This is a genomic window from Mycolicibacillus koreensis, assembly GCF_002104795.1.
Classification (GTDB): Bacteria; Actinomycetota; Actinomycetes; order Mycobacteriales; family Mycobacteriaceae; genus Mycobacterium; species Mycobacterium koreense.
In genome coordinates, this window is sequence record NZ_NCXO01000004.1 from 1 (window position 1) to 55,984 (window position 55,984).

Annotated in this window: 58 protein-coding genes and 1 pseudogene (1 of these 59 cut by a window edge); 25 read left to right on the forward strand and 34 right to left on the reverse strand. The window is 68.2% G+C overall.

What is annotated here, in order from left to right; genetic code table 11:
- Positions 1 to 234 precede the first annotated feature (234 nt).
- The 4 genes from B8W67_RS02600 to B8W67_RS02620 all read right to left on the reverse strand — a co-directional run bounded on the left by B8W67_RS02600 (position 235) and on the right by B8W67_RS02620 (position 5,757).
- The gene (locus tag B8W67_RS02600) at positions 235 to 654 is read right to left on the reverse strand and encodes a DNA-binding protein (RefSeq protein ID WP_133056032.1); all 420 of its coding nucleotides are present in this window, start codon (positions 652 to 654) and stop codon (positions 235 to 237) included.
- Positions 651 to 1,031: a hypothetical protein gene (locus tag B8W67_RS02605; RefSeq protein ID WP_085302179.1), complete on the reverse strand. Its 381-nt coding sequence runs from the start codon at positions 1,029 to 1,031 to the stop codon at positions 651 to 653. Before B8W67_RS02605 ends, B8W67_RS02600 begins: the two co-directional genes overlap by 4 nt.
- 1,093 nt (positions 1,032 to 2,124) lie before the next feature.
- Positions 2,125 to 5,211: an MMPL/RND family transporter gene (locus B8W67_RS02615; RefSeq protein WP_197747586.1), complete on the reverse strand. Its 3,087-nt coding sequence runs from the start codon at positions 5,209 to 5,211 to the stop codon at positions 2,125 to 2,127.
- Between the two features lie 111 nt (positions 5,212 to 5,322).
- Positions 5,323 to 5,757, reverse strand: coding sequence for a DUF6188 family protein (locus B8W67_RS02620; protein WP_085302183.1), 435 nt, complete (start codon positions 5,755 to 5,757; stop codon positions 5,323 to 5,325).
- A gap of 215 nt (positions 5,758 to 5,972) precedes the next feature.
- On the opposite strand from B8W67_RS02620, the gene B8W67_RS02625 reads away from it, so the two are divergent.
- On the forward strand, positions 5,973 to 6,716 hold the full coding sequence (locus B8W67_RS02625) for a TetR/AcrR family transcriptional regulator (protein ID WP_085266671.1): 744 nt from the start codon (positions 5,973 to 5,975) through the stop codon (positions 6,714 to 6,716).
- Positions 6,717 to 6,792: 76 nt separating this feature from the next.
- Positions 6,793 to 6,971, forward strand: a pseudogene (locus tag B8W67_RS21215) (IS256 family transposase); the annotation flags it as partial.
- Here the strand turns inward: B8W67_RS21215 and B8W67_RS02635 are convergent.
- From B8W67_RS02635 to B8W67_RS02685, 11 genes are all read right to left on the reverse strand, one after another.
- Complete coding sequence (locus B8W67_RS02635; protein WP_372507419.1) at positions 6,960 to 7,607, reverse strand: hypothetical protein; 648 nt, start codon at positions 7,605 to 7,607, stop codon at positions 6,960 to 6,962. The pseudogene B8W67_RS21215 and the gene B8W67_RS02635 sit on opposite strands and share 12 nt — an antisense overlap.
- A gap of 211 nt (positions 7,608 to 7,818) precedes the next feature.
- Positions 7,819 to 8,844 (reverse strand): TniB family NTP-binding protein, encoded by a 1,026-nt coding sequence (locus B8W67_RS02640; RefSeq protein ID WP_085266670.1) that lies wholly within the window; start codon positions 8,842 to 8,844, stop codon positions 7,819 to 7,821.
- Positions 8,832 to 10,790 (reverse strand): Mu transposase C-terminal domain-containing protein, encoded by a 1,959-nt coding sequence (locus B8W67_RS02645; RefSeq protein WP_085266683.1) that lies wholly within the window; start codon positions 10,788 to 10,790, stop codon positions 8,832 to 8,834. The genes B8W67_RS02640 and B8W67_RS02645 overlap by 13 nt, the downstream gene beginning before the upstream one ends.
- Positions 10,791 to 10,912: 122 nt before the next feature.
- Complete coding sequence (locus B8W67_RS02650) at positions 10,913 to 11,653, reverse strand: TnsA-like heteromeric transposase endonuclease subunit (protein ID WP_065289836.1); 741 nt, start codon at positions 11,651 to 11,653, stop codon at positions 10,913 to 10,915.
- Positions 11,654 to 11,739: 86 nt separating this feature from the next.
- Positions 11,740 to 12,189, reverse strand: coding sequence for a class I SAM-dependent methyltransferase (locus tag B8W67_RS02655; RefSeq protein WP_163797133.1), 450 nt, complete (start codon positions 12,187 to 12,189; stop codon positions 11,740 to 11,742).
- A gap of 11 nt (positions 12,190 to 12,200) precedes the next feature.
- Positions 12,201 to 13,634, reverse strand: a complete 1,434-nt coding sequence (locus tag B8W67_RS02660; protein ID WP_234806641.1) for an ArsR family transcriptional regulator — start codon at positions 13,632 to 13,634, stop codon at positions 12,201 to 12,203.
- Positions 13,634 to 13,957 carry a DUF2742 domain-containing protein gene (locus tag B8W67_RS02665; protein ID WP_085302187.1) on the reverse strand — a complete coding sequence of 108 codons (324 nt, stop codon included), beginning with the start codon at positions 13,955 to 13,957 and terminating at the stop codon, positions 13,634 to 13,636. The genes B8W67_RS02660 and B8W67_RS02665 overlap by 1 nt, the downstream gene beginning before the upstream one ends.
- Positions 13,957 to 14,757 (reverse strand): hypothetical protein, encoded by an 801-nt coding sequence (locus B8W67_RS02670; protein ID WP_133056033.1) that lies wholly within the window; start codon positions 14,755 to 14,757, stop codon positions 13,957 to 13,959. Before B8W67_RS02670 ends, B8W67_RS02665 begins: the two co-directional genes overlap by 1 nt.
- Complete coding sequence (locus B8W67_RS02675; protein ID WP_085302191.1) at positions 14,754 to 14,957, reverse strand: excisionase family DNA-binding protein; 204 nt, start codon at positions 14,955 to 14,957, stop codon at positions 14,754 to 14,756. The genes B8W67_RS02670 and B8W67_RS02675 overlap by 4 nt, the downstream gene beginning before the upstream one ends.
- Before the next feature lie 209 nt (positions 14,958 to 15,166).
- Positions 15,167 to 16,294, reverse strand: coding sequence for a tyrosine-type recombinase/integrase (locus B8W67_RS02680; RefSeq protein WP_085302193.1), 1,128 nt, complete (start codon positions 16,292 to 16,294; stop codon positions 15,167 to 15,169).
- 332 nt (positions 16,295 to 16,626) lie between these two features.
- Positions 16,627 to 17,394 carry an HNH endonuclease family protein gene (locus B8W67_RS02685; RefSeq protein WP_234806642.1) on the reverse strand — a complete coding sequence of 256 codons (768 nt, stop codon included), beginning with the start codon at positions 17,392 to 17,394 and terminating at the stop codon, positions 16,627 to 16,629.
- Positions 17,395 to 17,690: 296 nt separating this feature from the next.
- Here B8W67_RS02685 and B8W67_RS02690 point away from each other — a divergent pair, with 296 nt between their 5' ends.
- Complete coding sequence (locus B8W67_RS02690; protein ID WP_069392895.1) at positions 17,691 to 18,995, forward strand: PE-PPE domain-containing protein; 1,305 nt, start codon at positions 17,691 to 17,693, stop codon at positions 18,993 to 18,995.
- An 89-nt stretch (positions 18,996 to 19,084) separates the two neighbouring features.
- Positions 19,085 to 19,591, forward strand: a complete 507-nt coding sequence (locus B8W67_RS02695; RefSeq protein WP_069392896.1) for a hypothetical protein — start codon at positions 19,085 to 19,087, stop codon at positions 19,589 to 19,591.
- A 37-nt stretch (positions 19,592 to 19,628) separates the two neighbouring features.
- Here B8W67_RS02695 and zapE read toward each other — a convergent pair whose 3' ends face one another.
- Positions 19,629 to 20,714 (reverse strand): cell division protein ZapE, encoded by a 1,086-nt coding sequence (zapE, locus tag B8W67_RS02700; RefSeq protein WP_069392897.1) that lies wholly within the window; start codon positions 20,712 to 20,714, stop codon positions 19,629 to 19,631.
- On the opposite strand from zapE, the gene B8W67_RS02705 reads away from it, so the two are divergent.
- From B8W67_RS02705 to msrB, 4 genes are read left to right on the forward strand one after another with little or no spacing between them, the layout of a single operon-like run.
- Complete coding sequence (locus tag B8W67_RS02705) at positions 20,713 to 21,513, forward strand: pyrimidine reductase family protein (protein WP_069392898.1); 801 nt, start codon at positions 20,713 to 20,715, stop codon at positions 21,511 to 21,513. The two genes, zapE and B8W67_RS02705, sit on opposite strands and share 2 nt — an antisense overlap.
- A gap of 51 nt (positions 21,514 to 21,564) precedes the next feature.
- The gene (locus B8W67_RS02710; RefSeq protein WP_069392924.1) at positions 21,565 to 23,154 is read left to right on the forward strand and encodes an alpha/beta hydrolase; all 1,590 of its coding nucleotides are present in this window, start codon (positions 21,565 to 21,567) and stop codon (positions 23,152 to 23,154) included.
- A gap of 35 nt (positions 23,155 to 23,189) precedes the next feature.
- Positions 23,190 to 24,485, forward strand: a complete 1,296-nt coding sequence (gene aftC, locus B8W67_RS02715) for an arabinofuranan 3-O-arabinosyltransferase (RefSeq protein ID WP_109561696.1) — start codon at positions 23,190 to 23,192, stop codon at positions 24,483 to 24,485.
- Entirely contained in the window at positions 24,482 to 24,907 is a 426-nt protein-coding gene (msrB, locus tag B8W67_RS02720; protein ID WP_085302199.1) for a peptide-methionine (R)-S-oxide reductase MsrB, read from the forward strand. The genes aftC and msrB overlap by 4 nt, the downstream gene beginning before the upstream one ends.
- A gap of 112 nt (positions 24,908 to 25,019) precedes the next feature.
- On the opposite strand, the gene B8W67_RS02725 is transcribed toward msrB, so the two are convergent.
- From B8W67_RS02725 to hemE, 4 genes are read right to left on the reverse strand one after another with little or no spacing between them, the layout of a single operon-like run.
- A complete protein-coding gene (locus tag B8W67_RS02725) occupies positions 25,020 to 25,763 on the reverse strand; it encodes a class I SAM-dependent methyltransferase (protein ID WP_069392900.1) in 744 nt (247 codons plus the stop codon).
- Positions 25,760 to 26,455, reverse strand: a complete 696-nt coding sequence (hemQ, locus tag B8W67_RS02730) for a hydrogen peroxide-dependent heme synthase (protein ID WP_085302201.1) — start codon at positions 26,453 to 26,455, stop codon at positions 25,760 to 25,762. Before hemQ ends, B8W67_RS02725 begins: the two co-directional genes overlap by 4 nt.
- Before the next feature lie 54 nt (positions 26,456 to 26,509).
- Entirely contained in the window at positions 26,510 to 27,886 is a 1,377-nt protein-coding gene (locus tag B8W67_RS02735) for a protoporphyrinogen oxidase (protein WP_069392902.1), read from the reverse strand.
- Positions 27,883 to 28,944 (reverse strand): uroporphyrinogen decarboxylase, encoded by a 1,062-nt coding sequence (hemE, locus tag B8W67_RS02740; RefSeq protein WP_069392903.1) that lies wholly within the window; start codon positions 28,942 to 28,944, stop codon positions 27,883 to 27,885. The genes B8W67_RS02735 and hemE overlap by 4 nt, the downstream gene beginning before the upstream one ends.
- A gap of 113 nt (positions 28,945 to 29,057) precedes the next feature.
- Here hemE and B8W67_RS02745 point away from each other — a divergent pair, with 113 nt between their 5' ends.
- Both B8W67_RS02745 and B8W67_RS02750 read left to right on the forward strand, forming a co-directional pair.
- On the forward strand, positions 29,058 to 29,729 hold the full coding sequence (locus B8W67_RS02745) for a DUF3000 domain-containing protein (RefSeq protein ID WP_234793949.1): 672 nt from the start codon (positions 29,058 to 29,060) through the stop codon (positions 29,727 to 29,729).
- An 11-nt stretch (positions 29,730 to 29,740) separates the two neighbouring features.
- The gene (locus B8W67_RS02750; RefSeq protein ID WP_084228937.1) at positions 29,741 to 31,042 is read left to right on the forward strand and encodes a ribonuclease D; all 1,302 of its coding nucleotides are present in this window, start codon (positions 29,741 to 29,743) and stop codon (positions 31,040 to 31,042) included.
- 54 nt (positions 31,043 to 31,096) lie between these two features.
- On the opposite strand, the gene dxs is transcribed toward B8W67_RS02750, so the two are convergent.
- Complete coding sequence (dxs, locus tag B8W67_RS02755) at positions 31,097 to 33,016, reverse strand: 1-deoxy-D-xylulose-5-phosphate synthase (protein WP_069392905.1); 1,920 nt, start codon at positions 33,014 to 33,016, stop codon at positions 31,097 to 31,099.
- A gap of 35 nt (positions 33,017 to 33,051) precedes the next feature.
- On the opposite strand from dxs, the gene B8W67_RS02760 reads away from it, so the two are divergent.
- Both B8W67_RS02760 and B8W67_RS02765 read left to right on the forward strand, forming a co-directional pair.
- Positions 33,052 to 33,504, forward strand: a complete 453-nt coding sequence (locus B8W67_RS02760; protein WP_069392906.1) for a CBS domain-containing protein — start codon at positions 33,052 to 33,054, stop codon at positions 33,502 to 33,504.
- A gap of 7 nt (positions 33,505 to 33,511) precedes the next feature.
- The gene (locus B8W67_RS02765; RefSeq protein WP_069392907.1) at positions 33,512 to 34,798 is read left to right on the forward strand and encodes an ArsB/NhaD family transporter; all 1,287 of its coding nucleotides are present in this window, start codon (positions 33,512 to 33,514) and stop codon (positions 34,796 to 34,798) included.
- Between the two features lie 10 nt (positions 34,799 to 34,808).
- Here the strand turns inward: B8W67_RS02765 and B8W67_RS02770 are convergent, their stop codons facing one another.
- Both B8W67_RS02770 and B8W67_RS02775 read right to left on the reverse strand, forming a co-directional pair.
- On the reverse strand, positions 34,809 to 35,993 hold the full coding sequence (locus tag B8W67_RS02770) for a class I SAM-dependent RNA methyltransferase (RefSeq protein ID WP_069392908.1): 1,185 nt from the start codon (positions 35,991 to 35,993) through the stop codon (positions 34,809 to 34,811).
- Positions 35,990 to 37,993 (reverse strand): APC family permease, encoded by a 2,004-nt coding sequence (locus B8W67_RS02775; RefSeq protein WP_069392909.1) that lies wholly within the window; start codon positions 37,991 to 37,993, stop codon positions 35,990 to 35,992. Before B8W67_RS02775 ends, B8W67_RS02770 begins: the two co-directional genes overlap by 4 nt.
- A gap of 115 nt (positions 37,994 to 38,108) precedes the next feature.
- On the opposite strand from B8W67_RS02775, the gene B8W67_RS02780 reads away from it, so the two are divergent.
- Together B8W67_RS02780 and B8W67_RS02785 are read left to right on the forward strand one after the other, a co-directional pair.
- Positions 38,109 to 38,786 (forward strand): potassium channel family protein, encoded by a 678-nt coding sequence (locus B8W67_RS02780; RefSeq protein WP_084228938.1) that lies wholly within the window; start codon positions 38,109 to 38,111, stop codon positions 38,784 to 38,786.
- Entirely contained in the window at positions 38,783 to 39,445 is a 663-nt protein-coding gene (locus B8W67_RS02785; RefSeq protein WP_069392911.1) for a potassium channel family protein, read from the forward strand. Before B8W67_RS02780 ends, B8W67_RS02785 begins: the two co-directional genes overlap by 4 nt.
- Here the strand turns inward: B8W67_RS02785 and B8W67_RS02790 are convergent.
- Both B8W67_RS02790 and B8W67_RS02795 read right to left on the reverse strand, forming a co-directional pair.
- Entirely contained in the window at positions 39,431 to 40,123 is a 693-nt protein-coding gene (locus B8W67_RS02790) for a DUF3159 domain-containing protein (RefSeq protein ID WP_069392912.1), read from the reverse strand. The two genes, B8W67_RS02785 and B8W67_RS02790, sit on opposite strands and share 15 nt — an antisense overlap.
- Positions 40,124 to 40,154: 31 nt before the next feature.
- A complete protein-coding gene (locus B8W67_RS02795; RefSeq protein ID WP_069392913.1) occupies positions 40,155 to 40,526 on the reverse strand; it encodes an OB-fold nucleic acid binding domain-containing protein in 372 nt (123 codons plus the stop codon).
- 129 nt (positions 40,527 to 40,655) lie between these two features.
- On the opposite strand from B8W67_RS02795, the gene B8W67_RS02800 reads away from it, so the two are divergent.
- Positions 40,656 to 41,357 carry a hypothetical protein gene (locus B8W67_RS02800; protein WP_069392914.1) on the forward strand — a complete coding sequence of 234 codons (702 nt, stop codon included), beginning with the start codon at positions 40,656 to 40,658 and terminating at the stop codon, positions 41,355 to 41,357.
- Positions 41,358 to 41,368: 11 nt separating this feature from the next.
- On the opposite strand, the gene B8W67_RS02805 is transcribed toward B8W67_RS02800, so the two are convergent.
- Positions 41,369 to 42,043 (reverse strand): DUF3710 domain-containing protein, encoded by a 675-nt coding sequence (locus tag B8W67_RS02805; RefSeq protein ID WP_084228939.1) that lies wholly within the window; start codon positions 42,041 to 42,043, stop codon positions 41,369 to 41,371.
- 13 nt (positions 42,044 to 42,056) lie between these two features.
- Positions 42,057 to 42,521, reverse strand: a complete 465-nt coding sequence (gene dut, locus B8W67_RS02810) for a dUTP diphosphatase (protein WP_069392915.1) — start codon at positions 42,519 to 42,521, stop codon at positions 42,057 to 42,059.
- Positions 42,522 to 42,546: 25 nt separating this feature from the next.
- On the opposite strand from dut, the gene B8W67_RS02815 reads away from it, so the two are divergent.
- Positions 42,547 to 43,044, forward strand: coding sequence for a DUF3093 domain-containing protein (locus B8W67_RS02815; RefSeq protein ID WP_069392916.1), 498 nt, complete (start codon positions 42,547 to 42,549; stop codon positions 43,042 to 43,044).
- A 36-nt stretch (positions 43,045 to 43,080) separates the two neighbouring features.
- Here the strand turns inward: B8W67_RS02815 and B8W67_RS02820 are convergent, their stop codons facing one another.
- Positions 43,081 to 43,383, reverse strand: a complete 303-nt coding sequence (locus tag B8W67_RS02820; protein ID WP_069392927.1) for a DUF4193 domain-containing protein — start codon at positions 43,381 to 43,383, stop codon at positions 43,081 to 43,083.
- A gap of 168 nt (positions 43,384 to 43,551) precedes the next feature.
- Here B8W67_RS02820 and cei point away from each other — a divergent pair, with 168 nt between their 5' ends.
- Positions 43,552 to 44,199: an envelope integrity protein Cei gene (cei, locus tag B8W67_RS02825; protein ID WP_069392917.1), complete on the forward strand. Its 648-nt coding sequence runs from the start codon at positions 43,552 to 43,554 to the stop codon at positions 44,197 to 44,199.
- A gap of 12 nt (positions 44,200 to 44,211) precedes the next feature.
- On the opposite strand, the gene B8W67_RS02830 is transcribed toward cei, so the two are convergent.
- Entirely contained in the window at positions 44,212 to 45,087 is an 876-nt protein-coding gene (locus B8W67_RS02830) for an inositol monophosphatase family protein (protein WP_069392918.1), read from the reverse strand.
- Between the two features lie 83 nt (positions 45,088 to 45,170).
- Between B8W67_RS02830 and ppgK the strand changes: the two genes are divergently transcribed.
- Entirely contained in the window at positions 45,171 to 45,956 is a 786-nt protein-coding gene (ppgK, locus tag B8W67_RS02835; RefSeq protein WP_069392919.1) for a polyphosphate--glucose phosphotransferase, read from the forward strand.
- A 178-nt stretch (positions 45,957 to 46,134) separates the two neighbouring features.
- Positions 46,135 to 47,565, forward strand: a complete 1,431-nt coding sequence (locus tag B8W67_RS02840) for an RNA polymerase sigma factor (RefSeq protein WP_197747587.1) — start codon at positions 46,135 to 46,137, stop codon at positions 47,563 to 47,565.
- Positions 47,566 to 47,611: 46 nt separating this feature from the next.
- On the opposite strand, the gene B8W67_RS02845 is transcribed toward B8W67_RS02840, so the two are convergent.
- Complete coding sequence (locus tag B8W67_RS02845) at positions 47,612 to 47,974, reverse strand: DUF952 domain-containing protein (RefSeq protein WP_069392558.1); 363 nt, start codon at positions 47,972 to 47,974, stop codon at positions 47,612 to 47,614.
- 150 nt (positions 47,975 to 48,124) lie between these two features.
- Between B8W67_RS02845 and B8W67_RS02850 the strand changes: the two genes are divergently transcribed.
- Positions 48,125 to 48,316, forward strand: coding sequence for a DUF7455 domain-containing protein (locus B8W67_RS02850; RefSeq protein WP_069392559.1), 192 nt, complete (start codon positions 48,125 to 48,127; stop codon positions 48,314 to 48,316).
- Between the two features lie 94 nt (positions 48,317 to 48,410).
- Positions 48,411 to 49,433, forward strand: a complete 1,023-nt coding sequence (locus tag B8W67_RS02855; RefSeq protein ID WP_069392560.1) for a YihY/virulence factor BrkB family protein — start codon at positions 48,411 to 48,413, stop codon at positions 49,431 to 49,433.
- On the opposite strand, the gene B8W67_RS02860 is transcribed toward B8W67_RS02855, so the two are convergent.
- Complete coding sequence (locus B8W67_RS02860; protein ID WP_069392561.1) at positions 49,420 to 49,659, reverse strand: DUF3039 domain-containing protein; 240 nt, start codon at positions 49,657 to 49,659, stop codon at positions 49,420 to 49,422. The two genes, B8W67_RS02855 and B8W67_RS02860, sit on opposite strands and share 14 nt — an antisense overlap.
- A gap of 79 nt (positions 49,660 to 49,738) precedes the next feature.
- Between B8W67_RS02860 and B8W67_RS02865 the strand changes: the two genes are divergently transcribed.
- From B8W67_RS02865 to B8W67_RS02875, 3 genes are all read left to right on the forward strand, one after another.
- Positions 49,739 to 50,134, forward strand: a complete 396-nt coding sequence (locus B8W67_RS02865) for a DUF3099 domain-containing protein (RefSeq protein ID WP_069392562.1) — start codon at positions 49,739 to 49,741, stop codon at positions 50,132 to 50,134.
- Positions 50,135 to 50,274: 140 nt separating this feature from the next.
- On the forward strand, positions 50,275 to 51,246 hold the full coding sequence (locus tag B8W67_RS02870) for a sigma-70 family RNA polymerase sigma factor (protein ID WP_069392563.1): 972 nt from the start codon (positions 50,275 to 50,277) through the stop codon (positions 51,244 to 51,246).
- A gap of 206 nt (positions 51,247 to 51,452) precedes the next feature.
- Positions 51,453 to 52,145 carry an iron-dependent transcriptional repressor DtxR gene (locus B8W67_RS02875; RefSeq protein WP_069392564.1) on the forward strand — a complete coding sequence of 231 codons (693 nt, stop codon included), beginning with the start codon at positions 51,453 to 51,455 and terminating at the stop codon, positions 52,143 to 52,145.
- A 21-nt stretch (positions 52,146 to 52,166) separates the two neighbouring features.
- Here B8W67_RS02875 and B8W67_RS02880 read toward each other — a convergent pair whose 3' ends face one another.
- The 3 genes from B8W67_RS02880 to B8W67_RS02890 form a co-directional block, all read right to left on the reverse strand.
- A complete protein-coding gene (locus B8W67_RS02880; RefSeq protein ID WP_069392565.1) occupies positions 52,167 to 53,216 on the reverse strand; it encodes a DUF4192 domain-containing protein in 1,050 nt (349 codons plus the stop codon).
- A 103-nt stretch (positions 53,217 to 53,319) separates the two neighbouring features.
- Positions 53,320 to 54,054 carry a hypothetical protein gene (locus tag B8W67_RS02885; protein WP_131814683.1) on the reverse strand — a complete coding sequence of 245 codons (735 nt, stop codon included), beginning with the start codon at positions 54,052 to 54,054 and terminating at the stop codon, positions 53,320 to 53,322.
- A gap of 85 nt (positions 54,055 to 54,139) precedes the next feature.
- A complete protein-coding gene (locus B8W67_RS02890; protein WP_069392567.1) occupies positions 54,140 to 54,487 on the reverse strand; it encodes a transglycosylase family protein in 348 nt (115 codons plus the stop codon).
- A gap of 592 nt (positions 54,488 to 55,079) precedes the next feature.
- Here B8W67_RS02890 and B8W67_RS02895 point away from each other — a divergent pair.
- Positions 55,080 to 55,984: the 5' portion of a proteasome assembly chaperone family protein gene (locus B8W67_RS02895; protein ID WP_069392568.1), read on the forward strand. It continues 70 nt past the right edge of the window; only the first 905 of its 975 coding nucleotides appear in the window; it begins with the start codon at positions 55,080 to 55,082; its stop codon lies off the right edge, out of view.

Here is a 55,984-nt window from a genome sequence, read left to right on the forward strand (position 1 = left end):
ACCGGTCTCGGCCGGTTGACCCCCATCGAATTCGAAGCAATCATGACCCCACCGGCCAGTCAGGCCGCGTGACCAAACTGTCACCTATTCGTGCAGCAGACCCAATCGAGCGGATACGAACTGTCGTTCTGATCAGGCCAGGAGCCGCCGAATACCGACACGGCACCCGCGAGCGGGTCGACCTCCTCGGTCACTCTGTCGACCCTGGGCTTCCAGGAGTCGGGGTAATCGTCACTACTCGGCACTGCGCTCCTCCGTTCGTCGCGCCGCCAGTTCGGCGGTCAACAGGTCGCTGTCGATAAGCCACCGCGTGCCAACCTTTTTGCCCAGGCCACGCTGCGCCCATCGCTGCATCTGCCGTACGGTCAAACCGGCGATCGAAGCCGCCTCGGTTGTCGAGATCAGCTCGCACTGTGATTGTGACGAATCCACCTCAGCGGCGACGTCGCCGTGTCGCGTTGCGGACATCGCGGCTTCGGATTGAAACTCATACGCGGCCACCATTGCCCGTCTGAGGCCCTCGAATCGGGCTGTGGGGTAACCATCCCGCTGTGCGGCGCGGATGCCTTGGGCGAGCAAATAGACCGCATCCACGACGCTCTGACCCTGGAGCAGCACCGCGCCGCCGAGGCGCTGCACAGGCGGCGGGTTCACAGGTCAAAGTCCAGGTCAATACTCGTGACCACGCCGCCGCCCAAGATCGTCGCCAGCCGGCGCTGTCCGTCGTGGGTGGTGAACTCGCCAAGCTCGGCGGGCTTGTTCCACTGATTCTCGGGGTCCGGGTGCCAGACCATCCACCATCCAGCATCTTCGATGTAGCTCCAGATCCGGCTGCCGTCGTCGTACGTTTCGTCGGTGCCGGCGTTCTCGACCACGGTGAATGCGATGGAGTTGAGTCGCTCCCGCAGGTCCGCGATGGCCCGCTCGTCACCGTCGAGGCTGTCGACGATGGCGATGGCGTTCCCGAGGGCAACGCGGGTGAAAGCGCTGATGAAGCGCAAGAGGTCGCGATCGCTCGGTTTTGCGTTCATGCGACATGCATCCATCGACGGCGGCGCACGACCTCTCCGATGGTGAAATGACTGACCTCGTACTCAGCGCCGAGGCTCCTGTGGGTGCCATCTCCGGCGGCGTATCGAGCGCGGATCTCCCGGACGAGCTGGTCGTTGAGTCGGGCGCACGCGTGCGCCTCACCCCGATGCACGGGCGGCTTCCGATACCTGGGGTGCGTCACGACCGCTCACCTCCCTTCGCCGGTCGGGTCGCCCAGGCGTTGCGCTCCCACCACGGGCGCTGATCGGGTTCGGTCCAGAACGTGCGAAGCCAGGTGCGGCGGTGAACCTTTACGCGGTGGGTCGGCCAAACCGGTCCCCGTGCGGCGCGCCCGCTCATCGGCGACCGCCTCGTTCAATCCGGCGCTCAATGCACGTTGTGCAGCGCCACGAGTGGGTGCGGTCCAACGGACGCCGGCAATCGCGGCACAGGCGCCCCAACACATCGGTCGGCAATAACATCGGTTTCACTGATCAACCTCCTTGGTCGCGATCACTTGGGTGACAGGTGCGTGAAACAACTCCGGTAGCCGCCGCGGACACCGGGGACAAACCGGTCGCCACCCGTGATTCCGCAGCAGGTAAGTCGTCGGCGTGGTGCTGGTGATCGTGAACCCGGCCTCGGGCAGCAAGGTCCGCCAGTCATCGAAGTCGGCGACGGTGACGCCGTGCGTGTGATAGCCATCTGTCCGTTGTCATTTGATCTGAGGCACCCATGGCCGCTTGACCTGCGGCGCCTCAGATCAAGTGACAACCGGCAACGGATGGTTTGCCATTTAATCTGGGGTAAGTCGACTTTCGTGGCAGCAAGGGAGCTTGGTGGGGTCTCAGTTGTCTCTGGAGAGGGGTCGCCTGTGGGGCAGGCGCGGGAGGATTCGGAACGCGCCTGGTCCAGCGCGCGGCCGGGGTTTGTCAGCCATCAGCGGACACTGCTTGGTTCCGGCTGGGGCCCGAAGCGGCCGCCAGAAACCCCGGCCCGCGCTCGCGCCGTCGACACAGTCCACGTCAGCCTCGCTCACCGGTTCCCGAAACGCTTTGACCATGCCTGGTCAATCCACCAGTGGATCTACGATCAGCAACTCAGTGCGGCCCGCCGGCCGCGATGGCGGTGCCGCACGTTGGGCCACCAGCTGGCTTCGCGCAGCAGTGTGGCGATGGCGGGGACGGTGAGGGTGCGCACCAGGAAGGTGTCGAGGAGTAGTCCGCAGCCGATGATGAGCCCGGCCTGGATCATGATGGCTATCGAGCCGGTGGTGAGGCCGAACATGCTGGCGGCGAAGATCAGGCCGGCTGAGGTGATGACGGAGCCGGTGTTGGCGACGGTGCGTAGTACGCCGACGCGGATATTGCGTCCGGATTCTTCGCGCAGCCGTGAGACGAGCAGCATGTTGTAGTCGGCGCCGACTGCTACCAGGATGATGAACGCCAACAGCGGTACCGGCCAGGCGATTTCGTATCCGAGGCCCCATTGGAATATCAGAACGCCGATGCCTAGTGAGGCCAAGTAGTTCAACACGACGGTGCCCAGCAGGTACAACGGGGCCACTATGGCGCGCAGCAACATCACCAGGATGAGCCCGACAATGAGCAGGGTGGCGATGGCCAGTTGGGCGAAGTCAGCCCGCAGCAATCGCTGGATGTCGGAGTTGACGGCGGGGAACCCGGCAACCGAGACGGTGGCGTCGGCCAGTGAGGTGTTGGGGCGCGCCGCGTTGGCAACGTCGACGATCTCGTGTGCCAGGCGGATTGCTGCGCCACTGTAGGGGTCGGGGGTCGATTCGATGGCAAAGCGTGCGGTTTTGCCGTCGGCTGACAGGAATTGTTTCGCTACATCGGCGAATCGGCGGTTCTCAAAGACATTGGCGGGCAGGTAGAAGCCGCTGGCGGAGTCCGAGGAGGCGCTGGCGCGAGCAGAGTTCTGCAGTTGGGTGGCGATCTGGTTCATCCCGGACAGCAGTTCGATGTTGCTGTCGACCAGCGTGTGCACGCCGGTCGCCAGTGCTTGGGCGCCCGCGGCGAGTTGGCTGATGCCGTCTTGGAGTCGACTGATGTTGCCGGCCAGGTCGGCGGGATCACCGAGGGCTCCGAAGGCCTTGTCCAAGGCGGTGACCGCGGTTTGGACATTGGCGAGGGTGCCGGCCACGGTGGCATTGGTGTCGGGGTTGTAGTGGTCGCCGAGGTCGGCGACCTCGGTGAAGAATCCGCTGTCGCGCAAGCTCACCAGAATCTGAACTTGATCGCGGATTTGGGCGCACTGCGGTGTGGTGGCGCACCACGGGGAGGTGTTGAGGGCGCCGACGAGGGGGTCGAGGATGGCGATGGCGTTTTGGGCTTGTTCGGCCAGGGGCCGCAGCCCGGGGCCGGATTGGATGGCTTGGTCGACGGCCGGGGCGGTGGCTGAAAGCTGTTGCAGCAAAGGCTGGAACCGCTGAAACTGAGTGCCGGCGGACTGAGCTTGAGCCAGTATCCCGGTCAGTGGTGTCAAACCGCTGCGCAGGGTGGTGTCAAGCTGAGCGAGCCCGCCGGCGAGTTGGTCGGCGCCGTCGGTGAGCCTGGCGAGATCGTCCTTGCGTTCGTTGCCGTCGGCGACGGCGCCAGCCAACTTGTCGCCGATCTGGCCGTTCTGCCACGAGAGTTGGGCCTGCTCGAGGCGCTCTCCGGTGGGCCGGGTGACCCCGGAAACTTTTTTGACGCCGGGAGTCTGGGAGATGCGGGAGGCCATTTCGTCGAGGTCGGCCAGCCCCTTACCGGTGCGCATGTCGGTGGGGCTTTCCACGACCAGGAATTCGGGGATGACGATATCTTTGCCGAAGTGGCGGTCCAGCAGCTGGTAGCCCTGGTTGCTGGCAGTGCTGGTGGGCTGGCCTTTGCGGTCGTCGTAGCTGATTTTCATCGTCGCCGCGACTCCTGCCAGGGCCAGCAGGATGACCAGGCTGGTGATCAGCAACCGGCCGGGGCGCCGGACCACCGCGACGGCGACGCTGTTCCAGTACCGGCGGGTGCGATCGGATTTGGGTTCGCCGATACCGCGTTTGGCGGCCAGCGCCAGCACCGGCGGCAGCAGCGTGACCGTGGCTGCGAATCCGACGAGCACCGCGACCGCGCACGCCGGGCCGAGCGCGGCGAACACACTCAGGCGGGCGAAGACCATCGCCAAAAACGCGAACGCGACGGTGGCCGCCGAGGCCAGGATCACCCGGCCGATGCTGGCTGTAGCGTGGATAACGGCCTGATCGGCGGGCACTTGCGCGCGGCGCTGCTCGTGATAGCGGCTGATCAAAAACACCGTGTAATCGGTGCCCGCGCCCAGCAGGATCGCGGTCATAAACGCCACGGTGAACTGCGAGACAGGCATGCCCATCTCGCCCAGTGCGGACAGCACACCGCGCCCGACGGCCAGGCTCACCCCGATCACCAGCAGCGGCAGCAGCGCGGTGAACACCGACCGGTACACGATCAGCAGGATCAGCGCGATCAGACCTGCAGTCGCGATCGAAATCAGCAGCAGGTCGTGCTCGGCAGAAGCGATCATGTCACTGAACGTCGCCGGTGGCCCGGTCACATACGCCGTGGTCGACGTGCCGGCGAACACCCCAGCGGCGATGCCACGCACCGCCTGCACGGAGGCGGCCGCGGTGGGATCACCCAGCGTGCCGGCCACACCGACCGGCAGATACCAAGCCTGGTGGTCGTGGCTGACCGCGTGGGCCGCGGTGACCGGGTCGGCCAGCAGGTCTTCAACCAGCAAGACGTGATCGGTGTCGGCGCGCAGCCGCGCCACCAGCTGGTCGTAGTGCTGCCGCGCCGCGGGGGTCAGCCCGGCGGGGTCTTCCATCGCGACGAACACCATCGTTTTGGAACCCTGTTCGCCGAACGCCGCGCTCATGCGGTCCACCGTTTGAAACGACGGCACATCGCGCGGGAGCAGGTTCACCGACTGCTGCCGCACCACCGTCTCCAGCTGGGGAAACAACAGCGCCAGCACCACCGCAACGCCGACCCATGCCCCCATCACCAGCGCCTTGTGCCGCACCGTGAACCCAGCCAGCGCCGCCAACCGCGCGCTGTACTCGCTGGAATCGGCCGTAGGGGTCGAACGGCCATTGCGTTTGAGCAATGTCGCCGTGGTACCCGAGAAGTCCCGATCGCCGTCGGCCACCACACCTCCATCAAACGATACTATCGATATCGCTACGCTACTCGCAGTACCACATCGGTCGATACATGCGCTATTCAGCGGCGCACGCGCGACGCAGCGCGGAATAGACCATTAACGACGTGCAGCGAGATCTACCTCGGTGTCGTCGGCCTCGGGGATGTCATAGGGGACCACCCGGACCCGCCCATGCGGCAGGCACGCCATGTAGCCGTGGTGCCTGCCGTACAACTCCCAGGCGGTGACCTGCGGGTGGGCGTCAACATCGATGCGGTGTCCGCTGGAAAAGCCAAGGTGCAGCCCACCACCATCGCCACACCATGCCTGCGTGCACACCGCGCCGGCCAGATCCAGCAGTGGGCGCTCATGAGTCGCGACCCGGCCGGGATCGATGAACACTGCCTCGACCGGAAAGTCACCGACGGCGGGCAGCGTAAGCCGCAGCGGGCGGTAAATGACCACCTCATTGCGGTCATCGAAGTCCAACACCAGCCCATCACGCAGCGACACGCGTTGCACAACGCACGCTTGGATCCATTGGGGGTACATGGCGCCTCCGTCGACACATCCTCGGGTGATGCACAAATAGTACTACTAGTAGCGCTCCGCTACTAGTGGTAGCGCTAACTGCGAGCCACCGAGGCCGAACGGACACTACGGCGCTCCCACTACGAACCGTTTCGCTGCGCTACCGTTAGTGCCATAACCGTCGGCCTAAGCGCGCAACGCCGGCCGAAAACGCGGAAGCAGCGAGGTGAGCGAGGGTGAGCAGCCGGCTGGAGTTCGGCCACGACGACGGCAATGACGATGACGACATCGACCCCCGCCGGATCCGATCCCGCAATCGCCTACTGGACGCAGCGGCCGCACTGCTCACCAGCGGCGGCATTGAGGCCGTCACCATCGATGCGGTCACCAAAGCCTCCAAGGTGGCTCGCACCACCCTCTACCGCCATTTCAACAACTCGTCGCAGTTGCTCGCAGCGACCTTCGAGCGGCTGCTACCTCAAGTCACCCCGCCCGCACCGGCCAGTGGAACGCTGCGCGAACGGCTCATCGAACTGCTCACCCGCCAGGCCGCCTTATTCGCCGACGCTCCGCTGCACGTCACCGCGCTGGCCTGGCTCGCCCTGGGCCCCACCGCAACCACCGATCACGCCAGCGGTGAGCACGCCCCCAGGGCGCTACGCGCACGAGTCATTGACCAATACCGACAACCCTTCGACGCCATCCTGCAAAGCGCCGAAGCCCGCGCCGAACTCGGCGACGTCGACGTCGAACTCGTACTGTGCCAACTCATCGGGCCATTCGCCTTCGCGCGAATGACCGGCCTGCGCACCATGGCTGCCCACGACTGCACACGCATCGTCGACGACTTCCTCGCCGCCCACCGTCACAACGACAGCGAACCCGCAACCACACCGGCCGGCGATATTTTCACCGCAGGTCAGGCAGCAAATAGTGCCTCAGGTCAAACGAGAACGGACACCCGCGCTGGCCGTGGCTGACGTGCGGGGACTGTCGCGGTAACGGTGTAAGTGGCCTGACGGACCCCGGTGTGTCGGGGGCGGAAAGGTCGCCAGAATGACCGAGGCTGTCGTGGCTGTGGAGCCATCGCAGAACAGTGAAGAACAGGCCGCTACCGCCGCGATCGAAGCCCCCAAAATCGTGAGGTCGACGAGCTGGAAGTCGCCCGCGAACTGGTGCGCCAGGCCCGAGATGCCGGGGTGGCACTCACCGGCCCGGACGGGTTACTCAACGCTGCGGGCTTGTTCCCTGCCTTGGGAACCGGGCCTGCTAATGCGTGGGGCACTGAGTTGCTGATCGTCGATCCAGTGTTCGATGGGCTGGTTCTGGTCACGGTGTTGGGGAAATTGGCGGCCAACGCTGGCGTAGACCGCATCGACGGCGTGGGCTCGGGCCGGTGTTGCTACCGCGGTGTTCCAAATCTGGCGACGAGCATCCGCCAAGATTCCGGCCAACGCGATCAAATCGGGGTACGTAGCGATGTAGGCGTCGATGTCGGCGTTCGCGGGCGACAGTGTGAACCGGCTTGTCCAGCCCGACCACCGGCGGTGGATCCGAGTGGCGTCCCTAACCGCGAAGTCCAGCATGTCGTTGTGACGGTGATACAGGCGCGCATGGCGCTGAGCGGCGGCGATCACGGCAGGCGCGCAGCGCAAATCGCGTTGATCGTCGAGGGTGTGGGTGCCCGGACCGATCCAGCGACGGTGCCGGTGGCAGACGGTGGCGTGGTCGGGGAACCAGCAGTAGACGGGCTCGTAGACACCGCGGCGTGTCATGCACAGCCGGCACGCGGGTCGGGCGTGGCGGCGTTGTCGGGTGGTGTCGCGGTCGCGGCCGACCAACCCTATTAGCCGGGTCTGCAGAGTGACCAATGGGTGGTTGCTGACGTTTGCCAGCCAGTCCGGCCGGGGACAACAAATCGCTGGACCGTCGGCCAGGTAGCGGCGCAGCTGTCTGGGGTCTAGGTGGTTGGCGTGCGCGAGGCGATCAAGGTAGGACTGGACCGTCTCGGCGTGAAACGGTGTGACAGTTCGGGGCAATCGCATGGCAGGGCCCCGAGGCCATGTCGGTCGGGTAGCTATCTCAGCTGGCATGACGCTGTGCCGATGTTTGGGCCGCGTAGTCGATTAGCACCGTGTCCATCAGATCTTTGGTAACACTCTCGGTTTCATCGAGCATGCTACGGATAGCCGCCGAACGGATCAGGTGCGCCAGGCTTCCGATCATGCCGCCGGTGCGTTGGTGCAGGTACTTGGCCTCGGCGACAAGCGTTCCCGCGGTGTGACCGTGCAGGCGTAGGGTGCCTTCCATCGCGGCCACCAGCGACTTCCATTCACCGGCGAAAGGAAACGGGCCGGTGTTGATCACACCGCATCGGCCGGCGAGCTGTCGTCCGCGGGTGCCGGTGAAGACACCGGAGCGTTCGACGTCGATGCCGGCGTAGATGAAGGTGGCGGGCAGGTGTTCGGTGAAGTACTTCAGGTGATCGGAAAGTTCCTCGCCGGCGCGGGTATCGAGGTTGAGGTTGTGGATCTCGTCGACGATCACGATGTCGGTGCGGGTGTCGATGAGGACCTGACAGACGGCGTCGGCGATGTCAGTGACATTCACCCGCGGTTGCATCGGCGGAAGGCCCAGAAATCGTGCGAACTCCATCGCGAGTTTGCGTGGCGAGCCTTTCGGCGGTGCGGTCACATACACCACCGGGATCCGGGACTTGTCGGCGAATCGTGTCCGGATACGCAGTTCGTGAAACCGGCCGAGTTGTTTGACCGCGGTAGTCTTCCCGGTTGCGGCTGCCCCGGAAATGATCAGCCCGCGCCGGGCGCCGATCTCGCGTTGGTTGAGCAGGGTCAGCAGCCGACCCTCGTTGGTGATGCGCTGGATCGCCGATGTGGTGACCACGACCAGTTCACTGTGATGCGCTACCCGGGCTTCGTTGTAATTGGTCCGCTCGGTCTCCGACAGGGCGCTCCACTGCGCATCGGGCAACAGGGTGCACTCGGGCGGATCCGCATCAACGAAACGGCGCCAACCCTCCAGCGTGGTAGTGGGTTGGCGCCGGTCCTCGAGTTGACTCACCGGGGCAAACGTGTTCACAACCGCCACGACTCAGCCTCCTTGCGTGCATCGAACACCGGAAGTGGAATGACCTGCGCTATCTCGGTGTCCTCGGCGTCCTCATCACCGCCTGGCGGCGGGTCCGCCTCGGCGAAGGGTTCGGCGGCGTCCGGGCGGGGCCACGCCGGCGCCGCGGTCGCTCGCGTTCGACCCGCCACCCGGCGATCCTTCGATTCCTGTGCGGAGGATGCGGGGCCTTGCGCGGCCCGGTCAAGCAGTTCATCGGCCGCGCGGGCGATCTCGGATTCGGTCGCCTGATCGCACCCGCGTTGGGCCAGCACGGTGCGTGCGTGCTGCCATACCGATTCGCCGAACGGCGCCGGGCGGGTGCGCAAATGCGTCCAGGTCACGGCCAGCCAGCCCTCGTCGTGATGGTTGCGCACCCAGATCCGCGACACGTCGTAGGGGTCGTAGTGCACTTCCCACCGGCCCTTCTTGGATTCCACCCCCGAGTGCTGGCGGCGGTAGGGGTTGAGCGCCTTGGCGTCGTAGGTGCGGTTGTTGACCCGAATCCCGTAGGAATTGATGCGCCGCCAGCACGGCGGCAGCAACTCGATGTAATCGTCGGCCGACAGCGGGACCGGAACATAGCCGGTGACTTCAACCAATGCGGCGTACTTCTCGTTCGGCGTCAGCGCCTTGCCCGGCGTGACGGGGTCACGCAGCCCGTCGTGGGGCCGGTTCTGCCACACCGCGACGATCCACTCGTCCAGCAGTGCCTGCAGCTCCACGATCGACCACACCGCATCCTGTTCGGCGTTCTTGCCGCGCCGCTCGACGCTGGAGCCGACATATCCGGCGACATGCTGGGCGAACAAGGTGGCCACCGACTGCAGCGTCCGCTCGATCTTGGGTTTGTCGGTCGGCGTATCCGGATGGGCGGGCTGCAGGTTGATCCCCAGCGTGCAACACGCTTGCCGAAACGTTTGCGACAGATATGCCTTCCCGTGGTCGCACACGACGGTCTCCGGGGCGATCACCGGCCGGGCGGCCGCATCAGCCAACCGCTGATCCACGCCGGTCAAACAGCGATGCGGCAGCACCGATCGCGACATTCGCAGCGCATCCGACCACCCCGGCCGCATCGACTCCGGCGTCAACGCCCGGGCCAGCAGCAGCGCCGCGTCGACCCCTTTGGTCGTGGGCCGCAACACCGCGGCCGGAATCGAGCGGGTCGCGTCGTCAACCATGCCGGTCAGCTCGACCCGGTCCACCGTGCCGTCATCGAGGACCACCCGCACATCCAGTGGAGTCGAATCAATCTCGACCATCTCACCGGGCCGTGCCACCGTCAGCACACCGAACGGGCCATCTGGCTGTTTGGCCAGCGAACGGCGGGTGCGTGCCGAGCCGAACGTGTGCCGGCCCGCCGACAACCTCTTCACCAGGCGATAGAAAGTGCGCTGCGAGGGCAGCGCCGGAGCGTCCTGCGCGCCGTATTGAGCCACCAACGATTTTGTCACTCGCCGCTGCAAGCGACTCACCGTCCCGGTCGACAGGTCGGTCTCCTCATCGATGGCTTGCCGCAGCGCGTCCACCAGCCGCTCGTCAACCCGGCCAAACACTGGCCGGCGGGGAATGTGACGACGATCGACAACGCCCAACAGGCCGTCTCGTTCGTAGGCATAGCGTTGCCGCTGCAACGTGTTCAAGCTGATCTCGTGGCCGGCCGACTGCAGCTCGGCGAGCTTCGCCAGCTCGCGCTGCCGCAGCGAACACGACGCCGGATCGAACTCGGGTCGCGGCCGCCTCCCTGCCTCGGCGTCAACCCGCCGACCCGTCAACACCTCGATCAAGTGCCGCTCCCACCAGCGGGCACGCTCAGCTGCAGCCTCCGGCACACCGGCCAAGGCTTCCTCAGAGCACAGCGCGGGCCGCGACCCCGACACCAACTCCAACGTCGGGTCACCCAGCAGCCGAGACAGGGGTACCACCGACTGCCCGCCGACCGCATCAGTCAGCCTGGCCGCGCCACCGGAAAGTGTGGCAATCGTGAACACTCCATCGGATAAACGGATTTCATCGCCTTCACGGATGACGCCTGAACGCATACCCGTCATCGCGACAAAGCAGGGCCGACGATCGAATCCTCGGCCAAGACGGCCCCGCAAAGGTCCACGCCCAGCTGTCCATGCCACAACAGGTGGAACAGCACCGGCAGCACCATGATCGCTTCGCCGACCGATCTCACACCGGCCATCAGTGGTCGCGCCGCGTCGAAGGCCGCTTGCAACGCCGCGGCGACCGCCGGGCGGTAAACCCGTGGATGTCGATACCCGGACAGCCACCGCAGGTTCGCCGTCACCACCGGATCTGCCTCGCCGACACGCCGATAGGTCCATCCGAGCGAACGGCACGCCTGATCCGATCGATCGAATAACTCAGCATCAGCTTCCGATATTCGGTTATCGCTGCGCACGTCGAGAACCCTCGCGGATCCGTCGGACAAACGTACGAAGTAGTCTGGCACGTGGTGCCTGCCATCACCCCAATGCAGTCGGAACGGCTGCGAAGCAACGCCAATGACCGCGGGATCGGCATCCAACGCCATCAAATGGTCGCGCTCCACCCATGACTCATAGCCGATGTGCTCACGAGTCTTCGAAAACCACCACAGCCCTGGATAATTGCTCTGTCCACGAAACGACGGGAATCCGCGGATAGGTGAGCAGTCCAAATCAAAGGCCACCGCGGCGCACTCGGCTAGCGGCAAGCGCGTGTAACCTCCGGTGGAGTTGAGTTCAAGCTCAACTCCACCGCTGACCCGGGGCCACAGCGCTGCCGGCGACGTGCGCACCAAACAACGGTACCGGCCGTGCCTCAAATAGATTGACAAAGACACGCCGATACCCCAGATGCGGCGGCAATACCCAACGTCGGATGTCAACGGACACCATCGACCGAATCGCCGCGGGCGAAGTTCAGCATGTAGAGCAGACCGCCCGGTTTCATCACGTGATGCAACGCAGCGGCATACCGGCGACGGTCTGCTGTGGACGGCAAGTTGTCGAAGCACTTGCTGTCGAGGACCGCATCGAAACTGTGCAACGCGTTGCACAATTCCTCGACAACATCGCCACACCGGAACTCCACCTCGACCCCGGCGGCTCGGGCATTGAGGCGCGCACGACGAACCGCGGTTGGTGACCCGTCGATGCCGACGACATCGCAGCCGGCGCGGGCGAGTGCGACGGCGTGGTGACCCGTCCCGCAGCCCGCATCGAGAACCCGGCCCTGGACGGCGCCGTGGGCGATCAGGGCGGCAACTGCGGGCTGGGGGGCGCCGAGATCCCAAGGCGCCTTACCGCTGCGGTAGAGGATGTCGGCGAACATCGCGGGGGCGGTCATTGAACCGCCTCCAGCATCACCTCGTTGATCTCGTCGCAACCCCGGCACCGTGAGCCGACAACAGCGGGGTTGATGCCGCAGTCTGAGCAATCCTCGGGCGGGTCGGATTGCTCATCGGAATCGGTGCCAGAAATCGCGGTAGGTATGCCTAGGGGTGTTGCCTCATCTCCCCCTCTTCTATGGGGGCTAGGGGTGGGTACCGCTATTTCTGGAACTGATTTAGGGTCGAGCGCGGTCGGTTCGATTTCATCGGCCAGGCGGTAATACCACCGGGTTGCCTCCCGTCCGCCCCAGGTGATTTCCTCCTCATTGCAGTTGACGACTCCCAGCATGTGGAGCGCCTGGAGCTGTCTATCGACGGTGTTGCGGGGCTTGTCGAGTGCCTTGCGCACGTCTGCGGTGGAGCTGTGCGGTTGCGTAGCCAGGTAGTCGATGATGGCGAGCCGCAACGGTGGCATGGAGTCGCGCGCGCAGCGGATAGCGAGGCGGAGCGCATCGTGGCGGTCCATGCCGATGGAGACGCCGCCGCGAACGATCTGCGCGAGCTGCTTGGCGAACCGGGTCGGCATTTCCGGCGCGTGAGCGTCGATCACGTCACCGCGGTAGTCATACTCGACTCCGGTGCGCGACAGGGTGACCAGATCGGCAGCGGCGAGTAGGACATCGGTCTCGGCATCGGTGACGACTATCGGCGCCGGGTCCAGGCCGTCAATGACGGCGGCAGCGGCTTCCGAAAGGTCTCGACGCATCGCAACCTCCGAGCCGGTGTTGCCGATCGCCTTCCGGCCCGCTGCCTGCCGGCCAGCCGTGGAGTCCATGCGGACCAGAACGAACCGGTCACCCATCGAGGCGATCGCAGCGTGCGCTTTGTCCCAGGCGGTGGTGACAGCGCCGATAACTGCGATGCGTCCCGACCAGTCGAGCGTTAGGCCGCCGTCCGTGCCGACGTTGCGCGACCACCGACCGTCGTAAACCTCACGCAGTGCGCCGAGCACCTGTGTGCGCGCTTCGCCGGACATCGACAGGATGGAGGTCACGTCCTTGATGACCATCACCCCGCGCGGCTCCAGCTTGCGCAACAATCCACCAGTGGCGTTCTTGGCGCGCTCCCGCTTCGGCGATGCCGACAACAGCGCGCCCTCGGATGCGATCGTGGAGGTGATAAGCGCGCCGATGCCGTCGAGGGCTTGCACGGTCTCGGTTTTCGCGTTGCCACTGCCGCTGATGAGCAGCAGCCACAACGGGTCACCATCGAGACGTTCCACCGCTGCGGTCGCCAGCACGGCGTTCAATGCGTCGGTGTCGTAATCGTCACCGAGCCAGCGCCGAAACGTGTTGTGCGCGTCCGTCAGGGTCTTTTCCCGGTCCTCGGCGGCATGTGGGTCAAACCACGGTTCGTCGGGATAGTCAGTGCCGTAGGGGATGCTCATCAGACCACCTCCCGGCGTTCTATGCGGGCGCCACTTCTTCGGGCGTCGGTGCGCTGCCGGATCTCGCTGGAGACTTGTCGCCAGTCAGCCGATGCGCTGATCGCGTGACTCGCCTCGGCGCGTGCAGCCTGTGCTGAGTCCTGTCTCAAGGCGTGATGGACGCCGGCTGCCAGGACCGCACCGAGCTTGTCGGGATCGTTGTCATCGAGGTCAGCCCACCGCTGCGTGCCGGCGGTCAGCACACTGGTGGGGTCGACACCTCGGCGCTGGACGAACTCAAGGACGGCTGTCCAGCACACCTGTTTCGATTCGAGGGCGTTCATCAGCGATCACCCCCGAGCGCGTCGATCACCCGGTTGAGTTCGTCGCGGTACCGGGTCAGGTCCGCGATGTTGACCGAGGCGATGGTCTCGCGGTTGCCGCTGAACCGGTCGTCGTCGACGAGGCGCCCGAGCCGGTACACCACCTTCTGGAGATCGAACTTGCCGCACCAGAACGCCTTGGTGATCGGTCGGCGGTGCGGCTTAACAGGTGCCGGTGGTGTCGCGGGATAGTGCTTACCGTCGCGACCGGTGACCACCGGTTCCACGGGCTTCGGCGCGAACCGTTCAGCGTCGTCCGGGTGGAGTAGGCCATCCGCGGCTAGTCCCTCGAGCCCGGCGCAGATGTCCTGGGGATCAACATCGTCTTCATCGTCAGGTGGTCCAATTTCCCCCACCTGGGCCAGATCGGACCGGACAGTCTTACGGTCGGCGCCGACAACATCGGCGATTACCCGCTGAGACATCCCCTCGCCGGACAGATACCCGACCAGCTCCCGGCGCTGGGGCCGGTCCAGTCGGGTGGTCACCGTGAGCGCGTCGGCGACGTAGTCAGTCCAGGACCGGTAGCCGAGGACGAGGTGAATCTGCCCCGCCTTGGCCTGCTCCACCAAGTTGTACAACTTCTCCACGTTGTCGGCGATGGTGTTGGTCAACAGCCGGATACGGTTGTCGAGGCGTTGTGCATCACCGTGACTCAGCGGCTGCGACGCAAGCACGCTGCTGGTAGAATCAAGAGCACGGTGATGTGCGGCGGCTCTGCTGGTGACGGCGGGGCCGTCCACATTTTTCGGGGGGCTCATTTCGCACCACCGCCGAACGGCTGCATCGCGGCGTCGATATCGTTCAGGTCGATCCGAACGAGGCGCGGCCCATTCCGATATGCGGTCAACCGGCCATCGGCGACCATCTGCCGGATGCACCGGGTTGTGACGCCGAGATATTTGGCGGCCTGTGTGATCGTCACATAGTGGCGTGCATGAAATGTCGTAGTAGTCGACATAGAAATCCTCGGAGGACAAAAGCGCGGAGAGCACAGGGCGTTCGCATTCCTCCGCGCTGCGAGAAAATCGCGAATCGCCGCTCGACGCTCAGCCATCCGGGGCCGCGCGCGGGAGCTATCCCGCCCCTTTCAGCGACCTTCGGGGCCAGCCTATTCGGGTAAGCGTGGTAACTATACCGCAATCCGCCGACGGATGCCGCATAGTTCAGCTACGGCGCATCCCCACCGTTCGCGGCGATCTTTGACAGCAACGCCGCAATCTCACGGTCCCTCCCCTGCGCCGCGTGCTGATATCGCATGGCAGCCTGAGGGGTCGAATGGCCAAGGCGCGCCATTAATTCGGCGAGACTCGCCCCGGTGGCAGCGGCTAGTACCGCTCCTGAGTGGCGCAGGTCATGCCAGCGCAAATCGTCACGTGACGCTGCTGATCGTGCCTTGTACCAATGGCGATAAAGGGTCGATGGCTGCATATGTCCACCATTCGCGGCGGGAAAGATCAGCGAGTCCCTGCGCGTCCCGACGAACCGCCGAAGGTGATCTTCGATCTGCGGAACAATGTGCGGTGGTATCGCGACATCGCGAACGCCGGCATCAGACTTCGGGGTGCTGACCTCGTAGGTGCCGCCGTTGGTTCGCACCGCAGCCCGTCGGATGCGGATTACCTCATCGGATAAGTCGATGTCGGCGCGGCGCAGCTCGACGGTCTCGCCGAACCGCAGCGCGGTCCATGACGCCAGCGTGACCATGAGGCGTAGTCGCTCGGGCATGGCTTCAGTGACCACCGCCAGTTCCTCGACGCTGGCGGGCCGGATCTTGTGGACCCGCTTGGCGCGGCCCGCGCCGGTAATCCTGCATGGGTTGTTGTCGATCAGCTCATCGGTGACCGCACTGCCCATGATGGTGCGGAGTAACGAATAGGCGTGGCTACGTAACGTAGGCCGGTCGGCCAGGGTGTCGGCATACCAGGCGCGCACGTCCTTGGGGCGGATAGATGCGATCTGACGGTCGCCGAACGCAGGCACCAGATGGTCGTCGAGTAGTTGACGGTAGTGCTCCCGCGTTCGGGTCTTGATCGGCCTGCCCGCCACCTGTCGGCCATCGAGCCATCTGGTCGAGTAGTCGGCGAAGGTGATCTGCTCGCGGTCGTCGTCCTCGGTCCAGGTCTCCCTGTAGATCGCCTTCCGCATCGCGGCCACGAACGCATCGGCGTCGGTCTTGTACTGGAATGTCTTGGGCGCCCGGTGCCTGACGCCATCCGGCCCGGTATAGCGCACCTGCCATCTTTTCGACGGCAACTGCCGGATGCTGGCGAACTCACGCTTGGCTCGGCGCGCCACGATACTGACTCCTGCCGGTCATTTCGTGCCCAATGTTGTGCCCAATAGCTTACATCTAGTTCCGCTTGACTCCGCATCAATCCCGCGATACTGTTCACTATGTCGCCAGCTCAGAGGCTTTCCGCGCTGGTCAGACACCAGACCGACAACCGTCGAGAATGGCAAATTCAATCCCAGTATCGCGCACCACGTTTGACCTAGTTCGCCCGCAAACGCGCCGCGACAACTGCCGGCAGACCCACTCGTCAGGTCGGCGGGCAGCCGAGCCGGGCCGCCGACCTCACCATCGCTGGCCTAGTCGGCAACTGTCGCGGCCACGGGCCGCGTAGGGGTCAGTTCCCAGACACAGCGCAATCGTTGAGGATGTCGGTTGCTTTGTCATGCTCAGCCTGGGTCATCCATACCCCGTACCGGGCCTTGATCTCAACGACCCGGGAAACATATTCACACCAGAAGCCGCGATTCGGCGGAAGCCACGTCGCTATATCGGCATCGCGTTTCGCCTTATTAACCTGATGGCCGACAGCCAGAAGGTTCAGCGGATCATTGGCAAATTGAGTGCGCTTGGCTTCGTCCCAGTTCTGCGCACCCTTCTGCCAGGCGTCCTTCAGTGGAACGACGTGGTCAACTTGGATGAGGATCGCGGTGCCCTCACCACGGTCCACTGCGATATCTCTGTCGGTGTACGGGTCGTGCAGGACGCCCGACATCACCCGACAACCCTTGTTGTCCAGCGTCACGTCGTGAAGATCCCGACGCAGGATGTCGTCGCGTGTGCTGCAGCCATTGTGGCCGAACTCGACATCGACCCGATCCGTCCATGGTCGACCGAAGTTGCTCCGGCGGTAGCCGGTTTTCGGAGCTCGCCCCTTGACTTCGATACTGTCGAGAATTTCCAGCATCGGATCGGGCTCGATGAGAACGCCACTTGTGCGGATGCCCTCCGCTGGGTCGTCGGGTATCCGATAGCCACCGGTTTTGACCTCGTTGCTCGTGTCGCCGTGATCGACGATCACGCCCACCACAAGCAAAAACCCGACGGTCACCGCCATCCCGACGGCCAGCCGCTTTAGCCATTTTTTCACTGTGTGGCGATCCACCGTGGCCTCCTGCTGATACGTGCAGAGCCAACACTTGCAGTAGGCACCGACAATGACTCGGACTCCGCCGCTGCAATCGGCAGACCGTTAGCGGCCGCACGCTACGCCCGATGCCCTCACCGCGGTCAGTTTTGGCTGAAGTGAACTCCGCTCTTGCTCATCCAATTAACGCAATAAACAATAACGGGATGCGTGCGGCACCCCATCCTGCCGGCGGACGGACTCGGCTCCGACGACCCTTGGTCGGGCCGGCATCGGTCGCGGGTGCTCGTCGCGGTGCCGCTGCGCTGGGCGCCGTGGCCCTGGCGGCCGGTCTGCTGGTCGCCGCGCCGCCGTCGTCGGGCCTGCTGACTATCGACCTGTGGGCGGTGCAGCTCACCGATGCCGACGCCGAGGTCAACGCCCCGACACTGCCGCCTGCGCTGGTGATGGGCGGCAGCGGGGTGCCCAACCCCAGCGCGGGCTGGGTGGACAGCGCCGCCCGGATCTACCTCGATCCGCTGGGGTTCGGCGGCACCGCGCAACCGCTGTACACCCCCGAGTTGATGGGCCAGCACCCGGACTGGTCGATGGCCGAGGGGGCGCGGCTGCTCACCGAGGCCATCCACGCCAACCTCGCGACCGCCAGCGCCGGTGATCCGGTGTACGTGTTCGGCTATTCGCAGAGCTCGGCGCTGTCCACGCTGACGATGAACCAACTCGCCGCCGACAATGTGGACTCGGATCTGGTGCATTTCGTGCTGGTCGGCAACTCCGCCAACCCCAACGGCGGGATGCTGACCAGCTTCGACCTGCCGCTCATCCGCGACGTGTCACAGCTGTTCGAGATGACGCTGGGCAACCCGACCCCGGCGCTCTACCCCACCGACGTGTTCACCCTCGAATACGACGGCTATGCGGACTTCCCGCGCTACCCGCTCAACCCGCTGTCCACGGCGAACGCACTGGTCGGCCTGTTCACCCAGCACCTCAAATACCTGGGATTCGACGCGAACGACCTGTGGTCGGGGCCCGGGGCCGTCAATCCCGCCACCGTCGTGCAACTCGACACCGTCGGTGATCTCACCGACTACTACATGATCCGTGCCGACAGCCTCCCGCTGCTCGACCCGCTGCGGCTGCTGCCGGTGGCCGGGAACCCGCTGGCGGACCTGCTGGAGCCGGACCTGCGGATCCTGGTCAACCTCGGCTACGGCAGCATCACCGACGGCTGGAACCCCGGGCCGGCCGATGTGGCCAGCACCATCGGACTGTTTCCCACCGCGTTGCACTGCGTGGACGGGTGCTCGTGGGCCGATCTGCCCGAGGCGCTGCTGCGCGGCGCCTGGCAGGGGGTGAGCGACTTCGTCGACGACCTGATGGATCCGGCGACCTACCAACTGGCCGACCCGATCAGCAGCCCCGCGCTGACCACCCTGGTGAACGCGGCGATCAACACGGGCATGCTCGAGGGCGCACCGAGTTCGCTGTGGGAGTTGCTGGCCGCCTGGTTCGGCGCGACGTCCTCGCCGGGGCTCGACCTCGGGGCTCTCGCCGGGCAGCTGGGTCTGAGCTCGGTGGTCGACTGGGTGAGCGCGGTGCTCAACGCTCTCGGCGCGTGACCTCAGCGCGACGTCGGGCACCGGTTCAGCGCCGCACCGCCGGTGCGGTGTGCCATCATGCGACGGATAACGGATAAACGGGAGGCATCATGCGTCGCACGCTCGCGCTGATCGTCGGGCTGCTCATCACGGCGGCTCTCGCCGCGGCGGTCCCCGCGGCCGCGGTCGGTGACGCACCGATCGGCCGACTCGGCGACACCCTGCGTATCGAGACCGAGAACGGCATCATCGCCGAAGTGACCGTGCACGACGTGGCGCCCACCGCCGTGCCGCCGGGCTGGACCTGGACCGGGCACCCGGGATACCGGGAGGCCGGCGGGCCGTGGCGCGCCGGGGTGACCGTGCACATCGTGCAGACCCCGACCCCCTACGCGGCCGCGACCCGACTGACGTTCAACGGGATCGCCCCCGGCGCCGACGCCTACGTCTCCAAACACACCGACGCCCCCGACCAGTTGGAGACGCTGCTGACCAATGCTCCGGCCGGGGCGACGGTCACCGGCGGCGTGTACTGGCATGTCTACCGCCAGAACGTCATCGTCGTGGTGGCGCGCGACACCGTCAACGGCGAGCACCTCGCCCAGTGGAACCTGTAACCGACGACGCTGAGCTTTAGGCGGTAGCCGGGGCCCTTCAGGCAGTAGCGGAACTCAACGCCATCAGCCGGGACGTGGCCCGCAGGTACTTCTTGCGGTATCCGCCGGCGAGCATCTCCTCGCTGAAGATGGTGTCAACCTTCGAGCCGGAGGAGGCCACCGGCACCCCGGCGTCATAAAGCCGGTCGATCAACGCGACGAGCCGCAGCGCCACGTTCTGGTCATCGAGGCCATGGACGCCGGTGAGGCAGACGGTGCTCACCCCGTCGATCAGGCTCACGTACCGCGACGGGTGCATGGTCGCCAGGTGGTCGCAGAGAGCGTCGAAATCATCGAGGGTCGCGCCGTGGACGTCAGCGGCTCGGGCGGTCACCGCCTCGGTGCTCAGCGGTTCCGGCGCCGCCGGCAATCCCCGCTGCCGGTAGTCGGGGCCCTCGATCCGCACGGTGGTGAAAATCTGTGCCAGCGTGTTGATCTCGCGAAGAAAATCTTGCGCCGCGAAGCGGCCCTCCCCGAGCTGCTCAGGCAACGTATTGGAGGTTGCGGCCACCGACACGCCGCGCTCGACCAGTTGGGACAGCATCCGGGAGATCAGCGTGGTGTTGCCCGGGTCGTCGAGTTCGAACTCGTCGATGCAGACCACGGTGTAGTCGGCCAGCAGGTCGATACATTCGACGAACCCGAACACCCCGGCCAACTGGGTCAGCTCCCCGAACGTCGCGTAGGCGGCCGCGCTGCCGTCGGCGGCGGCCAACGCGAAGTAGGTCGACGCCAGCAGGTGTGTTTTGCCGACCCCGAAGCCCCCGTCGAGGTAGAGCCCCACGCCGGGCAGCACCTCCCGTTTGCCGAACAGCCGGCGCCGGCCGGCACGGCGCTGCGCTGCCTCCTCGCAGAAGTGGGCGCACGCGATCACCGCCTCGGCCTGGCTGGGCTCGGCCGGGTCGGGAACGTAGCTGGAGAAGCTGACGTCGGTGAACGTCGGCGGCGGCACCAACTGACCGATCAGCCGCTCCGGGGAGACGGTGGGATGGCGGTCAACCAGGTGGGCGACGTCGGGGCCGGCGTCGGCGGGCGCGGGGTCGTGCATGCAGGCACTGTAGCGACGTGCTGCAATGAGAGTCATGGCCGAGAGCGGCGCTGGGACGCAATTCACACTTGCCGGCGACGGCGAGCCGGTTCACGACGACCGGTTGGCCCAGCTGTACGCCTACCCCGAGGCGATCGAACGCTCGTGGGTGCGATCGAACTTCGTCGCCAGTCTCGACGGCGCCGCCACCGCCGACGGACGCTCCGGCGGACTGGGCGGCCCCGGTGACCGCTACCTGTTCGCGAAGCTGCGCGAGTTGGCCGACGTGGTCATCGTGGGCGCGGGCACAGCACGGGCAGAGAACTACGGTGGCGTGCATCTGGATGCCACGACCCGCCAGGACCGTAGCCAGCGCGGGCAGCTCGAGGTGCCGCCGGTGGCGTTGGTGACCCGCTCGGGACGACTGGACACCACGATGCGGGTGTTCGGCGACTCCGAGGTGACTCCGCTGGTGCTGACCTGCACCACCTCGGTGCCCGCCACCGCCGATCGGCTGGGCGACAGCGCCGAGGTCCTCGACTGCTCGGGCCACGACCCCGACGCGGTCGATCTCGACACCGCATTGGGGCTGTTGGCCGAGCGCGACCTGCGACGGGTGCTCACCGAGGGCGGCCCCACCCTGCACGGCACGCTGCTGCAGCGCGGCCTGCTCGACGAGCTCTGTCTGACGGTGGCGCCGATGATGGTCGGCGGCCAGGCCCGACGTATCACCACCGGCCCGCTCGGCGGGCGGGTGGCGATGCGCTGTGCGCATCTGCTCACCGACCCGGCGGGCTACCTCTACACCCGCTATCTGCGCCACGACGACCAGAACAGTGACGGCCCGGACGGCTAGGCCCGGCCTGCCGCCCCGGCGCCACCCACGCCACTCGCTAGTGTGGTCGGCATGATTCGGCGCTCCCGACACTCGGCACCGGCAGCCCGCGGAGCAGGCACCGGCGTGAGCCTCCTGATCGCCGCCACCGTGGTCGCCGGATGCGCACCGGTGACCCCCGGTGCCGATCCCCGATTCGCCGACTCCGACGTGCACCCACAGGGCGAGGTCACCACCAGCGAGACCCCACCGCCGCCTCCGGAACTGGCGGCCCCGAGCCAAGATCTAATGTGGCGGGACTGCACCACCCGGGTTTTCGACGACGCCGCCATCCCCCCCGCCGCGGGAATCACCTTGGAGTGCGCCACCTTCGACGCCGACCTGGACCCCCTCAACGGCTCCTCGGCCAAAATCACCGTCGGCGCGGTGCGAGCACGCTCGGACAAGACTCCCGAAGACGCCGCCCCTCTGGTGCTGACGACCGGCACCGACATACCGTCGTCGCACCAGTTGGCGGTATGGACCGCGCGCACCGGCGCCGACCTGGTCGACAACCGCCCGGTGGTGGCCGTGGATCGCCGTGGAATCGGCCTGTCCAGCGCGGCGGTGTGCCGCGACTCCTTCGACCGTCGCGCGATGGCCGATCAAGCCCAGTTCGAGCCGGGCGATGACCAGGTGGCGAATCTGAACAAGATCGCGATCACCGCGGCCAACAACTGCACCGACGCGGTGCCCCAAGGCGGTATCGCCTACGACAATGCCCACGCCGCGGAGGACCTCGAGGTTCTGCGCAGCCGTTGGGACGTGCCCGGTCTTGCGCTGCTGGGTATCGGCAACGGCGCCCAGGTCGCCCTGGCCTACGCGGCCTCACATCCCAACAAGGTGGCACGGCTGGTCCTGGACTCCCCGATCACGTTGGGGGTCAATGCCGAGGCCGCCGCCGAGCAGCGTGTCGTGGGCGCCCAGGCCGCGCTGGACGCCTTCGCCGCGCAGTGCGTCGCGATGAACTGTGCGCTGGGCCCCAATCCCAAGGGCGCGGTCGACGCCCTGCTGGCCGATGCGCGGGCCGGACGCGGGCCCGGCGGCGCCGCGGTCTCCGCCGTCGCCCACGCCATCATCACCGCGCTGGGCTATCCCAGCGCCGATCCCGCGGCCAGCACCCTGGCACTGGCCGACATCCTGGCCGCTGCCCGCGACGGTGACGCCGGTGGGCTCAAAGCGTTGATCGAGCGATCCGAGTCGCTGCGCGGCACCGACGGCCAGTACATCAGCGTGTGCAGCGATTCACTCAACCGTCCCACCCCCAATCGGGTCCGCGAGTTGGTGGTCGCCTGGGGCAAGCAGTATCCGCAGTTCGGGGCGGTGGCCGCGCTGGACATGGTGCCGTGCCTGGCGTGGCCGTCGAGTTCGCCGGTGGAACCGCCCGCCGACCTCGACCCCGATGTGCTGCTGCTGGGCGTGCAGAAGAGCGACCCCATCGTCGGCGCCGGTATGGCGGCCACCGCAGCGACGGTGCTCAACGGCGGGGCGGCGAGCAAGCGCGTGATGTGGCAGGGCGTCGGGCACGGCGCCTCGGTGTACTCCCCCTGCGCGGTGCCCCCGGTGATCGCGTACCTGACCGACGGCACCCTGCCCGACAGCGACACGTTCTGCCCCGCATGAGCGCTCACCGCACGGCTTCGGTATAAGGTTCGCTCGTGGCTGACTCGATCCGTTCCGGCCTGCGCGAATTGAGCGCGTCCTCGGCGCGCGCTTTCCGTACCACCACCGCGCCTGACACCGCGTCGGTCCTGCGGGCCATCCTGTGGCCGCTGGCACTGCTGTTCGTCATTCACCGCAGCTATGTGCTGGCCACCAATGGCTACATCACCGACGACTTCGGCCCGGTCTACACCGCGGTGGTCAACTTCAAACTCGGCAATCCCGTCTACGGCGAGAACTTCGACTTCGTCGACCCGCACTACCTGTACCCGCCGGGCGGGACCTTGCTGATGGCCCCGTTCGGCTATCTGCCGGTCGACGCCTCCCGCTACTGGTTCATCTTCTTCAACACCCTCGCGATCGTGGTGGCGGCGTATTTCCTGCTGCGACTGTTCAACTTCACGCTCTCCTCGGTGGCTGCCCCGGCGCTGCTGGCGGCGATGTTCTGCACCGAGGCGGTCACCAACACGTTGGTGTTCACCAACATCAACGGGTTGGTGCTACTCGCCGAGGTGTTGTTCTTCCGGTGGCTGCTCGACGGTAAACGCCGCAGCCAGTGGTGGGCCGGGGTCGCGATCGGGTTGAGCCTGGTGGTCAAACCGCTGCTCGGTCCACTGCTGTTGTTGCCGTTGCTCAATCGGCAGTGGCGCGCACTGGTCACCGCGTTCGCGGTGCCGGTGGTGTTCAACCTGGCGGCGATCCCGCTGCTGCGCGATCCGATGAGCTTCTACACCCGCACACTGCCCTACATCTTCTCCACCCGCGACTACTTCAACAGCTCCATCCTGGGCAACGGCGTCTATTACGGCCTGCCCATGTGGCTGATCATGGTGCTACGGCTCGCGGTAACGGTGCTGGCCGTGATCACGCTGTGGTTGCTCTACCGCTACTACCGGCAGCGCGACCCGCTGTTCTGGATGGCCACCTCCTCGGGGGTGTTGCTGCTGACGTCGTTCCTGGTGCTCTCCTTGGGCCAGGGCTACTACTCGATGATGCTGTTCCCGTTCCTGATGACGGTGGTGCTGCCCAATTCGGTGCTGCGCAACTGGCCGGCCTGGTTGGCGATCTACGGGTTCATGAGCGCCGACCGTTGGCTGCTCGGACACTGGCCGACCACCGGACGCGCCATCGAATACCTCAAGATCACCTACGGCTGGTCGCTGATGCTGATCGTGGTGTTCTGCGTGCTGTACTTCCGCTACCTCGACGCGAAGGCGGAGGGCCGGCTGGACGAGGGCATCGACCGAGAGTGGATGCCCGCGCCGGCACGCCGCGCTAGCGTGGAGGCATGAGCGCAGATCCGGACCCGCAGCCTGTTGTGGAGTTGACCGATTCCCAGTGGCGCGAGAAGCTCACCCCGCAGGAGTACGCGGTGTTGCGCCAAGCCGGCACCGAGCCACCCTTCACCGGTGAGTACTACGAGACCGAAACCGAAGGGGTGTACCGCTGCCGGGCCTGCGGCGCCGAATTGTTCCGCAGCACCGAGAAATTCACCTCCCACTGCGGATGGCCGTCGTTCTTCGACCCGGCCGCCTCCGAGGCGGTGATCCTGCGTCCGGATAATTCACTGGGCATGTCCCGCACCGAGGTGTTGTGCGCGAGCTGCCACAGCCACCTGGGCCACTTGTTCGTCGGCGAGGGCTACCCGACCCCCACCGACCAGCGCTACTGCATCAATTCGGTCTGTCTGGACCTGGAGCCGACCGAGGCCTGAGACAGCCGGGGACATCGATCCGCACGTTTGCGTCTGCCGCAGCCAGGTCTTCGCACTCAAAGGTGAGTTTCAGCAAGCCCACCGCCGCTGGCGCACCGATTCTCGCGGCGGTTCAGTCGAGCCGGGTGGCGTGCACTTCCCAGAACGGGGCTTCGGCGATACCGTCGGTCAGCCACGGCTCGATGACGCGGAAGCGCTCCACAATCGGCCCGAGGCGATCGGAGAGCGCCGGGTTGTTCTGCGCCATCTGTTCGAAGGCCGCCACACTGAAATGCACGCGGTAGCTGGTCGGCCCGATGTAGTCGAGACGCCACCCGGTCGGGGTGAGCAGCTCATCGAAGTGTCGCGCGGGCATCGCGCGTGGCATCCGGAATCCGTTGATCGTGTGCTCACCGAAAGCGAACAGGAACAGCCGCGCCCCGGGGCGGGTGGCGCGGTGCAATGCTCGCGCGTAGTCGCATTGCGGCTCGTTGTCGGCGGCGAAGGTGTGGTAGAAGGCGCAGTCCACGACGGTGTCGAACCGGTTCTCGATGCCGGTGAGGGTGCGGGCGTCGGCCAACTCGAACGTCACGTTCACCCCGGCGGCCTCGGCGTTACGCCGGGCGCGGTCCAGCGCCGCCGGGGCGACGTCGATGCCGGTGACTGAATGGCCGCAGGAGGCCAGGTGAATCGCGTTGTAGCCGGGCCCGGTGCCCTGGTCGAGCACCTCACCGCGGATCGCGCCGAGGGCGGCGAGCCGCCGCACCACCGGCTGCGGCCCGCCGACGTCCCACGGGGTCGCCGAGGGCAGGCCGTGGGCGGTGTGGGCGTCGCGGTAGCGCTCGTCGAACTGGTTGGGGTCCGGCGGGGCGCTCACGGCAGCGCGTTCACGAGCCGCTCGACGTCGACCCGCGGTCCGACGAAGAACGGGGTCTCCTCCCGGGTGTGCCGCCGAGCGTCGGTGGCCCGCAGGTCGCGCATCAGATCGACGATGCGGTCGAGTTCCGGCCCCTCGAACGCCAGCAACCACTCGTAGTCACCGAGCGCGAACGCCGGCACGGTGTTGGCCCGCACATCCTTGTAGGGCCGGGCGGCCATGCCGTGTTCGGCCAGCATCCGGCGTCGCTCCTCATCGGGCAGCAGGTACCACTCGTAGGACCGCACGAACGGATACACGCAGATGTAGGCGCCGGGATCCTCCCCGGCGATGAACGCCGGCACGTGGCTTTTGTTGAACTCGGCCGGGCGGTGCAGCGCCACGCTGCTCCACACCGCGGTGCTGGCACGGCCCAGCGCGGTGGTGCGCCGGAAGTCGGCGTAGGTGGCCTGCAGGGCCTCCACCCGGTCGGCGTGGGTCCAGAACATGAAGTCCGCGTCGGCGCGCAGTCCGGCGATGTCGTAGACGCCGCGCACCACCACCCCGTTGTCCTCCTGGCGTTTGAGGAACGCGGCGGTTTCGTCGGCGACCGCGGCGCGATCCTCACCGAGCTCGCCGGGTTTCACCGCGAACACCGAGAACATCAGATAGCGCAGGGTCGCGTTCAAATTGTCGTAGTCGAGCTTGGTCATCGACGCCGATCCTCCTCATCGGTTCGCCCCGCGTGGTCGCCGGCGAGCATGCCGCTATCGTGCCACGCCGGACCCGGTCTCCCCTATGACCTTGGCCACCGCGGCACCCGCCGCCGCGACACACGCCGGCACCCCGATGCCGTCGAGATAGTTGCCGGCGACCGCCAACCCGGGTGGCAGACCGGAACGCAACTCCGCGACCAGCCCGGCGTGGCCGGGTCCGTACTGCGGGAGTGCGTCCTGCCAACGCGCGACGACCGCGTCGACCGGGGCGATCGACGCCTCGAACACCGTCGCCAGATCCTCCAGCGCCCACCGCAACAACTGCTCGTCGTCGACCGCGCTGACACGGTACGCGCCGCTGTCCCCGAACCGGCCGAACGACAACCGCAGCAGCTCCACGTCGCCGTGTCGGCCCCATTTGCGGCTCGACAACGTGATCGCCTTGGCCCGCAACGGCTCTCCGCTGGCCACCAGGACCCCGGACCGGTCGGGCAGTGCGGTGTCGCCGGGCAGCGCCAACGCCACCACCGCCGAGGAGGCGCTCGGGATGCGACGACTGGCCGCCGCGACCGTAGGGGCGGCCTCGGCCAGCAGCGACCCGACTTGCGGTGCCGGGACGGCCACGATCACCCCGGTCGCCGCCCAGGTGGCCCCGGTGGCGTCGCGCAGCACCCATCCCCCGGTCGAGTCGGGGCGCACGGCGGTGACCGCGGCGCTCACCCGGGTGGGGGCGGCCGCGGCGACCAGCGCGTCGAGTAGCACCCGGTAGCCGCCGTCGAGCGCGCCGAACACCGGCCCGACCGGTCCGCTGGGCAGCGCCGCACGCACCGCCGCGAGCAGGCTCGGGGCGCCGTCGTCGAGGGCGGCGGCCAGGGTCGGCGCGGCGGCGCGCAGCCCGATGCTGGCCGCCGACCCGGCGTACACCCCGCTGAGCAGGGGATCCACCGACCGGGCCACCACCTGATCACCGAATCGGTCACCGACCAGCGCGCCCACCGCCGGATCGTCCCCGCGGCGCCAGTCCAGCGGCCGGGTCGGTTCGGCGTCGATGCGGGCCACGGTGGCCGCATCGACCAGCCCGGCCACCGACTGCGCCGTCGACGGGATGCCGCCGACGGTGGCCTCCGGCAGCGGATGCAGACCCTGGCGGCTGTAGATCAGCGGCCGCACCCCGGTGGTCTCGCGCTGCCGGTGCGCCAACCCGAGCTCGGCCAGCAGTGCCGGCACCTCGGGGCGGCGCCGCACGAACGCCTCGGCGCCGACATCCATCGGCTCGCCGCCGACCTGTTCGGTGCGCAGCACCCCGCCGAGGCGCTCAGCCGGATCGAACAGCGTGATCGCCGCGGCCGGGCCCAGCGCGACCCGCAGGCGGTAGGCGGCCACCAGGCCGGAGATCCCGCCGCCGACGACGCAGTAGGTGCGGCTCACAGGGAATGAACCAGTGCCACCAGCTCGGTGAGGATGCCCGGATCCGTCTCGGGCAGCACCCCGTGGCCGAGGTTGAAGATGTGACCGCTGGCCCCTGCGGCGACGGCCTGCCGTCCGGCGTCGACGACGTCGCGGGCGGCGCGCTGCACCGCCGGCCACCCGGTCAGCAACACCACCGGGTCCAGGTTGCCCTGCAGCGCGGTGCCCGGCTCGACCCGGCGGGCCGCGTCGGGCAGGGCGGTTCGCCAGTCCACACCGACCACTCCGGCCGCGGCCGGCCGGACGGCCTCCGACATCGCCCCCAGCAGTTCGGCGGTGCCCACCCCGAAATGGGTCATCGGCACACCGCGGCCGGCCAGCTCGGTGAAGACACGGGCGCTGTGCGGCAGCACATGGCGGCGGTAGTCGGCCAGCGACAGGGTGCCCGCCCAGGAGTCGAACAGCTGCACCGCGTCGACGCCGGCGTCGAGTTGCACGGTGAGAAACGCGATGGTGATGTCGGTCAGCGCGGTCATCAGGGCGTGCCAGCTCTGCGGCTCGGCGAGCATCATCGCCTTGGTGCGGGCGTGGTTGCGGCTCGGCCCGCCCTCCACCAGATAGGAGGCCAGGGTGAACGGCGCGCCGGCGAACCCGATCAACGCCACGTCCCCGAGTTCGCCGACCAGCGCCTCGACCGCGGCCGACACCGGGGCCACCGCGGCCGGATCCAGCGCGGTGATCGCAGCGATGTCGGCGGCCGAGCGCACCGGGTTGGCGATGACCGGCCCGACGTCGGGCACGATGTCGACGTCGATGCCCGCGCCGCGCAGCGGCACCACGATGTCGGAGAACAGGATCGCCGCGTCCACCCGGTGCCGGCGCACCGGCTGAAGGGTGATCTCGGTGACCAGTTCGGCGTCGAAGCAGGCACTCATCATGGTGTGCTGGGCGCGCAACGCCCGGTACTCCGGCAACGATCGGCCGGCTTGCCGCATGAACCAGACCGGCACCCGCTGCGGGGTGCGGCCGGTGGCGGCCGCCAAATAGGGGGAATCGGGCAGCTCACGACGGGTACTCATCGGGGTCCATGCTGCCATGTCGCCGAACCGGCCCGGACCGGGCCGACGCAGGTCGGCGCGCCTGCCCGGCGGTGTCGCCCAGGCGGGTTAGCGTAAAACTGTGGCATGCGCCGTTGAGGTCCGGGTACGCACCGGGCTTCGCGACGCCACGCCGCCGCCGGCACGATACGCAACGACGCGATGAGGAGGAGCGGCGCGTGACTTCTGTGGAACCGGCCCCGTTCCGCGAGGCCGTCGCGGCGATGGCCGCGGCGACCGCACGCCCGGAGATCGAACTGGCCCCGATCCGCCCGCCGCAGCGGCTGGCGCCCTACAGCTATGCACTGGGCGCCGAGGTCACCCATCCCGAGCTGGAGGCCGCCCCGGATCCCGAGGCTTCCGACCAGGATGCGTTCGGGCGGCTGATCCTGCTCTACGACCCGGAGGGCTCGGAGGCATGGGACGGCACCATGCGCCTGGTGGCCTATATCCAGGCCGACCTCGATCCCAGCGAGGCCGTCGACCCGCTGATGCCGGAGGTGGTGTGGAGCTGGCTGGCCGAGGCGTTGGATTCGCACACCACTCAAGCGATCGCGTTGGGCGGCACCGTCACCGCCACCACCTCGGTGCGCTACGGCGACATCGCCGGACCGACCCGCGCTCATCAGCTGGAGCTGCGGGCGTCGTGGACGGCGACCATCCCCAACCTCGATGAGCACGTCAACGCGTTCTGCGATGTGCTCGAACACGCCTCGGGGCTGCCACCGGTGGGGGTCACCGATCTGGGGTCGCGCACGCGCACCTGACCCACGTGACTATGCCCGACACTCCCCCCGACATCGACGCGGCCGACACCGACGCGGCCGACACCGACGCCGTTGAACCCGCACCGACCCCGTTGCTGCACCCCGGCGACGGCATCCCGGAGGTGGCGGTCAGCGGCGGGCAGATCGCCGCCGCCGCCGAGCAGCTCGACGGCGGTGAGGGACCGTTCGCGGTGGACGCCGAACGCGCCTCCGGATTCCGCTACTCCAACCGCGCGTACCTGATCCAGATCCGGCGCCGCGGGGCGGGCACGGTCCTGATCGACCCGGTCGGCGACGGCGGCGACCCGGCGCGGCTGCTGGCTCCGCTGGCGTCGGTGCTCGGCGCCGACGAATGGATTCTGCACGCCGCCGACCAGGATCTGCCGTGTCTGGCCGAGGTGGGGCTGCGCCCGCCGGCGCTGTATGACACCGAACTGGCCGGCCGGCTGGCCGGTTTCGATCGGGTGAACCTGGCGACGATGGTGCAGCGTCTGTTGGGGTTGGGGCTGGCCAAGGGCCACGGCGCCGCCGACTGGTCGCGGCGGCCGCTGCCCGCCGATTGGTTGAACTATGCGGCGCTGGACGTCGAGGTGCTCATCGAATTGCGCACCGAGATCGCCGCGGTGTTGGCCGAGCAGGGCAAAACCGAGTGGGCTGCCCAGGAGTTCGCCCACCTTCAGACGTTCGAGGCGCCTCCCACCCGCCGTGACCGGTGGCGGCGCACCTCGGGAATCCACAAGGTGCGCGGGAGCCGCGGGTTGGCCGCGGTGCGGGAGTTGTGGCTGGTCCGCGATCGGATCGCCCAACGCCGCGATATCGCACCGGGCCGGATCCTGCCCGACAAGGCGATCATCGACGCAGCGTTGCGCGACCCGACCACCGTCAGCGAACTGCTGGAGCTACCGGTTTTCGGCGGACGCAAACAGCGCCGCAACGCCGAGGTCTGGGTCGCCGCGTTGGCGGCCGCGCGCCAGAACCCGAACCCGCCGCCGAAGACCGAGGCCGCCAATGGCCCGCCACCGGTGGTGCGGTGGGCGAAGAAGAAACCGGAGGCCGCCGAGCGCCTGGAGGCCGCCCGCGCAGCGGTGGGCGCCATCGCCGAGAAGGTGTCGGTGCCGACGGAGAATCTGCTCGCCCCCGACCTGGTGCGTCGGATCTGCTGGGAGTGGGACGACCACGGGGTTCCCGACGATGCGACAACCGCGGTGGAGACGGCGCTGCGCACCGGAGATGCACGCCCGTGGCAGCGTGATCTGGTCACCGCCACGCTCGCTGAGGTACTGGCCCGCCCGCCGCGCACGGCACCGTCGTGACGCCCTGGGAACCCCTGAGGCCCCGGTCCTCAGCGCCCCGGTCGGATCCGGAGGTCAGTCGGCGTGCTGATCGAGGTGCTGCTCTGCTGTGGTGTCGGTGTTGGCGAGTGCGGCCACCCAACCGGTGATCTGGCGAGCGATGTCCTGTTCGGTCAGTCCGGCCTCCGCGAGCACCTGCGATCGGGAGGCGTGGTCGTAAAACCGTTGCGGCAGACCGACATCGCGACAAGGGACATCGATCTCCGCGGCGCGCAACGCGGCGGAGACCGCTGAGCCGATGCCGCCGGCCACGCCGTTGTCCTCGACGGTGACCACCAGTTTGTGCTCGGCGGCCAGTGGTGCCAGCGCCGGCGGTACCGGCAGCACCCAGCGTGGATCCACCACCGTGACCCCTATGCCCTGGTCACGCAGCCGGTGAGCCACCGCCAGCGCCATCGGCGCGAACGCCCCCACCGAGATCAGCAACACGTCGTCGTTGAGGTCGTCGGCGGGTGCGGCGAGCACATCAAGGCCGTCACGATGGCCAATAGCCGGGATGTCCTCGCCCACATCACCTTTGGGAAACCGGATCGCGGTCGGACCGTCGTCGACGTCGAGAGCTTCGCCGAGCTGTTCGTGCAGCCGGATCCCGTCACGCGGGGCGGCCACCCGGATCCCGGGAACCACGTTGAGCATCGACAGGTCCCACATGCCGTTATGGCTGGCCCCGTCGGGGCCGGTGACCCCGGCGCGGTCGAGCACCAGCGTCACCGGCAGCTGATGCAGCGCCACGTCCATCATGATCTGGTCGAAGGCCCGGTTGAGGAACGTCGAGTAGATCGCCACCACCGGGTGCAGCCCGCCCATCGCCAGCCCGGCCGCCGAGGTCATCGCGTGCTGTTCGGCGATGCCGACGTCGAACAGCCGGTCGGGGAACCGCTGGCCGAAGGCGGCCAGCCCGGTCGGTCCGGCCATCGCCGCGGTGATGGCCACCACGTCACGGCGGGCGCTGGCGTATTCGATCAGCGCGTCGGAGAACACCGCGGTCCAGCCGCGCCCGGGCGGTGTGGTGGCCCGCCCGGTCAGCGGGTCGATCGGGGCGGTGGCGTGCATCTGCTCGGCTTCGTCGTTCTCCGCCGGGGCGTAGCCGCGGCCCTTGCGGGTGGCCGCGTGCACGATCACCGGGCCGTTGTAGGCCCGCGCACCGCGCAGCGCGACCTCGAGGGCGTGCAGGTCGTGGCCGTCCACCGGGCCCACGTATTTCAGCCCGAGGTCGGTGAAGAGCTCCTGCGGGCTCAGCGCGTCTTTGAGCCCCACCTTGACGCTGTGCAGCGCCTGGTAGCTCAACTCGCCGATCATCGGGATGCCCCGGATCAGCCGCCGTCCCTCGTCGAGCACCCGTTCGTAGCCGGGCTGCAGCCGCAGCGCCGCGAGGTGCTCGGCGAACCCGCCGATGGTCGGCGCGTAGCTGCGGCCGTTGTCGTTGATGACGATCACGACCGGGCGGTTGGCCGTCGCGATGTTGTTCAACGCCTCCCAGCACATTCCGCCGGTGAGAGCCCCGTCACCGACGACCGCCACCACATGGCGGTTGCGGTGCCCGGTCAGTTCGAACGCCTTGGCCAACCCGTCGGCGTAGGACAGCGCGGTACTGGCGTGGCTGGACTCCACCCAGTCGTGTTCGCTCTCGGCACGGCACGGGTACCCGGACAGACCGCCTTTTTTGCGCAGCGTGTCGAAGTCCGGGCAGCGTCCGGTCAGCATCTTGTGCACGTAGGACTGGTGACCGGTGTCGAAGATGATCGGGTCATGCGGGGAGTCGAAGACCCGGTGCAACGCCAACGTCAACTCGACGACGCCGAGGTTGGGGCCCAGGTGCCCGCCGGTGGCCGCCACCTTGTGGATGAGGAACTCGCGGATCTCGGCGGCCAGATCCCCCAGCTGCACCGAGCTCAGGTGCTGCAAATCAGCCGGGCCACGGATCTGTTCGAGCATCTGGTCATTCTACGCAGCACGATAAGGTGCGGTGCATGCACGCCGAAGACATCGCGGAGAGATTTCCGGTCGTCGCCATCGATTCCCCCGCCCTGGATGCCGCCCGACTGCTCGCCGATCACCGGCTGCCCGGCATCGTGGTCACCGACGGCTCGGGACGCCCCCACGCAGTGCTGCCGGCCTCGCAGGTGGTGGCGTTCATCGTGCCGCGCTATGTGCAGGACGACCCGTCGCTGGCCGGGGTGCTCAACGAGTCGATGGCCGACCGGATCGTGCAGGAACTCGACGGCAAGACGGTGCGCGACGTACTGCCCGAACACCTCCACGACGTCCCCCCGGTCGATGCCGACGACACCCTCGTCGAGGTGGCCGCGGCGATGTCGCGGCTGCACAGCCCGCTGCTGGCGGTGGACAAGGACGGACGGTTCGTCGGGGTGATCACCGCCTCGCGGGTGCTGGCCGCAGCGCTGGGCACCGGGGAGCGTTGAGCCGGTGATGGCTGCCGTCGCGGTCACGGTGTTCGTGGCCGCCTACATCGCGATCGCCAGCGATCGGATCAACAAGACCACCGCGGCGCTGGCCGGAGCCGGGGTCGTGGTGTTGCTGCCGGTGATCGACTCGCGCGACATCTTCTTCTCCCACGAGACCGGCATCGACTGGGATGTCATCTTCCTGCTGTTCGGGATGATGATCATCGTCGGCGTGCTGCGCCAGACCGGCGTGTTCGAGTATTCGGCGATCTGGGCGGCCAAACGGGCCGGCGGCAGCCCGCTGCGCGTCATGATCCTGCTGGTGCTGATCACCGCGTTCGCCTCGGCGCTGCTGGACAACGTGACCACGGTGCTGCTGATCGCGCCGGTGACGTTGCTGGTCTGCGACCGGCTGGCGATCAACCCGGTGCCGTTTCTCATCGCCGAGGTGCTGGCCTCCAACATCGGCGGGGCCGCCACCTTGGTCGGCGACCCGCCCAACATCATCATCGCCAGCCGCGCCGGGCTGACGTTCAACGATTTCCTCGTGCACATGCTGCCGATCGTGGTGATCGTCATGATCGCGGTGGTGGCGCTGCTGCCGGTGCTGTTCCGCGGGGCGTTCGGGGTGGACCCGGCGCGGGTGGCCGACGTGATGGCGCTGGAGGAACGCGAAGCGATCCGCGACCGGTCGCTGCTGATCAAATGCGGCGTGGTGCTGGCGCTGGTGTTCTCGGCGTTCATGGCCCACTCGCTGGTGCACATCGAACCGTCGATCGTGGCGCTGCTCGGCGCCGGGGTGCTGGTGGTGATCTCGCGCCTGCGCCAGTCCGACTACCTCTCAAGCGTCGAATGGGAGACCCTGCTGTTCTTCGCCGGGCTGTTCGTCATGGTCGGGGCGCTGGTGAAGACCGGAGTGGTCGAATCGCTGGCGCGCTCGGCGATCGAGTTGACCGGCGGCGACATGCTGTTCACCACGATGCTGATCCTGGGGGTCTCCGCCCCGGTGTCCGGCATCATCGACAACATCCCCTACGTGGCGACGATGACCCCGATCGTCGGGGAGCTCGCCGCCGCCGGCGGCGACGGCCACCAGGGCGTGCTGTGGTGGGCGCTGGCGCTCGGCGCGGATTTCGGCGGCAACCTCACCGCGGTGGGCGCCAGCGCCAACGTGGTGATGCTCGGCATCGCCCGCCGCGCCGGCAACCCGATCTCGTTCTGGGAGTTCACCCGCAAGGGCGCGATCGTGACCGTGGTCGCGGTGGCGCTGTGCGTGCCCTACCTGTGGCTGCGCTACTTCGTGCTGGCCTGAGCCTCCCGGCTCACCGGTGTGCCCGGGTCAGCAGCCCCACACACTCCACATGATGGGTCAGCGGAAACGCGTCGAACACCGTGATCTGCTCGACGGCGTACCCGTGGCCGCGGTAGAGCCCGATGTCACGGGCGAATGCCGCTGCCTCACAGCCGATGTGGATGATTCGCGGCACATCGGCGTCGGCGAGCAGCCCGATCACCTCCCGCCCGGCGCCGGTGCGCGGCGGGTCGAGCACCGCGGCATCGGCGCCCGAGCGCTCCTTGGCCAGCACGCGACGCACCGAGTCGGTGCGCACCGACACCTGCGGCAGATCGGCCAGCGCAGCGCGCGCTGCCCCGGTCGCGGCGCGTGAGGTATCGACGCTGAGCACCCGTCCGGACTCCCCCACCGACGCCGCGAGCGCGGCGGCGAACACCCCCGCCCCACCGTAGAGATCCCAGGCGGACGCACCGGCCGACAGCTGCGCCCAGTCGGCCACCAGCGCGCTGTAGTGGGCGGGCGCGTCGCGGTGGGCCTGCCAGAACGCGGTCACCGGCAGCCGCCACGACCGCCCGGCGACCGTGTAGTGGGCGTGATACTTCCCGGCGAGCACCTCCGGGCGCCCGCCGCCGGTGACCACGAGGTGGCGGGTGCGGTCGTCGTCGATGACGGCGTGGAGTTGCGTCGCGGGCGGCAACCGCAGATCGTCGAGACCGTCGATCAGCGCCGCCGGCAGCTGACCGCAACGCAGATCGGTCACCAGGGCGTCGCTGCGGTAGCGGTGCAGCCCGGCGCGACCGTCGGCACCCACATCCAGCCGCACCCGGTCGCGCCACCCGGTGGCCTGCCCGCCCCCCAGCGGCTGCACGGCACCGGCCCAGTGGTAGCCGCCGAGGCGGTCGAGCTGGTTGGCGACCACGTCGGCTTTGAGCCGCCGGGCGGCCTCCGGCGCGGCGAACGCGAGGTCGCAGCATCCGGCGCCGTCGGGCCCGGCGATCGGGCACAGCGGCGCGACCCGGTCGGGTGAGGCGCTGATCACCTCCCGCACCTGGGCATGCCAGTAGGCGTCGCGGCGCGTGGTCACCTCGGCGCGCACCTGTTCGCCGGGCAGCGCACCGCGCACGAACACCACCCGGCCGTCGTGGTGGGCCACGCAGCTGCCCCCGTTGGCGGGTGGACCGGCCGTCAGTGTCAGCGTCTCGGTGTCGCTCACAGCGCCTCGTCGACGAAGCCGCGGCGGGTGTCGCCGGGCGCAACACGGTGATGCAGGGTTTTCAGACGCTCGGAGGAGTTGAGCTGCCAGGGCACCGAGGTGACCATCACCTGGGGCATGAACAGCAACCGGGTCTTCAGCCGGAACGCGCTCTGGTTGTGCAGCAGCTGCCCCCACCACCGGCCCACCACGTATTCGGGGATGAACACGGTCACCACGGTGCGCGGCGACTCGTTGCTGATCCGTTTGACGTAGTCGAGCACCGGGCGGGTGACCTCCCGGTACGGCGAGGCGATGACCTTCAGCGGCACCGCGACATCGCTCTGCTCCCACTGCTGCACCAGCGCCCGGGTCTCGGCGTCATCGACGCTGACCGTGATCGCCTCGAGGACGTCCGGGCGGGTGGCCCGGGCATAGGCCAACGCCCGCAGCGTCGGCAGGTGCAGTTTGGAGACCAGCACCAGGGCGTGGTTGCGGCTGGGCAGCACCGTCGCGGTCTCGTCGTCGCTCTGGCGGGCCAGTTCCCGGCTGATGGACGCGTAGTGGCGGTGGATGAGTTTCATCAGCGCGAACAGCACCGTCATCGCCAGGATGGCGATCCACGCACCGGCGAGGAACTTGGTCACCAACACGACCAGCAGCACCGTGGCGGTGCACACCGAACCGACCAGGTTGACCATCCGTGAGCGCAGCATGGTGCGCCGTGCCCGCGGGTCGGTCTCGGTGGCCAGCAGCCGGGTCCAGTGCCGGACCATGCCGATCTGGCTCAGGGTGAACGACACGAACACCCCGACGATGTACAGCTGGATCAACGCGGTCACTTTGGCTTGGAACGCGACCGTCACCGCCATCGCGGCGATCGCCAAGAACACGATCCCGTTGGAGAACGCCAGCCGGTCACCCCGGGTGTGCAGCTGGCGCGGCAGGTAGCTGTGTTGGGCCAGAACCGAACCGAGGACCGGGAAGCCGTTGAAGGCGGTGTTGGCCGCCAGCACCAGAATCAGGGCGGTCACCGCGGTCACCGACACGAAGCCGAGGTGGAAGCTCCCGAACACGGTGTCGGCCAGTTGGGCGATCACGGTCTTCTGGTTGTAGTCCGCCGGGGCGCCGCCGAGCTGGGTGTGCGGGTCGTCGACGATCTGCACACCGGTCTGGTGGGCCAGCAGCACGATGCCCATCAGCATCGACACCGAGACGACCCCCATCAACAACAGGGTGGTCGCAGCGTTGCGCGACTTCGGTTTCCGAAACGCCGGCACGCCGTTGCTGATCGCCTCGACCCCGGTCAGCGCCGCGCAACCCGACGAGAACGAGCGGGCCACCAAGAACACCAACGCCACACCGGCGATCGCCCCACCTTCGGCGTGCATCTCGAAGCCCGCCGACTCCGCGCGCAGCGGCTCACCGAGCACCCAGATGCGGAACAGCCCCCACCCGAGGGTGACTGCCATCGCCGCGATGAACGCGTAGGTGGGGATGGCGAACGCCACCCCCGATTCGCGCACCCCGCGCAGGTTTATCGCCATCACCGCCACGATCGCGCCGACGGCGAACAGCACCTTGTGTTCGGCGATCAGCGGATACGCCGAGCCGATGTTGGAGACCGCCGAGGAGATCGACACCGCCACCGTCAGCACGTAGTCGACCAGTAGCGCCGAGCCAACGGTGAGGCCGGCGTTGGCGCCGAGGTTGGTGGTGGCGACCTCGAAGTCGCCACCACCGGAGGGGTAGGCGTGCACGTTCTGGCGATAGCTGGCCACCACGACGAGCATCACGAACGCCACCGCCAGGCCGATCCACGGTGTCAGCGAGTAGGCGGCCAGCCCGGCCACCGACAGCATGAGGAACACTTCTTCAGGCGCGTAGGCCACCGACGACAGCGCGTCGGAGGCGAACACCGGCAGCGCGATCCGCTTGGGCAGCAGAGTGTGCTGAAGGCGGTCGCTGCGGAACGGCCGGCCCAGGATGACCCGGCGTGCCGCGGTGGAAAATTTGGACACGAGAGCCAAGGGTATGCCTGTGCGCCGGTGGCGGTAGCGTTCGACGTAGGTAATGGCGACAGCGGGTGGGACAGCCAGTGGACGGAAGCGAATTCACCAGCCGAAAGGACCTCGGGTGCGGGTTGTAGTGATGGGGTGTGGCCGGGTCGGCTCCTCGCTGGCCGACGGGCTATCCCGGATCGGTCACGACGTGGCCGTCATCGACCGGGACAGCACGGCGTTCAGCCGACTCAGCCCCGAATTCAGCGGGGAGCGGGTGCTCGGGATGGGGTTCGACCGCGACGTGCTGCTGCAGGCCGGTATCGAGGACGCCGGGGCGTTCGCGGCGGTGTCCTCCGGGGACAACTCCAACATCATCTCCGCGCGGTTGGCGCGTGAGACGTTCGGGGTGGACCGGGTGGTGGCCCGCATCTACGACGCGAAACGCGCCGCGGTGTACGAACGCCTCGGTATCCCCACGGTGGCGACCGTGCCGTGGACCACCGACCGGCTGCTCAATATCTTGACCCGCGACACCGAGACCGCGAAATGGCGCGACCCGACCGGGACCGTGGCGGTCGTCGAGGTGGTGCTGCACGAGAACTGGGTGGGCCACAAGGTCACCGACTTGGAGGCGGCCAGCGGCGCGCGGGTGGCGTTTCTGCTGCGGTTCGGCTCGGGGCTGCTGCCCGACGGGAAGACGATCATCCAGGCCGGCGACCAGGTGTATGTGGCGGCGGTCTCCGGCCATGCCGCCGAGGCGGTAGCGATCGCCGCACTGCCTCCCAGCGAGGGTTTCGAGGGGCACCGATGAAGGTCTTGATCGGCGGGGCCGGCGCGGTGGGGCGCTCGATAGCCCGGGAGCTCATCGACAGCGGCCATGAGGTCTGCCTGATCGAACGCAACGCCGACCACATCGACACCGACGCATTGGCGGCCGCGCAGTGGCAACTCGGCGACACCTGTGAGCTGAGCCTGCTCGAGTCGGTGCATCTGGAGACCTTCGATGTGGTGATCGCCGCGACCGGCGACGACAAGGCCAACGTGGTGCTCTCGCTGCTGGCCAAAACCGAGTTCGCGGTGCCGCGGGTGGTGGCCCGGGTCAACGATCCGCGCAACGAGTGGCTGTTCACCGAGGCGTGGGGGGTGGACGTGGCGGTGTCCACCCCGCGGATGCTGGCCTCGCTGGTCGAGGAGGCCGTCGCCGTGGGCGACCTGGTCCGGTTGATGACGTTCCGCAAGGGCGAGTCCAATCTGGTCGAGATCACCCTGCCCGACGACACCCCGTGGGGTGGTCGTCCGGTGCGCAAACTGGAGTTGCCGCGCGACGCGGCGCTGGTGACGATCCTGCGCGGGCCGCGGGTGATCGTCCCGCAGTCCGACGAGCCGCTGGAGGGCGGCGATGAGTTGCTGTTCGTCGCCACCGCCGACGTCGAAGACCAGTTGCGCGCGCTGCTGCTACCGCCCCACTGACTCCACCGGGTTCGGGGTGTCCGGCTCGCCGGGGTCGGACGCGGGCCGATCCACGGCGGCGTCGGCGTCGTCGTCGAGACGGCGCTGGACGTTTTTGATCACCAGGTAGGTGACGACGGCGGCCAACGCGGTCAACGGCCAGCCCATCGCGATGCGCGCCACCGCCAGCCAGCCGGTCTGGTCGGCGTTGAACAGCAGTGCCTGCACCACGAACCGGGCACCGAACACCGCCACCCAGGTGGCGGTGGCCACGTCGAACGCCCACACCGCCGCACGCAGCTCACGCCAGCTCCGGTCCCGGCCGGTTGTCCAGCTCCACAGGTACCCGACCACCGGACGGCGGATCAGGATCGACACCGCGAACACCGCGGCCCACACCAGCGACATCACGATGCCCAACAGGAAATATCCGCGCGATTCCCCGGTCAGATAGGCGATGAGCACACAGATGGCGACCCCGAAGAACCCGGACAGCGCCGGTTGGGTGGATTGGCGACGCAGCAGACGCCAGCCGAGCACGGCGGTGGCCGCGCCCAGCGCGGCCACGATCGCCGCCCGTAGCCCGAACAGGCTGGAGACGGGCACGAACACCAGCACCGGCAGTGAGGAATAGATCAGCCCGCTGACCCCGCCGACCTGGTCGAGCAGTCGCTGATAGCCCTGCGGGGCGTCGCTCATCGCCGGTTCCCCGCGCGGCGGTGCGGACCGGTCACTGCTGGATTTCGTAGTGCGGGTTGTAGATCATCTTGGCGCCGTTGTCCGCGCGTCCCAGCCGGCCGTGCACCCGCAGGGTGCGCCCGGACTCGATACCCGGGATGCGCCGCTGCCCCAACCAGACCAGGGTCACCGTGTCGGTGCCGTCGAAGAGTTCCGCGCGGACCCCGCCGACACACCCCTTGGCGTTGGTCTCCACGGTGCGCAGCACGCCGACCATGGTGACTTCTTGGCCGCGCTCGCAGTCGACGACCCGCTGCGCGCCGGTGTTGACCGCCTCGTCGGAGAGCTCCTCGGCGTCACGCAGCTCGGGATCTTCGGTCAGCCGACGGGTGAGTCGGCGGACAAAACCTCCGGGCGCGGCCATCGTCTCTCCTGTCCTGTCGTATGCCTGATCTCGGCGTTCAAGGGCCACCGTAGACCTGTTGCCGGGCAAATGCCACGCGGCCGGCGGGGCGGGTCGGCGCCGCTGGGGGCCGGCGGGCACGATCAGGATATGACCGTGTCGCTGCGCCATGTCCGCACCGTCGTGCTGCCCGGCACCGGATCCGACGACGACTACGCCCACCGTGCGTTCGCCGACCCGTTGCACCAGGTCGGAGCGGTTCCGGTGACTCCGCGGCCGCGGCCCGCAGCCCTCATCGACGGCTATTGGGCCGCGTTGGACGCCGCCGCGGCGCACGGCCCGATCGCCGTCGGCGGGGTGTCGATCGGGGCGGCCGTCGCCGTCGCGTGGGCGCTGCGTCATCCCGATCACACCGTGGCGGTGCTGGCCGCGCTGCCGGCGTGGACCGGCGATCCCTCGGGCTGCCCGGCGGCCGGCTCCGCGTTGGCGACCGCGGCGCAGCTGCGCCGCGACGGTTTGGCGGCCACCACCGCCCAGATGGCGGCGGCCAGCCCCGCGTGGCTGGCCGCCGAACTCACCCGGTCGTGGCGTGGGCAGTGGCCGGGGCTACCCGAGGCGATGGAGACCGCCGCCGGATATGTCGCGCCAACCGGCACCGAACTGGCCGCGCTGCGCGCGCCGCTGGGGGTGGCCGCAGCCGCCGACGACCCGATTCATCCGCTGGCGGTGGGCGCCGAATGGGTTGCCGCGGTCGATCGCGGCGCGCTGCGGGTGTTGACCCTCGAGGAGATCGGCGCCGACCCCGCCGCGTTGGGACGGGCCTGTCTGGCGGCGCTGGCCGAGGCCGGCTGAGTGCCGCCGGGTCAGCCGCCGGTGATGGTGCGCAACTGCTGCATCGCCGATCCGTCGACGCTGCGCCGCTCCACCGTCTCCTGCGGCGGCGGCTCGTGCGCTCCGGCGTTCTCGCGGGCCGCGGCGGTCGCCTGGCGCAGTTGCTCGGCCATCGGTTCGGGCAGCACCACCGGCAGCGGGGTCCGTACCGGCATCGGAGTGTCACCACGGCGCACCACGGTGTCGGCGAGCGCCCGGCGCGCCTCCTCGGCGAGTGCCTCCACGGTCTCCGGCGCCCCGTTGACCACGCAGCGGATCATCCAGCGGTAGCCGTCGACCCCGATGAAGCGGACCACCCCGGCTCCGGCACCGACGACCTCGCGGCCCCACCGGCCGTCGACGATCGACACCTCCGCCGCGTCGTTGCGCAGCGACTCGGCCAGCTCGGCGGCGACCTCCCGCCACAGCCCGGTCGATTTGGGTGCGGCGTAGGCGGCGATGGTGAACCGGCCGTTGGGGGTCACCACCCACACCGCGTTGGGCACCCCCGCCTCGGTCAGCTCGACCTGGACCTGCCCGGTCTGCGGGATCGGTAGCAGCACGGACCCGAGGTCCAGGCGTGCCTGCTCAGCCGCCTTGGGATCGTCGAAATCGTCGATGTCGAAGGGGCCGTCAACGTCGTCGACGAGGTCATCGTTGTCACTCATTGCACTCTCCTGCTCACAAACTGGCGTGCCCGCCGGAGGATCCGTGACCGCCGTCGCCGCGGGTGGTGCCGGCGAGCCCGGCCTCGTCGAACGAGGCGACCTCCACCAACTCGGGCAGTTCCACACGCTGCACCAGCAGTTGCGCGATGCGGTCCCCGCGAGCCACCGCGATCGGCGTGGCCGGATCGAGGTTGATCAGCGAGACCTTGATCTCGCCACGGTAGCCCGCATCGATCGTCCCCGGGCTGTTGACGATCGAAAGTCCTACCCGCGCAGCCAATCCCGAACGGGGATGTACCAAACCGACCATCCCATAAGGGATCGCCACGGCAACCCCGGTCGGCACCAGGGCGCGCTGCCCGGGGCTCAACTCGACATCCACGGCGCTATAGAGGTCGACGCCGGCGTCGCCGTCGTGAGCCCGGTGGGGCAACGGCAACTCGGGGTCCAAACGGAGCACGGCCAGTCGGGTCGACACGAGGCCACAGACTACCCTTGATCCGATGTCCGGAACACGTGTCGCCCCACAGAGCGTGCGCTACGCCGAGCGGCTCTGGGTGCCGTGGTGGTGGTGGCCCCTGGGCTTTCTCGTCGCAGCGGTCTTCGCCTACGAGGTGAATCTGAGCCTGCGGAACCTGCCGGACTGGGTGCCCTACGCCGTGCTGGGCGCCGTCGCGGCCGCCACGCTGCTGTGGCTGGGGCGCGTGGAGGTCCGCGTCGTCGACGGCGGGGGCCCCGACGGGGTCGAGCTGTGGGTGGCCGACGCCCATCTGCCGGTCGGCGTCATCGCCCGCACCGCCGAGATTCCGCGTTCCGCGAAATCGGCGGCGCTGGGGCGTCAACTGGATCCGGCGGCGTTCGTCGTACACCGCGGCTGGGTGGGGCCGCTGCTGTTGGTGGTGCTCGACGACCCCGACGATCCCACGCCGTACTGGTTGTTCAGCTGTCGCCACCCCGAACGGATGCGGGCGGCGTTGGGCGTGGACTCCCCCTCCACCTGAGCCCCCGTCGATCCGCGTCGCCGACCGGCGGCCGCCTCACGCCGCGCAGTCGGTGCAGATCATCACGCCGTTCTTCTCGCTGGCCAGCCGACTGCGGTGTTGGACCAGAAAACAGCTCGAGCAGGTGAACTCGTCGGCCTGCTTCGGGATGACCCGTACGGACAGCTCTTCGCCGGACAAGTCGGCGCCGGGCAGCTCAAACGACTCGGCGGTCTCAGATTCATCGACGTCCACAACAGCCGACTGCGCTTCGTTGCGGCGCGCCTTGAGCTCCTCGATGGAGTCCTCGGAAACCTCGTCCGCCTCTGTGCGCCGTGGGGCGTCATAGTCGGTAGCCATCGTCATGTCCCCTCTTACAACCTCTGCAAGCAAAGGTTTGTACCAGCGTTAACCACTTCCACCAAACGATTCGTGCCCATCTCACATTCCATCCAACTGTGATTTACCTCACATCACCCCGGTGGTCGGCTCCGCGGCTGCGACGGAGGAGCCTTATAGAGTGCTTGCGTGGTCGCACAAATCACCGAAGGCACCGCCTTCGACAAACACGGTCATCCGTTCCGGCGGCGCAACCCTACACCCGCGTTGATCGCCGTGGTGGTCATGGTGCTGGCGACCACCGTGATCTGGGCCGTCGCGCTGACCCGTCACACCGACGCCGAACAGGTCGCTGTCTGCAACCCGCCGCCGAACACCTCCGCCGACCAGCCCACTCTGGGTGAGCAGGTGACCCCGTCGACGATGGTGGAGATCATCCCCGCCGACCTCTCCGCGACCACCGTACGGGTGCTCAACGCCAGCGGCCGCGGCGGACAAGCCACCGAGGTCGCCGGCGCGCTGCGTGACCTGGGGTTCCCGGCCCCGTCGGCGGCCAACGACCCGATCTATGCCAGCGAGCGGCTGGACTGCCAGGGCCAGATCCGCTTCGGCAAAGCCGGTGAGGCGGCCGCTGCGGCGGTCTGGCTCGTCGCTCCCTGCACCGAGCTGTTCCGCGACAACCGCGAGGACGACTCGGTCGACCTGGCGCTGGGAACCGACTTCGGCACGCTGACCCACAGCGACGACGTCGAGGCGGTGCTGGCCCGACTGCGTCCCGATGCCGCCGATGCCCCGGAGAAATCCCAGCTGATCCACGCCCACAGCGGAGTCTGCTGAGTCCCCCGGCGCTCAGCCGGCGATCGGCGCCATCCCGCCGAACTCCGCCAGCGTGTCGACCAGATCGGCGCTGACCGCCGGGGCGGCGGCGATCACCACCGCGCCCTCCCCGGTGCGCTCCGGTTCGGGGATCACCACCTGCGCGCCGGCCTCGGCGGCGATGAGCGCCCCTGCCGCCCAGTCCCAGCGGTTGAGGCCGTGCTCGTAGAACCCGTCCAGCGCCCCGGTGGCGACCAGGCACAGGTCGAGGGCGGCGGACCCGATGCGGCGTACGTCGCGGACCCGGGGCAGCATCTGGGCCAGCAGGTCGGCCTGGCCCCGTCGACGCGCCGCCGAATAGCCGAATCCGGTGCCCAGCAACGCCAGCGACAGGTCGGTGGCGCTGCTGCAGTGCAGCGCCTCGGTACCGGCCGCGGAGCGCCGGTGGGCTCCGACACCGCGTGCGGCCGAATACACCGTGTCGGCGGCGACATCGGCCACCGCGCCGGCCACCGAGACCCCGTTGATCTGGGCGGCCACCGACACCGCGAAGGCCGGAATGCCGTAGAGGAAGTTGACCGTGCCGTCGATCGGGTCGACGACCCAGGTGATCGTGTCGGGCGCCCCGGCACCGCGTTCAGATCCGCCCTCCTCCCCCAGCACCGGGTCACCGGGGCGCAGTTCGGCGAGGCGGCGGCGCAGCAGATCCTCGGTCTCGGTATCGACCACGGTCACCGGGTCGGTCGGGGTGCTCTTGGCGCGCACCGCAATCGGCGTCGCGGCCGCCGGGGCGAACACCTCGGCGCGGCGTCGCCGCACGAATGCGGCGGCTTCGCCGGCAACGGTCTCGGCGACCGCCCGCAGCGCCGCGGGTCGGACGTCATCGGGTCGGCCAGCCTCGGGGTGCACACCTCCATCGCAACACAAACCCGGCGGGTGCGCAGCAGCGCCGATTAGGGTGTGGGCACCATGTTCCCGTCGCAGGAGACCCGATGACCACCACCGGCAACGTCCCACCCCACCACGGATTCGGTGTCGACGTCGGCGGCAGCGGCATCAAGGGCGGCATCGTCGACCTGACCACCGGTCAGCTCGTCGGCGACCGGTTCAAACTGCCCACCCCGCAGCCGGCCACCCCTGAGGCGGTGGCCCGGACCGTCGCCGCGGTCGTCCGCGAGCTCGAGTGGCAGGGCCCGCTGGGGGTCACCTACCCGGGCGTGGTGAAAAACGGCAAGGTGCTCACCGCGGCCAACGTCGACAAGGGCTGGATCGGCGCCAACGTCCGCGACGTGATCAGCGCCGAGTTGCCCGGCCAGGACGTCACCGTGCTCAACGACGCCGACGCGGCGGGCCTGGCGGAGGTGCGCTTCGGCGCCGGCCGCGACCACGCCGGGGTGATCGTGTTGCTGACGTTCGGCACCGGGATCGGCTCGGCGGTCATCCACGACGGGGTGCTGCTGCCCAACACCGAGTTCGGGCACATCGACGTCGGCGGCAAGGAGGCCGAGCATCGGGCGGCCGCGTCGGTCAAAGAACGCAAGGACTGGAGCTACCGGAAGTGGACCCGGCAGGTCTCGAAGGTCCTCGCCGCGATCGAGAAGGCGATCTGGCCGGACCTGTTCATCGCCGGGGGCGGGATCAGCCGCAAGGCGCACAAGTGGTTGCCGCTGCTGGAGAGCGACACGCCGGTGGTGGCCGCGGCCCTGCAGAACACAGCCGGGATCGTGGGTGCGGCGATGGCCGCCGACCCGGGGTCGGGGTATCAGGTGGGGCGCTGAAATTCGCCCGCTGCAGCGGATCGTCATCCCGACTGCCGTTACAATGGCACACGACGGTCCTCGGCGGCCGTCCAACCGATAGCGGTGAGTATCTGCACAGATCACGACGCCGACATTCCATACAGCAGAAATCTCCGGTCGCGCCTGCCCACGCGGCCGAAGGATCCCGAGCGAAGGGGTGTACGTGGCAGCGACTAAGCCAAGCCCGGCGACCGACAAGCCGGTGAAGCGCACCGCTACCAAGGCCGCCGCCACGAAAGCCAGCAAGGCCGCCAAGGCCACCAGCACCGCCGCGACCGACGGTGCGGCAAAGCCGACCAAGGCGGCGGCGAAGAAGACCACCGCGGGGGCCGCTCCCCGTAAACGCGCGGCGAAAGCCGCCCCGGCGAAGAAGGCCGCCGCGAAGAAGGCCGCCCCGGCCAAGGCCCGTACCAGCCGGGCGAAGAAGGACACCGCGGCCGCCGACACCGGCGCGGCCACCGAGGCCGACGATCCGGACCTCGAGGCCGGTCCGGGCGCCAGCGAGATCGATGCCGCCGGTGAGGTCACCATCGAGGATCTCGCCGAGGACACCGCCGACGAGGAGATCGCCGAGCCGTCGGAGAAGGACAAGGCCTCGGGTGACTTCGTCTGGGACGAAGAGGAGTCCGAGGCACTGCGCCAGGCCCGCAAGGATGCCGAACTGACCGCATCGGCGGACTCGGTGCGCGCCTACCTCAAACAGATCGGCAAGGTGGCGCTGCTCAACGCCGAGGAGGAGGTGGAGCTCGCCAAGCGCATCGAGGCCGGTCTCTACGCCACCCAGAAGATGGCCGAGTTCGCCGCCAGCGGTGAGAAGCTCGCGGTGGCCTACCGCCGCGACATGTCCTGGATCTGCCGCGACGGTGACCGCGCCAAAAACCATCTGCTCGAGGCGAACCTGCGGCTGGTGGTGTCACTGGCGAAGCGCTACACGGGTCGAGGCATGGCGTTTTTGGACCTGATCCAGGAGGGCAACCTGGGCCTGATCCGCGCGGTGGAGAAATTCGACTACACCAAGGGTTATAAGTTCTCCACCTACGCCACCTGGTGGATCCGCCAGGCCATCACCCGCGCCATGGCCGACCAGGCGCGCACCATCCGCATCCCGGTGCACATGGTCGAGGTGATCAACAAGCTCGGCCGCATCCAACGGGAGTTGCTGCAGGACCTGGGCCGCGAGCCCACCCCCGAAGAGCTGGCCAAAGAGATGGACATCACCCCGGAGAAGGTGCTGGAGATCCAGCAGTACGCCCGGGAACCGATTTCGCTGGACCAGACCATCGGCGATGAGGGCGACTCGCAGCTCGGCGACTTCATCGAGGACAGCGAAGCGGTGGTGGCCGTCGACGCCGTCTCGTTCACGTTGCTGCAGGACCAGCTGCAGTCGGTGCTGGAGACCCTCTCCGAGCGGGAGGCGGGTGTGGTGCGCTTGCGGTTCGGCCTCACCGACGGCCAGCCCCGCACCCTCGATGAGATCGGGCAGGTCTACGGGGTCACCCGGGAACGGATCCGCCAGATCGAATCCAAGACGATGAGCAAGCTGCGCCACCCCAGCCGCTCGCAGGTGCTGCGCGACTACCTCGATTGAGCCTCCCCGGCCTGAGACGCACCCCGGCCTGAGACGCACCCCGGGATCACGGCTGCAACGGCGTGAAGCGCCCGTCGGGGCCGGGCCGATAGGCGGTGACGTCGACGACCGCGTCCACCGGCACCGTCCCGTACAGATGCGGGAACAGCATCCCCGCGGGATCCCCCGGCACCCCGGGCTCCCAGCGCAGTGGAGCGTCCAGTCGCTCGGCGGCGATGTGCACCAGCACCAGGTCGGTACGGTCGGCGAAGAGCCGGTTGGCGGGCAGATGAACCTGCTGCGGCGTCGACAGGTGGATGAATCCCACGCTGCCCAGCGACGGAGGTTGCAGGTGACCGCGGCGGCGGGCCGCCCGCCAGTCCTCGGCGCTGCACAGGTGCACCAGAATGTGGGGCGTCGCGGGTCTCATCGGGTCCAGGGTGCCGCACCGTGCCGCACGCCGCGGTGAGGTCGCGCCCCGCGGGCGAGGTGAGGTGCGACACACCAGGGCGCACCCGGGAACAACGCCGAATCCCCGTTCGTCTGACACAGTGGAGCTATGCATGAAACGGAGGGGGCTATGAACGCGACTCTGACCGGCCCGGAATTGACCAAGGCGGATCGGTGTGACCGCTGCGGTGCGGCGGCGCGGGTGCGTGCCACGCTGCCCTCCGGCGCTGAACTCCTCTTCTGCCAGCACCACGCCAACGCCCACGAGGCGAAGCTGATCGAGATGGCCGCCGTGCTGGAGTCCAGCCCGCTGGACGCGTAGCGGCCGGGCAACCACCCGCGACGAGTCCGAGAGACACAACTCACCGGTCGACAATCCGCGCGGGCGGGCTCTCGTCGGGGATGCTGGACCAGTCATGAGTCACCCAAACCCCGCCGAGCCCCCTGCGCGCCGGCGCCACCATGTGTGGCGCATCGTGCGGCGGACGCTTTCCAAGAGCTGGGACGACTCGATTTTCTCCGAGTCGGCGCAGGCGGGATTCTGGTCGGTGCTGTCCCTGCCGCCGCTGCTGCTGGGGATGCTCGGCAGTCTTTCCTACATCGCGCCGCTGTTCGGCCCGGACACGCTGCCGACCATTCAGGCGCGCCTCATCGGCGCCGCGGGGCGGTTCTTCTCGCAGAACGTCGTCACCGAGATCATCGAACCGACCGTGCACGACATCGTCGCCGGAGCACGCGGGGAGGTGGTGTCGCTCGGGTTCATCATCTCGCTGTGGGCGGGCTCCTCGGCGATCTCGGCGTTTGTCGACTCGGTGGTGGAGGCCCACGATCAGACCGAGCTCCGCCATCCGGTGCGCCAGCGGTTCTTCGCGCTGTTCCTCTACGTCGTGATGCAGGTGGTCATCATCGCGGCCGCTCCCCTGCTGGCGCTGGGCCCGCGCAAGATCGCCGAACATCTGCCGCAGAACTGGGCTCAGATGCTGCACCTGGCGTATTACCCGGTGCTGGGACTGATCCTGGTGTTCGGGGTCACGGTGCTGTACCGGGCGTCGCTGCCGCGACCGTTGCCGTCGCACCGGCTCGTCGTCGGCGCCCTGCTGGCCAGCACCGTGTTCGTGGTGACGACGCTGGGGCTGCGCGTCTATCTGCGCTACATCACCCAGACCGGTTACACCTACGGCGCGCTGGCCACCCCGATCGCGTTCCTGTTGTTCGCGTTCTTCCTGGGTTTCGCGATCATGATCGGGGCCGAACTCAACGCCGCCATCGAAGAGGAATGGCCGGCGCCGACCACCCACGTCGGCCGGATCCGGCACTGGCTGCGGGTGCGGCGGCGCTGGCTGCGCATGCGCCGGCGCGCCATCGTCCCCGCGGCCAGCCCCGTCGGGGCTCCCGGCACCGCCGAGGAACGCCCCGCGACGAAGGTCAGCCCTTCTTGAGCTTCTCGTAGATGCGTTTGCACTCCGGGCACACCGGCGAGCCCGGTTTGGCCGAACGGGTCACCGGGAAGACCTCCCCGCACAGCGCCACCACGTGGTTGCCCATCACCGCGCTCTCGGCGATCTTGTCCTTTTTGACGTAGTGGAAATACTTCGGGATGTCGCTGTCGGTCCCGTCATCGACGCGTTCGTCGGTGTCGGTGCGATCGAGGGTCTGGGTCTGCATGAGGCTATTCTGCCCGCGTGGCGCCGGCTTCGGGAAACCGACCGTGTCAGCGACCGCCGAATGTGGGACAGTGGAGGTTATGAAGCACGGCCCTGAGCTGGGTTTCGACGACGATGGTCGGCCAGTACTCATCACCGCCGCGGCACCCTCCTATGACGAGCAGCACCGCGCCCGGGTGCGCAAGTACCTGATCATGATGTCCTGCCGGATTCCGGCGTTTGTGCTGGCCGCGCTCGCCTACGCGCAGTGGCACAACGGCCTGCTGTCGATGGCGATCCTGGCCGTGTCGATTCCGCTGCCGTGGATGGCGGTGCTGATCGCCAACGACCGCCCACCGCGCCGCTCCGACGAGCCGCGCCGCTACGACGCGGCGCCGCGGCATCCCTCGCTGCTGCAAGCCGCCCACGACCGGATGCTCGAGGCCGGTCCGACGGCGCCGCAGTCCGACGACGGCCCGGAGTCGACACCGCGCTGACCTGCGTCACCGCACCGCGGGCCGGTGGGCGGCGACCCTGCGGCGCGACCGTCCGGTGTGAAAACTGATCGTCTGGGGAACTCCGCTCGCTGAGCCCGCGTTATACCGGTTGAGTGTTCATGCCGACCAGGAGGCCCACTATGGCGAAGACGACCACACGTGCCACCACAGGCCGGGTTGATGGCGAACTGGACGGCCAGAGCCCGGCAGCCGATCTGGTGCGGGTGTATCTCAACGGTATCGGCAAGACCGCACTGCTGACCGCTGCCGACGAAGTGGAGCTGGCCAAGCGCATCGAGGCCGGGCTCTACGCCAAGCACCTGTTGGAGACCCGCACCCGGTTCGGCGAGAAGCGACGCGCCACGCTGAGCGTGGTGGTCCGCGACGGCGAGGCCGCCCGGCGCCACCTGCTGGAAGCGAACCTGCGCCTGGTGGTGTCGCTGGCCAAGCGCTACACCGGCCGGGGAATGCCCCTGCTGGACCTCATTCAAGAGGGCAACCTGGGCCTGATCCGGGCGATGGAGAAGTTCGACTACGCCAAGGGATTCAAGTTCTCCACCTACGCGACGTGGTGGATCCGGCAGGCCATCACCCGCGGCATGGCCGACCAGTCGCGCACCATTCGACTGCCGGTCCACCTGGTGGAACAGGTCAACAAGCTGGCCCGTATCAAGCGGGAGATGCATCAGAGCCTGGGCCGCGAGGCCACCGACGAGGAGCTGGCCGATGAGTCCGGCATCGCGGTGGACAAGATCCACGACCTGCTCGATCACAGCCGCGACCCGGTGAGCCTGGACATGCCGGTCGGGACCGACGAAGAGGCTCCGCTGGGCGACTTCATCGAGGACGCCGAGGCGATGTCCGCGGAGAACGCGGTGATCGCCGAGATGCTGCACACCGATATCCGCACCGTGCTCGGCACTCTCGACGAACGTGAACAGCAGGTCATCCGGTTGCGCTTCGGTCTCGATGACGGCCAACCGCGCACCCTGGATCAGATCGGGAAGCTGTTCGGCCTGTCCCGGGAGCGGGTCCGCCAGATCGAGCGCGAAGTGATGGCCAAACTGCGCTACGGCGACCGGGCCGACCGGTTGCGGTCCTACGCCAGTTGAGCTACGCCAGCTGAGCCCACCGACAACGAGGCCGCACCGCGGCCATGCGCGAGACTATGCCCGTCGTGTCGACACGGCGGGCATAGTTTTGCGTCCCGGTGCGTTGCTGCCCGGTACGGGTGCGGCGCCCACACCCGAGCGCCGTGTGTAACGGGGTTTCTACGCAGCTCGCCAAGTAGACTGAGGGCGGCGACGAAGGATGTGGAATGAACGATCTGGTTGACACCACCGAGATGTACCTGCGGACGATTTACGACCTCGAAGAGGAGGGAGTGACACCGCTGCGTGCCCGGATCGCCGAGCGTTTGGAGCAGAGCGGGCCCACGGTGAGCCAGACCGTCTCGCGCATGGAGCGCGACGGGTTGCTGCGGGTGGCGGGCAACCGGCACCTGGAGCTGACCGACAAGGGGCGGGCCCTGGCCGTGGCGGTGATGCGCAAACACCGCCTCGCCGAGCGGCTGCTCGTCGACATCATCGGCCTGCCGTGGGAAGAGGTCCACGCCGAGGCCTGCCGCTGGGAGCACGTCATGAGCGATGACGTGGAGCGTCGGCTGGTCAAGGTCCTCAACAACCCGACCACCTCGCCGTTCGGTAACCCGATCCCGGGACTGAGCGAATTGGGCGTCGATCGCAAACTCGAGGCCGAGGGCGCCAACCTGGTGCGGTTGACCGAATTGCCGCAGGGTTCGCCGTCGGCGGTGGTGGTCCGCCAGCTCACCGAGCATGTGCAAGGCGACATGGATCTGATCGCGCGCCTGAAAGAGGCCGGGGTGGTGCCCAACGCGCGGGTGACCGTGGAGAACACCGCGGCCCACAGGGTGACCATCATCATGCCCGGCCATGAGAACGTCACCCTGCCGCACGAGATGGCCCACGCGGTCCTGGTGGAGAAGATTTAGCGAGCGCGGTGCGGCAGCGCCTCACGCCGGCCGGTCCAGGTGGCACGGGGCCGGCAGCGTGACACCGAGTCGCTGAGCCAGCCGGTATCCGGTCATCGCGAGACCCCGGATGCGCTCCGGGGGCATCCCGGACTGCAAGGCGGTGTCGAGCATGCCCGCCATCCGGTGCTCGGGGTGCTCCCGTAGTGCCGCCTCGAGAGCGACCCCGGCCAGCGCGCCGCTGCCGCGCACGTAGGCGCTGAAGGCCAGCAGCACCAACGCCTCCGCGCGCGGGCGTCCGGGCAGGATCTGCGCGAGCACGGTCCACAGGCTTTCGGCGGCGTCGGCGCTCTCCCCGATCGCCAGCCCGTAGAGGGCGTCGCGCACATCGACGTCAAGCAGCGCGCGTCCCATGCCGGCGATGTCGGCGTCGTCGAGGCGGTGGCCGTCGGCGTGGCGTTCGGCGGCGGTCAGGATCGCGGCGAGGTCGGCACGCCGGCGGGTGGCCCGGCTGAGCCGGCGTTTCGCCGGCGGTGGGGGCTCGCCCAGCAGGGCGGCGATCTGAGCGCGGCGCTGCGGGTCGCGGGTGCCGACTACCTCCTGCAGGTCGGCGCGGCTCCCGTAGAGGCGCCGGCCGGCGACCACCGCGGCCACCGCCAGCGGTGATGTCGCCGGGTCGTCGATCGCTCCCCCGGCTCCGCAGCGGTCGACGCAGTGCCAGCGCCCGCCGACGGCGATGCGATCGACGATGTGGGCGGCCCGCAACGCGATACCGCGGCGATCCAATGCCTCGCCGACGACGGCGCACAGCCGTTGATGGTCGCCGGCACACTCCGGGCAGGGCGCCCGGGCCGCGTCGACGATCACCACGATCATCGCCTCCGGATCGGCGACCGCGGCGACCGCGACCACGTCATCGATCCGATCGGGGAGATCGTCGGTGAGGTCCACCCGCAGCACCGGCCCGAGCATCCCGGCCGTCAGGGCTGCCAGCAACAGCGACCGCTCGGGTACGAAACCCAACACCGCCGGGATCGCGGCGATCAGCGCTCCCGGCCGGTTGAGCACAAAATCTGGTTCGTTGGTTGCCATAACGGTCACGGTGTCAATGCGCACCGTCGGCGCGCCGACACCGGATCGGCCCGACCGGCCCGAATCGGCCTGCGCTGTGGATGGCGCCCGCACTGGGGATGACTCAGCGGTGTCGCCGGGCGTGGAGCACGGCATCGAGAAAGACCTCATCGAGGGCCTCCGCGTCGGGGCCTACCGCGTCGGGGGCTTCCGCGTCCGGGCCTGCCGTGTCGGGGCCGGACCAGCTGGCGGTGACGCGGATGTCTTCGACCTGAGCGACCAGGGTGAGCAGCGACCGTGCCCGCGCCCCGTCGACCAGTTCGGTCTGGCGGACCGCGTAGCTGGCGTCAGCGTCCACCGGTGGTGCGGCGAGAATCTCGGGGCGCACCTCGGTGCGGAGCCCGCCGACCTCGACGGTGATCGTCGGGCAGGCCGCCAACTGGGCGCGCCGTTGCTCCAATGCACTGGCCGTGCGGGTGATCGCGACGGTCAGGGTGGCCCCCGTGCCGGGGTCGGTGCCGACGGTCGCCACCGCGTTGTGCGGTGGCCGGGCGGCCCGCGGGGGTGCGCACGACGGCGGGGTCACCACCGCGTCGGGTCCGGCTCCGTCGATCCGCCAGAGGCTGCGGTCGACGTCTTCGGCGGCGGAGAGGACCCGGGCGTCGTAGGGAGCCGGGAACCGTTCGGGGGCCAGCAACAGCGGTTCCAGTGGTGCCCGCGCGTCCGCGCCGAGATGCGCCGCCCCGCCGACCGAGCGACTACAGCCGACCATCGAGGTCGTGGCGGCCACCGCGCCGGCCACGATGCTCACAGCCACCGCGACGCGGGTGCGGCGGGAGGACATCACCGGCCTGGGCATCGGCCCCATGATGGCACCCCCGGGCGGGTACGCCCGTGAGGCGCGCGCCGTGTCCGGCGGTGTCTGCCCCGGTCGGCGCCCCGCCTCAGTGCGGGATCCAGCCCCAGACGGTCTTCGCGATCGAACGCAACGGCTTCGGCCAGTGCATCCGCGGAGCCTGCGGTTGCCCGGGTCCGCATTTCGGCCAGGCCTCGGGTCCCTGCGCCGCCAACACCCGGTTGGCGACCGCAATTTGTTCGTCGCGTGAGGCATCGGCGGGTGAGCCCTGTCCGCCGAATTCCTTCCAGGTCGATGGCTTGAATTGCAGGCCGCCGTAAAACCCGTTGCCGGTGTTGGCCGACCAATTGCCGTTCGATTCGCATTCGGCGACCGCATCCCAATTCACGCCGTCGGCCTGGGCGACCCCGACCGAGGAACCCAGCGCCATCATCATGCCTGCGGCCAGCGCACCGGATCGAAGCCAGGCGTGGTGGTGGTCATGGTGGTCATGGTGGTGATGCGGATCGGCCGGCGCGACACGCCGGCCCGCGACATTGCGGTCCATTCCCCAACCTCCGTGATAGAAGAAACACGTGTGATGAAAGAACCTAACGTGATCATTGTTGCCTATTGCAAGTTTATGTAATCAATGAGGCAAATGATTCAGAATTTGTTTCTGATGCATATGATGCATACGTTGTTTACCGTGTTAATTGTGTTTATTGATACATCTGTTATTTATGACCAGTCCTGATGTTTAAGTTATTTTTGTGCTTCTTGAGCTTGCCGTGACATGTGTTACTGGTGTGTCTGCTGAGCCGGTTCAGCGGTGAGCGAAACGGGTACCGGTGGGGAATGAGGCGCGGTGAGCGCCACGTTGTGGGGCCTTGAGAGGACGAGCACCGGAGAGTAGGCCGCCGGGCCCACCGTGCTCGGTCATATCCTTGAGGCACCCGGCCCGGCTCGCCGCCGCCACGTCGCGGCGGCGGGGCGGGTCGACGAGGACGACAGCGCACGGCCCCGACCGTGCCGAGGAGGCGAAAACGATGGGACAGGATCGGCAGTTCAGCCCCGACCACGCCCAACCCGACCACAGTGGAATGTACGAACTGGAGTTTCCGGCACCGCAGGTGTCCTCCCCCGACGGCCGCGGACCGGTGCTCATCCACGCCCTGGAAGGGTTCTCCGACGCCGGGCACGCGATCCGTCTGGTCAGCGCGCACCTCAAGGAGTCCCTCGACAGCGAACTGGTGGCGTCGTTCGCCATCGACGAACTGCTCGACTACCGGTCGCGGCGACCGCTGATGACGTTCAAGACCGACCGCTTCACCCACTACGCGCAACCGCAGCTGGATCTGCACGCCATGCGTGACAGCGCGGGGACCCCCTTCCTGCTGTTGGCCGGACTGGAGCCGGATCTCAAATGGGAGCGGTTCATCACCGCGGTGCGCCTGCTGGCCGAACGCCTCGGAGTGCGCCAGACCATCGGCCTGGGCACCATTCCGATGGCGGTGCCGCACACCCGGCCGGTCACGATGACCGCCCACTCCAACAACCGCGAGCTCATCGGCGACCACCCGTCCTGGGTGACCGAGGTGCAGGTGCCGGCGAGCGCGTCGAACCTGCTGGAGTACCGGCTGGCCCAGCACGGACACGAAGTCGTGGGATACACCGTGCACGTGCCGCATTACCTGAGCCAGACCGACTACCCGGCGGCGGCGTTGGCGCTGGTCAACGAGGTGGCCAAGACCGGTTCGCTGCAGATCCCGGTGGACAGCCTCGCCGAGGCGGCCGCCGAGATCACCGGTCGTATCGATGAGCAGGTCGCCGGCAACGAGGAGGTCGCCCAGGTCGTCGGCGCCCTTGAGCAGCAATACGATGCGTTCGTCGCCGCCCAGGAGAACCGCTCGCTGCTCGCCCGCGACGAGGAGTTGCCCAGCGGCGACGAATT

Bases quoted from the DNA above. Each gene is read 5' to 3' on its own strand.
- B8W67_RS02790 (WP_069392912.1), bottom strand. From the start codon at position 40,123: ATGAGCGACGCCCCGCAGGGCTATCAGCGACTGCTCGACCAGGTCGGC.
- B8W67_RS02870 (WP_069392563.1), top strand. From the start codon at position 50,275: ATGGCGAAGACGACCACACGTGCCACCACAGGCCGGGTTGATGGCGAA.
- B8W67_RS02655 (WP_163797133.1), bottom strand. From the start codon at position 12,189: ATGTTCGCCGACATCCTCTACCGCAGCGGTAAGGCGCCTTGGGATCTC.
- B8W67_RS02695 (WP_069392896.1), top strand. From the start codon at position 19,085: ATGCGTCGCACGCTCGCGCTGATCGTCGGGCTGCTCATCACGGCGGCT.
- ppgK (WP_069392919.1), top strand. From the start codon at position 45,171: ATGACCACCACCGGCAACGTCCCACCCCACCACGGATTCGGTGTCGAC.
- B8W67_RS02855 (WP_069392560.1), top strand. From the start codon at position 48,411: ATGAGTCACCCAAACCCCGCCGAGCCCCCTGCGCGCCGGCGCCACCAT.
- B8W67_RS02795 (WP_069392913.1), bottom strand. From the start codon at position 40,526: ATGGCCGCGCCCGGAGGTTTTGTCCGCCGACTCACCCGTCGGCTGACC.
- dxs (WP_069392905.1), bottom strand. From the start codon at position 33,016: ATGCTCGAACAGATCCGTGGCCCGGCTGATTTGCAGCACCTGAGCTCG.
- B8W67_RS02860 (WP_069392561.1), bottom strand. From the start codon at position 49,659: ATGCAGACCCAGACCCTCGATCGCACCGACACCGACGAACGCGTCGAT.
- B8W67_RS02705 (WP_069392898.1), top strand. From the start codon at position 20,713: ATGGCCGAGAGCGGCGCTGGGACGCAATTCACACTTGCCGGCGACGGC.
- B8W67_RS02765 (WP_069392907.1), top strand. From the start codon at position 33,512: ATGGCTGCCGTCGCGGTCACGGTGTTCGTGGCCGCCTACATCGCGATC.
- B8W67_RS02660 (WP_234806641.1), bottom strand. From the start codon at position 13,634: ATGAGCATCCCCTACGGCACTGACTATCCCGACGAACCGTGGTTTGAC.
- B8W67_RS02865 (WP_069392562.1), top strand. From the start codon at position 49,739: ATGAAGCACGGCCCTGAGCTGGGTTTCGACGACGATGGTCGGCCAGTA.
- B8W67_RS02805 (WP_084228939.1), bottom strand. From the start codon at position 42,043: ATGAGTGACAACGATGACCTCGTCGACGACGTTGACGGCCCCTTCGAC.
- B8W67_RS02675 (WP_085302191.1), bottom strand. From the start codon at position 14,957: ATGTCGACTACTACGACATTTCATGCACGCCACTATGTGACGATCACA.
- zapE (WP_069392897.1), bottom strand. From the start codon at position 20,714: ATGACTCTCATTGCAGCACGTCGCTACAGTGCCTGCATGCACGACCCC.
- B8W67_RS02890 (WP_069392567.1), bottom strand. From the start codon at position 54,487: ATGATGATGGCGCTGGGTTCCTCGGTCGGGGTCGCCCAGGCCGACGGC.
- B8W67_RS02710 (WP_069392924.1), top strand. From the start codon at position 21,565: ATGATTCGGCGCTCCCGACACTCGGCACCGGCAGCCCGCGGAGCAGGC.
- B8W67_RS02605 (WP_085302179.1), bottom strand. From the start codon at position 1,031: ATGAACGCAAAACCGAGCGATCGCGACCTCTTGCGCTTCATCAGCGCT.
- B8W67_RS02800 (WP_069392914.1), top strand. From the start codon at position 40,656: ATGACCGTGTCGCTGCGCCATGTCCGCACCGTCGTGCTGCCCGGCACC.
- B8W67_RS02760 (WP_069392906.1), top strand. From the start codon at position 33,052: ATGCACGCCGAAGACATCGCGGAGAGATTTCCGGTCGTCGCCATCGAT.
- B8W67_RS02875 (WP_069392564.1), top strand. From the start codon at position 51,453: ATGAACGATCTGGTTGACACCACCGAGATGTACCTGCGGACGATTTAC.
- B8W67_RS02885 (WP_131814683.1), bottom strand. From the start codon at position 54,054: ATGCCCAGGCCGGTGATGTCCTCCCGCCGCACCCGCGTCGCGGTGGCT.
- B8W67_RS02880 (WP_069392565.1), bottom strand. From the start codon at position 53,216: ATGGCAACCAACGAACCAGATTTTGTGCTCAACCGGCCGGGAGCGCTG.
- msrB (WP_085302199.1), top strand. From the start codon at position 24,482: ATGAGCGCAGATCCGGACCCGCAGCCTGTTGTGGAGTTGACCGATTCC.
- B8W67_RS02750 (WP_084228937.1), top strand. From the start codon at position 29,741: ATGCCCGACACTCCCCCCGACATCGACGCGGCCGACACCGACGCGGCC.
- B8W67_RS02850 (WP_069392559.1), top strand. From the start codon at position 48,125: ATGAACGCGACTCTGACCGGCCCGGAATTGACCAAGGCGGATCGGTGT.
- B8W67_RS02815 (WP_069392916.1), top strand. From the start codon at position 42,547: ATGTCCGGAACACGTGTCGCCCCACAGAGCGTGCGCTACGCCGAGCGG.
- B8W67_RS02845 (WP_069392558.1), bottom strand. From the start codon at position 47,974: ATGAGACCCGCGACGCCCCACATTCTGGTGCACCTGTGCAGCGCCGAG.
- B8W67_RS02785 (WP_069392911.1), top strand. From the start codon at position 38,783: ATGAAGGTCTTGATCGGCGGGGCCGGCGCGGTGGGGCGCTCGATAGCC.
- hemE (WP_069392903.1), bottom strand. From the start codon at position 28,944: ATGAGTACCCGTCGTGAGCTGCCCGATTCCCCCTATTTGGCGGCCGCC.
- B8W67_RS02820 (WP_069392927.1), bottom strand. From the start codon at position 43,383: ATGGCTACCGACTATGACGCCCCACGGCGCACAGAGGCGGACGAGGTT.
- hemQ (WP_085302201.1), bottom strand. From the start codon at position 26,455: ATGACCAAGCTCGACTACGACAATTTGAACGCGACCCTGCGCTATCTG.
- B8W67_RS02620 (WP_085302183.1), bottom strand. From the start codon at position 5,757: ATGTACCCCCAATGGATCCAAGCGTGCGTTGTGCAACGCGTGTCGCTG.
- B8W67_RS02670 (WP_133056033.1), bottom strand. From the start codon at position 14,757: ATGAGCCCCCCGAAAAATGTGGACGGCCCCGCCGTCACCAGCAGAGCC.
- B8W67_RS02665 (WP_085302187.1), bottom strand. From the start codon at position 13,957: ATGAACGCCCTCGAATCGAAACAGGTGTGCTGGACAGCCGTCCTTGAG.